This is a genomic window from Parcubacteria group bacterium, assembly GCA_016186325.1.
In the GTDB taxonomy this organism is placed as follows: Bacteria; Patescibacteriota; Minisyncoccia; order UBA10092; family UBA10092; genus JACPHB01.
In genome coordinates, this window is sequence record JACPLW010000005.1 from 1 (window position 1) to 57,671 (window position 57,671).

The window sequence follows — 57,671 nt, forward strand, 5'->3', positions numbered from 1 at the left end:
CCCCGTCTATTCCTTTGAGTTTTAAGCTTGCGCTCGTACTTCCCAGGCGGAGTGCTTAACGCGTTAGCTAAGCCACGTGAAGGGTCGATACTTCACACAGCGAGCACTCATCGTTTAGGGCGTGGACTACTGGGGTATCTAATCCCATTCGCTACCCACGCTTTCGTTCTTTCAGGGTCAGGAAAATCCCAGCAAAATGCCTTCGCCTTTGGTATTCCGGCCGATATCAACGGATTTCACCCCTACACCGGCCGTTCTATTTGCCTCTGATTTCCTCAAGTTATGCCGTTTCTAATGCATTTTTCCCGTTGAGCGGGAAGCTTTAACACCAGACTAACATAACCCCCTTTGAACTCTTTACGCCCAATAAATCCGGATAACGCTTGGCGCCCTCGTATTACCGCTGCTGCTGGCACGAGGTTAGCAGCGCCTTATTCTGCAGGTACCGTCACTCTTGCGAGTTCTTCCCTGCTAAAAGGAGTTTACGATCCGAAGACCTTCTTCCTCCACGCGGCGTCGCTTCGTCAGGGTTTCCCCCATTGCGAAAAATTCTCGACTGCTGCCTCCCGTAGGAGTTAGGGCCGTGTCTCAGTCCCTTACGTTGGGGAACGCGCTCTCACGCCCCCTAGCCGTCATCGCCTTGGTGAGCCATTACCTCACCAACTAGCTGATAGCCCGCAGGCCTCTCCCAAAGCGTCTTGCGACTTTAATGAAGATTTAAACCTCCATGCCATCGGGTATTAGCCCCGCTTTCGCGGGGTTATTCCCGTCTTTAGGGCAAGTTCCTGCGTATTACTAACTCGTTTGCCGCTGTCGCCTTACGGCGACCGCTCGACTTGCATGCCTTATCCACGCCGCCAGCGTTCATCCTGAACCAGGATCAAATTCTCTGATAAATAGTAGATTATAACAACTTTAAAAAATCAACTTTTCCATTAAAATTTTTGGGTAAAATTTTAACGTATTAACTTATATATTTTACGGTGGATTTTAAGTTTTTAAAGACCGCATTGCATTTTATCACAACCATTCAAAAACACAATCCCGACAATTCAAAATATTGAATTCGTCGGGATTGTGCTCTTTATTTTCTCGCTTCGCGAGATCTCGCGTAGCGAGACAATTTTCAAATTTTAGAAATCAAATTCTTTCATACATTTTTATATTTCCATAATACACCCTTAAAAAATTCCCGTCAAGAGGCATTGTGAACAAAAGAAAAACGGGCCACTTTCTTCTGTCAAACCCAAAACTATCGATGTCGGACATCGATAGTTTTGGGGATAAGATGTGGACAATAAATTGTAAACTCTAACTTTAGGTCCTGGCTTTGTAGCCGGTGCCAGCGGGAATCAAGCGACCCAAAATTACGTTTTCTTTAAGGCCGCGAAGCTTATCCGCCTTCCCTTCGGTTGAAGCGTTTATCAAAACTTTGGCTGTTTCCTGGAAAGACGCAGCCGACAGCCAGCTTTCCGTCGTCAAAGCAACCTTGGTAATACCCATTAAAAGCTGAGTTGCCGTTGTTGGTTTGCCTGCAATTTTTCTAAGGCGGCTGTTCTCTTCGGCAAAACTTGCTTTTTCCACGATATCTCCGGGCGTAAAGCCGGAATCGCCGGCATCCTTAATTCGCACCCGGCCAAACATTTGCCTAATAATAACTTCAATATGTTTAGCGTTAATGTCGGCGCCCTGCAAAGTATAGGTTTTTTGAATTTCGTTCAAAATATAATTTGCCGCAACTGTCGTCCCCGAAACTTTAAACAATTCTTTAAGATCTAAATTTCCTTCCGAGAGCTGTTGGCCTTTTACAATAAGATCACTCTTTTCAACCCAAAGAGTGTTGCCGCCGGAAACGCTGTATTCAATGGTTTCTTTACCCTCTGTTAATATCTTTATAACCTTTAGTTTGCCCTTATCAACCACATCAACTACCTTGCCATCCACTTCGGAAATAATGGCTTTGCCTTTTGGAATTCGCGCCTCAAAAATTTCTTGAACTCGAGGCAAGCCGGCGGTAATGTCGGTTGCCGAAGCAACGCCGCCTGTATGAAAAGTTCTCATTGTAAGCTGGGTGCCGGGCTCGCCAATAGCTTGAGCCGCGATGATACCGACGGCCATTCCTATTTCAACCAGTTTGTTGTGGCCTAAATCATAACCGTAGCATTTTTGGCAAATCCCAAATTTTGATTTGCAGGTAATCGGAGACCGTACAACAACCTCTTCTGCCTCGCTTTTATCAATAGCTTCCGCCATTTTACGATCAACGATTTCGCCGGCTTTAATAATTACGGTCCCATCAGGATTCTTAATGTTGTTTAAAACGGTACGGCTAAAAATTCTTGAACCCAAAAAAAGACCAAATTCATCGCTGTCTTTCTTTTTTAATACAAAACCATTGTCATCGCCGCAATCATGTTCGGTGACAACGACGTCTTGGCTAACATCAACCAAACGTCGCGTCAAGTAGCCGGCCGAAGCGGTTCTTAAGGCCGTATCAGCCGAACCCTTCCTCGCGCCGTGAGTAGAAATGAAATATTCCAAAACATTAAAACCTTCTTTGAACGAGGAAATAATCGGCAAGTCAATAACGTCGCCGGCCGGATTTTGAACCAACCCTTTAAGGCCCACCATCTGACTTATCTGATTCCAAGAACCGCGCGCTCTTGAATCAACCATGGAAAAGACCGGACCATTGGGATCGAGCGTTTCCGGCACCAGTTTACTGACCTTATCAATAGCAAATTTCCAAATTTCAATTATCCGGTCTCTTTTTTCTTCGGACGTGAGAAGCCCTCTTTGATAATGACTCTCAACTTCTTCAACTTTTTTTCTGGCTTCCGCGATAATGTTTTTCTTGTTTAGCGGAATGCTTAAATCATCCATTCCCCAAGATATTCCGGAAACAGTCGCGTATTCAAAACCGAGATTTTTTATTTTATCCAAAATTTCCGCCGTTTTATCAATACCGTAAGTTATGAAAATCCTGTCAACGATAGCCTTAATGTCCTTTGACTTAAGTTCTTTATTGATAAATTCAAACTTTTCGGGAAGCACCTGGTTCATAAGAACGCGGCCGACAGAGGTCTCCACAATTTTTCCGTCAATCCTTCGACCCTGCTCAGGATTGACACTGAGCTTTGTCGAAGTGTCAATCCGGACTTTTATTTTTGCCTGTAAATCAACCTCGCCGAACCGATACGCTAAAATTGCGTCTTGTCCGTCAGAAAAAAATTTACCCTCTCCCTTAAGACCCGGTTTCATTTTGGCAAGATAATAAACGCCTAAAACGCTGTCTTGGCTGGGCACGGCAACTGATTCGCCGGTGGCTGGTTTAAGAATGTTCTTTGCCGAAAGCATTATCTCCCGCGCTTCTCTTTGCGCCTCTTCACTAAGAGGCAAGTGCACGGCCATCTGGTCGCCGTCAAAATCGGCGTTAAAAGCGGAACAAACTAAAGGATGAATTCTGATGGCCGAACCTTCAACTAAAATCGGTTTGAAAGCTTGAATACCCAAACGATGAAGCGTCGGCGCCCTGTTTAAAAGAACGTGCCTGTTTTTGATAACCTCTTCCAAAATTGCCCAAACCTCCTCAGCGCCTTCTTCAATTAAACGGTTGGCGCCTTTAATGTTATAAGCAAAAGCACGTTCAATAATTTTATTAATCACAAACGGCTTGAAAAGCTCTAAAGCCATCTGTTTGGGAAGACCGCATTCGCCAAGGCTGAGTTCCGGTCCGACAACAATAACCGAGCGACCGGAGTAATCAACGCGCTTGCCGAGCAAGTTCTGCCTGAACCGGCCTTGTTTTCCTTTAAGCATGTCGGCAAGAGAACGAAGCGGCCTCTTTTGAGAAACCAACGCTGCCGCTTGGCTTTGCGTATGGCGAGCCGAATTATCAATCAAAGCATCAACCGCTTCCTGAAGCATTCTTTTTTCGTTTCTGACAATTACCTCCGGCGCGTTAAATTCCATAAGTTTTTTCAAACGGTTATTGCGGTTAATTACCCGGCGGTATAAGTCGTTAAGGTCGCTAGTGGCAAAGCGGCCGCCATCAAGAGGCACCATTGGCCGCAAGTCTGGCGGCAGAACCGGCAGGACGGTAAGAAACATCCACTCCGGCCTCGTTCCGGATTTAAGAAAATTTCTCGCGAGCTTTAGGCGTTTTAAAAATTTCTTTCGAGTCGAAATCGGAGCGGTTTTTTCTTCTTCCGTAAGATTTTTAACCAACTCTTCAAGATTGATTTCTTCAAGCAATTTTTTAACCGCTTCACTGCCGATGCCCGCTTCAAAAACATGGCCGTATTTCAAAGATAAATCATGAAATTCGCCTTCCGAAATTATCTGGTATCGGCGCAAGCCCTTCAACTCTTCTTTTACTTTGTCTCGGGCCTTAGCTAAAGCTTCGACATCGGATTTATTTTCCTTTTGGGTTCTGGCTTTTTGCTTGTATTCCCTATCCAACTCCTCAAGCGCTTCCGTTTTCGCCTTTTCATCAACCGATATTACAATGTAGGCAGCATAATAAATCACCCTCTCAAGCGCGTTAGCGGGCACGTCAAGCATCAAACCGATTTTTGAAGGAATGCTCCTTATGTACCAAATGTGTGTGACGGGAACCGCCAGCTTAATATGGCCCATCCTTTCACGCCTTACAACTGCCCTGGTTACTTCAACGCCGCATTTATCGCAAATAACACCCTTGTATCTGATCCGACGATATTTTCCACAGTAGCATTCCCAATCTTTGACCGGACCGAAAATTCGCTCATCAAAAAGGCCGTCTTTTTCCGGTTTTTGCGTCCTATAATTAATAGTTTCCGGTTTGGTTATTTCGCCGTGGGAATTTTTTAAAATATCCTCTGGCGAAGCGATTTTTAATTTTATTGAGTCAAATGTGTTCATTGGATTAAATAATTTTCAATTTCTAATTTTCAATTTTCATTGAACTTACAATTTATTAATTTTCAAACGTTTGAAAATTGGATCATTAAAAATTTATTGAAAATTGTAAATTGTAAATTGTAAATTTAAGTCCTGATTCTCACCTTTTTAACTTCCTTGCCCGCCGTAGCTTTAGCGAAGGCGGGTTTTGTATCGCTTACCATTTGCGAGACAGGTTCCACCAATTCAACACCAAGCCCCAGCGATTTTAATTCGCTCACTAAAACGTTAAAAGATGCCGGCAAACTTGGTTTTTTGATTTCTTCACCGCGTATAATAGCGTCAAACGCCGAAGCGCGGCCGACAACATCGTCGGATTTAATGGTAATCATTTCCTGAAGCGTATGAGCGGCGCCATAACCTTCAAGGGCCCAAACTTCCATTTCTCCAAATCTCTGGCCGCCAAATTGCGCTTTGCCCCCCAGCGGCTGCTGGGTTATGAGCGAATAAGGGCCAACCGAACGCATATGAATTTTGTCTTCTACAAGATGATTAAGTTTCATTACATAAATAATGCCGACGGTAACTTTGTCTTTAAACGTATCGCCTGTGCGGCCGTCATAAAGCTGAATTTTGCCGCTTTCCGGCAAACCGGCTTTTTGCAGTTCTATTTTTATATCTTCCTCGGTAGCCCCATCAAGTGCCGGAGTTACCGCGCGATAACCAAGTTTGTCAGCAGCCCATCCCAAATGAGTTTCAAGAATCTGGCCGAGATTCATTCTGGAAGCGACACCGAGCGGATTTAAAATAATATCAACTGGCGTGCCGTCGGCCAGGTACGGCATATCTTCTGCCGGTAAAATTTTGGAAATGACACCCTTATTTCCGTGACGGCCCGCTAATTTGTCGCCGGCCTGAATTTTCCGCAATTGAGCCACTTCAACTTGAACCCGCTTTAAAACTCCGGGTTCAAGTTTGTCGCCTGCATCCCGGGAAAAAATCTTTATTCCGACAACGCGGCCTCTTTTACCGTGAGGTAAAAGCAAGGAAGTATCTTTAACGTCGCGCGCTTTTTCGCCAAAAATAGCCTGAAGCAATCTTTCTTCCGAAGTTAAATCTGCTTCCCCTTTCGGAGAAATTTTTCCTACCAGAATGTCGCCGGATGACAGCTCGGCGCCAATTCTCACAATGCCTTCTTCATCAAGATCTTTTAGTTTTTCTTCAGAAACGTTGGGAATATCCGGAGTGGTAATTTCCGGTCCTAACTTGGTATCGCGGATATCTATGGAATAATCTTCAATATGAATAGAGGTGAAGCGATCGTCTTTAACAAGTTGTTCGGAAAGAATAATAGCGTCTTCAAAATTGGCGCCGCCCCAAGAGATAAAAGCAACTAGCAAGTTCTGGCCGAGAGCCAGGTTGCCGTTTTGCGTGGCCGCTCCATCGGCAATCGCCTGTCCTTTTTTTACTTTATCGCCTTTTTTGACAAGCGGCTGCTGGCTCATTGAGGTAAACTGGTTAGATCGCAAAAAATTATTCAATTTATAAACTCTAACATTAGATTTGAGATTTGAGATTTGAGATTTGAGATTTCGCGAAGCAATCGCGATGTGTTCCGCATCCACCGCCGTTACCATACCATCTTCAGCCGCCACTACCACCTGTCCGGAATCTCTGGCGGCCCGTTCTTCTATTCCGGTTCCAACCATCGGCGCTTGCGGTTTGACGCAGGCAACGGCCTGCCTCTGCATGTTAGAACCCATCAAAGCACGGGTCGCGTCATCATGTTCTACGAAAGGTATCAAGCTTGTTGCCACTGAAAAAATTTGCTGAGGCGCTACATCAACATATTGGACATCCTCTTTTTTTACCATTTGAGGGCTTCCTAAAACCCTCGCTTCAGTAGCAGATTCTATGATTTTTCCGTCTTTATCATACTTAGTGCCGCCGTGAGCAATAACATATTTTTCTTCTTCAAAAGCATTTAGCCAATGAATCTCGTTCGCAATTTTAGAATTTTTAACTTTAACGTAAGGCGCCTCAATAAACCCCAGTTCGTTGATGCGGGCATAGGAAGCCAGATGCATTACCAAACCGATATTCGGTCCCTCCGGCGTTTCAATCGGGCAAATTCTTCCATAGTGAGAAGTATGAACATCGCGAACTTCAAAACCAGCTCTTTCTCTGGTAAGACCCCCGGGTCCCATTGCCGAAATGCGGCGCTTATGTTCAAGTTCCGCTAAAGGGTTAACTTGGTCCATAAACTGCGCCAACTGGGAAGAAGTAAAAAATTCCTTAACCGCCGCCATAAGCGGCCGAGCGTTAATAAGCTGGGCCGGCGTTAAAGTGTTAACGTCATAAGTACTCATCCGATCGCGAATGATGCGCTCCATTCGCGCCATTCCAACTCTTAAATGTGACTGAAGAAGTTCGCCGAGCGATCTTACGCGCCGATTGCCCAAATGATCAATATCGTCCGGCAAGGCGCCTTCATTATTGTTCAAACGAATAATTTCTCGCGTAATGTCAACCAAATCCTCAAAACTTAAAAGTCTATCTTCCTTAGTATATTCAAAATTTGTTGTTTGTTGTTTGTTGTTTGTTGTTTGTCGGCCCAGGCGTTGATTCATTTTGAACCGGCCAACTTTAGCTAAATCATAGCGGTCAAATCTGAAAAACATGCCCTCTATTAATTGCCTGGCATTTTCCGGCGTTGCCGGATCTCCCGGCCTTAGCCGTTTGTAAATCTCAATAAAGCCGTCGCCGGCATTTTTTGAGAGGTCTTTTTTTAAAGTCGTTTCTATATATTTAATAGAACCCGTGTCAATATCCTTAAATAATTTAAGTAATTCTTCGTTTGTATCTTGTATCTTGTATTTGGTATTTGGTATTTGGGTATTTTTTTGAGATTTGAGATTTGAGATTTGAGATTTCTGAGAGCCAAAGGCTCTCAGAAGCGCCGTTACCGGTGTTTTTCGTTTTCTGTCTATTTTGACGCTGATAATGCCGTCGGGATCAGTTTCAAATTCAAGCCAGGCGCCGCGATTGGGTATGATTTTGGCGCCAAAAAGTTTTCGTCCCCTCCAAACGGCGGCAGTAAAAAAAACGCCGGGCGAGCGTATTAGCTGACTAACAACCACTCGTTCGACGCCGTTAACAATAAAAGTGCCGCGCTCCGTCATAATCGGAAAATCGCCTAAATAAATTTCCTGTTCCTTCGCTTTTTTTGTCCGCCGATTAACCAGTTCCAATTTTACCCGCAGCGGCGCTTCGTATGAAAGCCCGTTTTCTTTTGCCTTAAGTTCGTCGAATTTCGGTTCGTCAAAATAATATTCCTTAAAATATAAATCCAATTCTTTAGAAGTGTAATCGGAGACAGGCGACATTTCGTCAAATAATTCCTTCAAGCCGATCTTAAGAAACCATTGATAAGAATCAAGCTGTGTCGCCACCAGATTTGGCAAGTCAATCCATTTTATTTTTTGTTTGGCGAAAGATTTAGTTTGAAGAAACATAATTTTACTAAATACGAATTATTAACGACAAAAAAACGCCCTCGCCTTCTCGGGTTTCACGATTTGCTATAAGGTTTTAGTGGCTTTTGCTATTCAATTTTTTTATTATAGAAAATGGGTTGACATTTGCCGAATATTCAGATATCAACCGCGAGCCCGCCAATAATAGCTCTAATTACTCTCTCTGTCAACCCCGACGTACAAGTCGGGGCTCCGACTTCGCTAAGGGCGAACGTCGGAGTATGCCTAAAATTCCAGTCCTTTCACAATCGCTCTAATAATTCTTTCTGTCAGAATCCCAGTGTCCTTGAATTCTAATTTGACATTTTTCAAATCACCAATACTGCCAGTATAGTACCTCGTTAAAAACTTGTCAACACATATCAAAAAATCGTCTGCCTTGTCAATAACATATCTATCAACAGCATTGTTATGCTTAAAACTTACAAGAAGTTTTTTACCATGCTGGGAAATAATTATTTTCATTTTTTAAGTTTTTGCAACGGCGCTTTTTCCGACACCGGCGCTTCGGTTCTCTGTTGCGGCGGAGGAGGCGCTATGCCAAAAAGAGCCGCTTTCTTAGCCGTAAGATTGGCAATTATTTGTTTAACTTCCGTATTATCGGGATTTAGTTCGGCAATTTTCCGGAACTCTTCAATTGCCTTATTCCGGCTCTCCGTAGCTTCAGCGGAGGAGGGTTTGTACATTTGGCTCTCTCTGTCATAAATTAAGCCGAGAAAATACCGCGCGTTTGAATAATTCGGGCTAAGTTGAACGGTTCTTTCAAACACTTGTTGCGATTCGTTAAATTGACTGTTTTTGTAATACAGAAAACCCAGTTGAAACAGGGCGCCCACATCGGTATTATTTAATATTACCAATTCTTCGGCGCGCTTTATGGCTTCGGGAAGCTTGCCCTGCCTATCAAAGATCTGAACGAGCAGGAATCTGGCCGGCGCGTAATCATTTTTTAAACTAATCGATTTTTCCAAATTAAAAACAGCTTTAGGTAAATCATCTTGGGCGATTTCAACCCGCGCCAACGCCAGATAATTTGAAGGGTTTTTAGGATCCAAAGCGACTGCCGTACCGTATGATGAAAGGGCAAAACCGGAAGCATCGGAAACATAAGGAATTAGATTTTCATAAATACTGCCGAGAAGCATCGGGTTAAACGGATTTTGAGAATTTAATTCGCCGGCTTTTTTAGCCGCGTTAATGGCGCCGGAGGTAATGTTCTGAAACCGGCCGCGCAATTCGTCTTGGCTGATATCTTTTCTTGGAAGCAGACTGTTCAACTCAAAAAATGTCGCTTGTGCCAAACTTTGAAATAATTTTTCGTCATAGGGCCAAAATTCTATCGCCCGAGAAATATCGCTTATGGTTTTGGCGTTATTTCCGGCGGAAGACGCTGCAACGGCTTTTGAAAAGTAAATTTCGGCGACATAACGATTAACCTCAAAATAAATTCCGGCGACTGTTCCGACCATCAAACCGACAATAAGAAGTGAGAATAAAAATATTTTCGGAGGCGAGGTGAAAATACGGATTTCTCTGAAAATGTTGGAAACCGAGTTTCCAACATTTTCTTTTTCCTCTTTTATGAAGAACAAAGAAGCGGCTAAGAATAATCCTATGCCCCAAAAAGCAAACGCTAAATTAGTGAAGTTACCTACATAAAGAAACCACATTATAAACAGAAATATAACAGCGGCAAAAATCGATTGAGAAGCAACATTCATAATGCCTTTAGACGCGTTGCGCACTAATGTTCCGGTAATTCCCGTATAAATAAAGGCGGCTATAAGAAACAACAGCGCCAGAACACCTAAAATGCCAACTGTACCGGCCCAGGTGGCCATAGCCGAAGCGCCGGCGTTAAAAGTCGTTGCCCAAAAAACCGTTTGGTTTATTGAAACCGGCTTGTAGAGATTATAAATGGAACCGAAAGTGTTGGGGCCAGAGCCCAAAAGATAACGGCCGGCTTTCAAATTCTCCTGTGCGATATCAAGCGTAGACTTAAAATTGGGAGAAACCTCAACGGGTGTCTGAATGAATTTTGACAGAGGCGATGGCATAATCAGGAAAAGCAATGAAACTAAAAGAATAAGTGAGGGCAGCCAGGCCTTTTGGAAATATACAAGTTGTAACCCTTGATACTCTGTATGCTCAAAATCCGATGTTTCCTGAAGTCCGCCCCGCAGCTGCGGGGCTGGACTTCGATCGGATTTTGAAAGGCCGACAGAAAGAAAGCTGATCAAAAATATCATTGCCAAGGCTAGCCCTACCCAAATCGCCCAAAAATCTACGACGAGAAGATTTAAAAGCAAAACTAAAATCAAGACTCCCAATAAACGCTTGAGAAGCTTCGGAATGTCTAAGCTTGACATGAGCCCAGAAGCGATAACCAAACCAAAGGCAAGCGTTATGCTCAAATCATTAACCGAACCAATCGGATTGAATACCGCGTTTTTGGAAAAACCGAAAGGAAGAATAAAAACCTTGGCCAGTTGAAGCAATTCAAAAATTCCTAAAATAGTAAGCGAGGCAAGAAACACTAAAAGAGAAATAATTATATCGCGCCGGCTAAAAGTCATTACGACTCCGATCATTAAAAGTGAAAATAAAAGAATGGCAGCAAAACTGTCCGGTGTTGACCAATTGCCGATTAAACTCGTTAGAGGATTAATGGAAAATAAGGCTGAAGCGCCCCATACCAAAACTAAAATGACGAGCGATGCCATAAGCCAATGGCCCGGATAGCGGATTTTTCCTTCAACCAAAGTTTTTCCGAGAAACGCGAAGCATGCGACTAAAACAAGGATAAAAACGAGTATTTCTTTATGCGCCGCGACCGGCAGTTGGGTAAACGGCAAAAAGAATATCGGCATTAGTCCGGCAAAAGCGATTAGCGCCCACCGGCTTATCGCTTGCCAATATTCAAGCATTTTCGGCGGCTCAAAACGAGAAAGCCCGACTTCGGCGGGTTCGGAAGTCGGACTTCTGTAACCGAAATTGGGTTTATGATTCTCAATTCCCAATTCCCTGTCTGTCAGCTGATGTTTTATATTTATGTCCATATTCCTTTAAAATTAACATTAATTTTAATAAATTTTCAAGCACCAATTTTCAATTTACAATGAATTTTCAATAATTAATTTTCAATTTCTGCTCGATGTCAGTATTTTGGAGAATATCAGCAATAATTCTTGGGCCTCCGACCATAATTTTCTAAATTCATCGTTAAATTGAGGATTTGCTCTGGCTAATAGTCGTAGCCAATGCTTCGTTTCCTTAGTTTCTTTTTTACAAATTCCGATTTTGTGCTGGAAATCTTTCTTGCTTTCAGCTTCATTGGCCTCGCAATAATTGGCACCCAAAGAACCTCCAGAAGCCACCAATTGAGGAACTAATCTTTGATTGATCAAATCATTCGGCATTTTTCTCATTAAATCAATCACATTCTCCGCAAACTTAGCCGTTCTTTCCTCTAAGTCATATTTCTTCTTCCCGTTGTTTGAAAATTGTTTTTGTTCCATTGGAATTTGAATTATTAATTGAAAATTGAGATTTGATTGAAAATTGAAAATTGAGATTTGAAAATTAAGTTACGGCGTTGTTGTCGCCATTTCCATAGTAGTCGTAGACACTATAACAGGTTCAGTGCTTGTAGCAACAATCGCCTCACTTACCGGCGCAATTTCAGGAGTGGATGTCGCGCTTAAAATCGAAGTGGTTGTAGTTGCCGTTTGGTCATTGGTCATTGGAGCTTCATTGAAAATTGGAGCTTGAGAATTGGAAATTAACGCTTGGGTTCCCGCGTTTGTCGTCGTTCCACACGCCCCATCGCTTGTTTTAATAACCCCTCCTTCTATATATATACACTTTGGCGCAGAAGTGCTTCTATCATATATAGTAACACCGCTCGCGGCGCCGCCGCCTATGGTAAGCGACTGGGTTTGAACGCTTTGTGCGGTGATATTGCCATTTTCATCAATACTCCAAAGGTTATTCAAACCGGAAATTGACTTTACATTCAACAGCGAGTGGCCGTCTAAATTTAGGTCACCGCTTGCAGTAGTCATAAAAGCCAAGTCGCCGGTTCCTCCGCTTGCGGCAAGGGTCGGCTGACCAAGATTTACAAAAACCAAAACTTTTCCAATCTGAGAGTACTCAGATTGTCCTGAGCCTGTCGAAGGACTCCAACCGTCAAATGGCTCTAACGCTATTCCCACCGTCGCTTCAGTAGAAGAAGCTTTTTTGCCAATGCCGGCTACGGAAGAAACTGAAATTCTGTCTCCAATCGCAACCGGCCCATTTTCCAAAGAAACTTTTGTAGGAACACGTCCAACCAAAGCAACCGGATAAGTTGAGCTGGCATTAGCATTTTCATCATAACCCAAAGTCATACCAGGAGCGGTGGAAACAATGCCAATAACAGTTTTAGAAATGGTAGTAGCCTTATCAATATTTATACCACTCACTGAAGCAACAATATCGCCTGCCTCCAAATTACTTGATGACAAATAATTTTCCGCCACGTCGGAACCGCCGGTAGTTGAACTTCGGAATGTTATATTCCCAGCCGCGCCCGGAACACAGCCGCCGTCATTATCAATACAAAGCGCGCCATTGGGAATATTGGCATTAGCCGTAGTTCCGGCTTTGGAAATTGTTAAGAACTGTGTGGGCGTCGTCGTCCCGATGCCGACGAGTCCGGAGTTTGTGATTCTCATCCGCTCCGAAACGCTCGTGCCCGCATCAGGCTTAGTATATAAAACGATAGCACCGCCGCGTTGATTAGCAGTGCTTCCATCCGACAAGATGGAGATAAGACCGACTTGCCTATGACCAGTGCTTTTGGTTGTCCATACCCCACTGACAGAACCGATCGCAACATCATTGGCATCGGCTCTGGAAGTTCCAATTTCGATCCGACCGCCAGCCGTGCCAGACGCAATGATCGTGATGAGCGGATACGCAGAGGACGCTACCTCCGAGAAACCAGGACTCTCCGTCCCAATCCCCACATTCCCATTTCCATCAATCGTTAATCTCGTATTGGTTCCCACTGCTGTTGAACTGGCGATTTTGAATTTGTTTTGGTCGGCGGTGTCTATGCCCATGGTCCAAGCGCTCTCGCCGCTTCCGGTGGTAAAGCCGAGAGCGGGGGTGGTTGATTTGAAAAGCGTTAAAAGATTATTCGGACTCGTCGTCCCGATGCCGACGTTGCCGTCGTTTCTTACAAACAGAAGAGACGTTGAAGCGGAATTGATAACGCTCAAAGCAGCGGTAGCAGAAGTTGAACCGCCTCCGGCAATCGTTGTTCTGGCCCATAATCCCGTACTCGTCCCGATACCGACGTTGCCAGATGAGTCGATTCTCATCCTTTCATTGGATGCCGCACTTCCATCTGTGAAGAATCTGATGTCCTGCCCGGAACTCGTGCCACCAAGCACGAGTCCTGATGCGTCAGAGTTTGCGATGACCGCAAAGCGGTCTTGAAAAGCAGCAGTCGTGTAATCCGCCGGGAAGGCACCTATTTGGCCCGAAGACGAACTACTCTCTACAAGCACATTTGCTGCTGCCGCTGTATTCCCAGAAGTAATGAGATTCTGTACACGAATTTGAGTGACTGCGTTCTGGTTCTGTACAACTTGAAGATTACGAGTCGGATTGTCTGTTCCAATTCCTACAAATCCGCTATTCAAAATGGTAAATAGTGTTGTAGTGGCGGAAATGGTGGAGGAAGCGACAGTGAAAAGAGAGTTGTAATTCCCGGCGGAGTTGTTTAGAGACAGTAAGCTCCCCGGACTCGTCGTCCCGATGCCGACGTTGCCGGCGCTATTGATTGTCATTCGTTCCGTCCTCACAGTCGGGCTTGCATCCGTCCCGGTAAAGAAACGGAGAACTCCAGGAACACGGGTAGATGCAATAGTTCCCTCGGTATCGAATTGGATCTCTGTCGACTGAACAAAAGTACTTCCATCAAAACCGAAGCCCTGGATCGATAGTGCGGCATCGCCCGATGAGATCGCAAGAGGAGAAGCGATTGTACCCCGCGACCTTTCGGCAACTAACACATTTCCGCCGGTAGCCCCGGTAGAAGCGCGAGTCAGCTTTATGCCTACAGGATCCGATGAATCACGTGATATGTGCAATTCTTGACTTGGACTCGCCGTCCCAATCCCCACATTCCCATTTCCATCAATCGTTAATCTCGTATTCGTCCCAACTGCCGTGGAAGAAGCGATTTTGAATTTATTGGCGTCGGCGGTGTCTATGCCCATTGTCCAGCCGGACAAACCAGCGTTAGTTGTAAAGCCAAGCGCGGGAGTAGTTGCCGCGGCGATAGTTAAAAGATTATTCGGACTTGTTGTTCCGATGCCGACGTTGCCGGAGTCGGTCAGACGCATTTTTTCTGTAGTGCTCGTTCCTGCTGTTGCAGTTGTACGCCATTCTATGTATGCGCCCTGTTCAGTATCAGTCCAGTTTTCCGCCGCGTGCATGGCAACGAAAGCTCGCACTGAATTCGTAAAGTCTGTAGTCCCGTATCCTCGTACCCCGAATACTCCCAGCGTTTGGTTTGCAAGAACAGCGCTTGGACTTGCCACTGTGCCTTCTGCTCTTCTTAGTATGATGGAAGGACTTGCTCCATACCTGTCTCCCATTAACTGTATATTGCCAACGACGTGTAAGAGCGCCGCCGGACTCGTCGTCCCGATGCCGACATTCCCATTTCCATCAATCGTCAATCTGGTGTTCGTTCCCACCGCCGTGGAAGAAGCGATTTTGAATTTATTGGCGTCGGCGGTGTCAATTCCCATTGTCCAGGCGCTGTCGCCGCTTCCCGTTGTAAATCCGAGCGCCGGAGTGGTTGATTTAAATAAAGACAGAAGATTATTCGGACTTGTTGTTCCGATGCCCACATTACCTTCTCCCGTAATCCTCATTTTTTCTAAGAGGCCTCCGGAACCGACAGTGTGAAAAGAAAGGTTTGCTAAAAATCCTTCTGAAGAAGTGGCGTGTTCAACTTGGGATGCTACTCTCGCCAGATTTTGTCCGGCGCCGGTTGAATCCTGGCCATAGAAGAGAAGGCCGGTACCGAGGCCTTTATCAGCCGTTCCGGTGGTAAAGTGGCTTAATCGCAATTCGTCAACAATAGTATTATTAAAAGCGTCGCGGTCGGCTACTTCCAGCTGGTAAGAAGCGGTTAATATATCGTTTCCGACAATAACCTTGCCATTGTCCAAGGTTAAACTGGTGGTGGCGCCAGTGGCTAGACCAAATTTGTTATCAGCGATTCTGAAAATTCCCGTATCGGTATCGTTTGTGAAAGAGAGTGATGGACTGGAAACGGATCCGTCGGGAAGAAGTAATGTGCCGCCAACGGTGAAATTGCCGCCGCTTCCCGTCCATAGATTGCCGGAAACCGTGAGGTTGGTGGTGGAAGCGTTTACCATGGTGGTTTTTTGGGAAACCGGGTTTACGGAAAACAGAGTTGTTGATGTTGAAACGTCTAAAACTTGGAAAGCGTTGGCAGTAAGCCCGGTGTTGCCTTGAACGGTTAAAACCGAATTGGTAGTGGAGGCCGATTCATTAAAAAATCGCGCCGCTTGGTTGAATTCAAATCTTTTGGAAGAAGTGGCGGCATTCCAGGAAATGACGGCGTTGGGGGGCACAGTGCCTCGGTAGAAAATCAAGTTCGAATTTTCCTGGTCTACTGAAGTGTTGTCGGTATTGATGGTGAAGTCGGCTGACTTGGTGCCGGAAATGGAGGTGGAGGCGCCGCTGATGTTATTGGCGTTAATGGTGTCAATATACAGATTAGACCAATAGAAAGATGGAGAACCGAGATCGTAGACATTGTTTTCATTTGGGACTAAATCGGAATTGATTGAAGAGTTGACCGTCAGGGTATCGGTTAAAGAGCCGCCCAAAACGGTGGAGTTGCCGGAGACGTAAAGATTGCGACCCACAAAAACATCGCCGCTGGTTTGAATCGCGCCGCTCGTGGTGGTGGCAGCTCCCACACCAAGACCGCCGGAAATAAACTGGTTGCCGTAAACGAAAGTGGAAGTGGCGATGTTCGCGCCAAAACCGCTTGGCATCGTGGTAGTGGCAATAAACACTTTTCCGCTTTCGTCAATCCTCATCCTCTCGCTTGAATCGGTGGCAAAGATTAAAGGATAAGCACCGGTGGTAGAAGCGGTTAAAGTTCCGTTGTTCCAAATTAACGGCGTCTGGACCGAGGTTGAAAAAGCGGATTGATCGCCCCAGAGATTGTTTGAGATTGTCAGATAGGTGGTTGAGGCGTTGGTGATAGTTCCGTTGGTAATCCAAGCAGTGTTTGAAACCGTAAAGTAGGTGGTTGAAGCGTTGCCGAAAGTGGCATTGCCGGGAATAGTTAAAATTCCGTTAACGGTTAAATCGCCGAGTGTGGAGAGGCCGGAGACGGTTAAAGTGTTTAAAGAAGAATCCCCGGAAACCGAAAGCGAACCGAAAGAACCGGCGCCTGAAACCGAGAGAGTGTTAAAAGTGCCGCCGGAGTTAACCGTAAGGCGGCCGTTGATGGTGGCGTCGTTTGAGAGATTAAAATAATTAGCGGATAATCTGTCAAAACTCGTATTGACTTGAGGTTGAATTGAGTAGGTAGTTAAAGTAGCCGGACTTCCCTGGACTACAACGGTGGAAATGGGGTGAGTGGGAAGAAGTTTTGAAATTCCAATCAGGGTTCCCAGGGTACCTAAGATGGTTTTTTTCTGTAAAGAGAGATCGGCGTTGACCAAGGCAATCTGATCAATCAATGTGTTTTCCAAAGCTGAAAGGCGATCTTCAAAAACCAAAAATCCGGCGGTGGTAGTAGCATAAAATGGGAATGCTTCCGCCTTCGCTAAAGCTTCGGCGGACAAGTCGGGGAGCACGTCAAGCGCTAGAGCATCTTCAAAAGTAGTAATTTTTGGAAATCCTTCTTTTGGCTGAATCAGTTTTGACTTACCGGATTCTAAAGTACCGACGGCCAGTTCTTGAATCGGTTTGGTTTTAAAAAGCGAAAGCATCCAATTGGAAAATTCCGGAATATCTTTAGGAAATCCTTGCAGCATTTCGGTAACTAAAGCCGCTTGCCCTGAGTTTTGTCGAAGGGCCTGATACTTAGAAGTACTTAAACCGTTAAGTAAACTTAAACTCTTAAACGGCGAAATAATGCCGAAGACGGATGTGAGCGAGAAAATTAAAAAAACCGCAGTAAAAGCCGAAGCCAAAAATAGTTTAAGACTAGACCATGATTTTAAAGATGCGAGAACGCCAAAATATCTGCTGGCTTTCTGAAATTCATAGACATCGTTAGATTTTATATTCTCTTTTACAGTTTCAAGAATTGCCAATTTTTCATCGGGTTTAAGTTCTCTTGAAGAAATTATGATTTCACGGCCTAGCGCAAAGTCTCTAAATTTCGAAATCTCTAAATCTCCAAATTTTGCTTGCCCTTCGTAGCCCCGCAAAGCGGGACGAAGGAGGGAAATGTCTTCAACGCTCGCTTCAACTTTCTTTAATCTTTCAATGACTTCTTGCTTGTCCGCCGCAACTTTAGCAAAAGTGGATTCAAGAACCAATCTGGTTTTAAGATTTTCAAACTCTGATTTTTCTTCTTCTTTAAGAGTTGCACTATCTGTTGCCTGCGTGAAACGCCCAACCGATCGTTGGTACTCTAGAAGCCACTCATTAGTTGTTACCCAATTCCGCCCAAGCTTAACTGCCCGAAGTTTCCCTCGGCGAATCAAAACGTTCACATAATCCCGTGAAGTACTTAAAATCTTTCCGGCTTCGGAAAGCGGAATATAGTTTAAATTTTTATAATCTGAATTTTTTATTTCATTCTGCATTTTTCAAGTTTATATCGTATTTCAGATCATTTGATCTGATATCCTATCATGTTTAAATTATATCAAATTTACTTGCATATTTTGCTTATAAATAAACAAAAATCCCGCTATTCAGTGAATAGCGGACTATTCTCCAATTATTGATATCCGACATCAATAATTGGATTGCCCTTATTAAGGCAAAAAACTTGCGATATTACTCAACTGTTACACTTTTTGCCAAATTACGCGGCTTATCCACGTCTATTCTTCTTAAGGTCCCCATATAATACGCGAATAACTGCAATGGAATAACCGCCAGAATCGGCGTCAGCATTTCTAAAGTTTTTGGTATATAGAGCCAATCATCCGCGATATGTTTAATATTTTTATTTCCTTCGGTTGTAATGGCGATGATTTTCCCACGCCTTGCTTTTATTTCTTCCATGTTAGAAGCCATCTTATCATATACGCTATCAACCCCGCCCCGCAGCTGCGGGGCGGGGTCAACGGGCGCGATAGCCACAACCGGGAAGTTTTCATCAATCATGGCAATCGGCCCGTGTTTCATTTCGCCGGCTCCGCATCCTTCGGCGTGAATATATGAAATCTCTTTAAGCTTTAGCGCGCCTTCTAATGCCGTGGGAAAATTATACTTTCTTCCGATATATAAAAAGTTTTTTGCACTGGAGTATTTTTCAGCAATCAATTTTATCTTATTTTTTTGTTTGAATATTTCCTTAATCAGCATCGGAAGTTTTTCAATTTCCAGAGTGATCTTTTTACCATCTTCAATCGATAAATTATTCCTTTGTCGGCCTAAGAATACCGCCAAAAGCGCTAAAATAATTAATTGGGAAGTGAATGCTTTTGTCGAAGCCACTCCTATTTCCGGCCCGGCATGATTATATATGCCCGCATCAGTTTCCCGCGCTATCGTTGAGCCGATAACGTTGACGATTCCGAGAGCAATTTGGTTATTTTTTAATTTTTTATCATTGATTTTGTTTCGATTTAGATTTTTTGATTCCGGCGCGGTTTTATCTTGAAAATTTTTCAAAACCGACAAAGTATCGGCTGTTTCCCCCGACTGGGAGATGGCTACCATGGCTAAATTTTGTCCGTCGGCTGGAGGATTCCTATAACGCAATTCAGAAGCCAGTTCCACTTCGCAAGGAATGCCACTCGCCTCTTCAATCATCAATTTTCCGATAATTCCGGCTAAATAAGCGGTTCCGCATCCGGTGACTATAATCCTGTTGATTTCTTTTAATTTATTTTTCACGCTTTCTAAACCTCCGAGTTTAACATTCCCATCTTCTTTGACCAATCGGCCTCGAAAACTGTTTGAAATTGATTCCGGCTGCTCAAAAATTTCCTTCAACATAAAATGTTCGTAACCGCCTTTTTGTGCATCACTTAATTTCCATTTAAGTTGCTCCTTTCTTTTTGAAATATCTAAATATTTAAATCTTGAAACTTTCACCTTAGCGTTTTTTTCATCTTGACGATATATCTTATTGTGAGAGGTAGATAAAAAAGATATCGGATTTACATATGCTGAAATATCTACGATTTTTACGTTATACTTTGTTAAAACCGCAATCTCGCCGTCGTTCATATAAATAACGTCCTTAGTTCGACCGATAATTGCCGAAGCATCCGATGCTATCAAGTTTTCATCACTCCCAATTCCTATTATAAGAGGACTGGAATTGCGCGCGGTGATTATTCTATCGGGCCAATCAGCCGCCATAACCGCCAAGCCATAAGTTCCATGAACCTGTTTGAGCGCCATTGCCACGGCTTGTTTAAAATCAACATATCGTAGATTTTCTTCTATAATATGGGCTAAAACTTCAGTGTCGGTTTCAGATTTAAATATATGACCATGCCTAATTAAAACTCCTTTCAGTGATTTATAATTCTCAATTATTCCATTGTGACAGACAAATATACGATTGGCGCAATCGGTATGGGGGTGAGCATTTTTCTCACTCGGCTCGCCGTGAGTTGCCCAGCGCGTATGCCCAATGCCAATATTTCCATTCCAACCTGATGAAATCTTTCTTTCTAATTCTATAATTCTGCCTTTGGCTTTTGCCAAATGAATTTTATCATCGTTAAAAACGACAATGCCGGCTGAATCATAACCGCGATATTCAAGACGCTTTAAACCATCAATTAAAATAGGGACGGCTTTTTTATTACCTACATAACCGATAATGCCGCACATGTTATTACATACAACACAAAATTCAGCTCCGCGGTTGCGGAGCTGAATTTTAAATAAAAGTTTATTCCCCTATATTACAACATTTATCAATCGTCCCGGCACAAATATGGTTTTTTTAATTTTAGCGCCACTAATGTATTTTTTAATAATTTCTCGCGATAAAACTATTTCTTCAACTTCAGGGCGTTTCAATTTTTTTGAAACGCGAACTTTATCGCGCATTTTGCCATTTACTTGAATTACTAGATCGTATTCCTCTACTTCAATAAATTTCGGGTCATATTTTGGCCATACTTCAAGATGAATCGATTTTCCCCGACGCTTTCGGTCGGAGCTCCGATCCCGAAGGGCGTCGGAGTTATTTCCTATTTTTTGCCAGAGTTCTTCCGTAAAGTGCGGCGCAAAAGGAGATAGAAGTTTCAAAAAAATTTCGGCCGTATTTTTTGTTATATCGGTTTTTTCAATCTCATTAAAAAGAATCATTAAAGCGCTGATTGCCGTATTGAATCTGAAATGCTCTATATCATCCCCTACTTTCTTAATCGTCTGATGTAATAATTGCTGGTATTTGGTATTTGGTATTTGGTATTTGGTATTTTGAGATTTAAAATTTAAAAATTTATTCCACACTCGATCTAAAAATCTCTTTATTCCTAAAATCCCGTTAGGATTCCACGGTCCGCCGTTGCTGTACTCGCCCATAAAACACAAATACATTCTAACCGTATCGGCGCCGTATTTTTTAACCAATTCGTCCGGGTCAACAACATTGCCGCGAGATTTAGACATCCTCTGTCCATCGCTCCCCAAAATATCGCCCTGATGACGCAAAGATACAAAGGGTTCGTCAAATTCAAGATAACCGGAATCCCGAAGAGCTTTAACAAAAAATCTTGAATAAAGGAGATGTAAAACCGCATGCTCAGCGCCTCCGACGTACATATCAACCGGCAGCCAGGCTTTTAATTTGTCTTTTGAAGCAAATTGTTTTTTGTTTTTCGGATCGGTGTAGCGCAGAAAGTACCACGAAGAATCCACAAACGTGTCCATTGTATCCGTCTCTCTGGTTGCCTTGCCCTTGCAATTCGGACACTTTACATTAACAAAACTTTTTACGCGCGCTAATGGCGACTTGCCTCCGGCGACCGGTTTAAAGTTTTTAAGCGGCGGTAGTTTTACCGGTAATTTATTTTCCTGAACCGGTACTATCCCGCATTTCTCGCAATAGATAATTGGAATAGGGGCGCCCCAATACCGCTGGCGGGAAATGACCCAGTCGCGCATTTTATATTGAATTGAAAAACTACCAAGCCCCTTTTCCTTAAGTTCTTCGGTGATTTTTTTCCCTCCTTCGACAGACTCTAAACCTGTAAACTCGCCGGAATTTACCAATAACCCGTCTTCTATTACATTTATAGTTGGCAAATTAAATTTTTTGGCAAATTCAAAGTCCCGCTCATCATGGGCAGGCACCGCCATAATGGCGCCCGTGCCATAGTTCATTAAAACATAGTCCGATACCCAAATTGGAATTTCCTCCTGATTTGCCGGGTTAAAAGCAAAAGAGCCGGTAAAAACGCCTGTTTTTTCTTTCTCTAAGCTCGTTCTTTCGAGCTCTGTTTTAAGATGAGCATTCGCAATATAATGGCGGACATCTTCTTTTTGTTCCTTGGTTGTAACTTTTTCCACCAATGGATGTTCCGGCGAAAGTACCATATAAGTAGCGCCAAAAAGCGTATCAGCCCGTGTTGTAAACACTGGAATTTCTAATTTCAAATTTCTAATTTCGAATTTAATCAAAGTTCCTTCCGATTTCCCTATCCAGTTTTTCTGCATCAGTTTGGTGCGCTCCGGCCAATCCAACTTATCCAAATCTTTCAGTAATTCTTCCGCGTAATCCGTAATCTTTAACATCCATTGGTTAACTTCTTTTTGGATAACCAAAGTATCGGGGTGGCGCCAGCATCGGCCGTCAATAACCTGCTCGTTTGCTAAAATTACCTGATCTTTAGGACACCAGTTAGCTAATGCCTTTTTCTTGTAAGCAAGCCCCGCTTTATGCATTTGAAGAAACATCCACTGGGTCCATTTGTAGTATTTGGAATCAGCTGTAATCACCTCGCGCGAAAAGTCATAGATATTGCCCATTGACTTAAGCTGTTCTCTCATTGTTTTGATATTTTTATAAGTCCAAGTTTTTGGGTGAATTTTGCGCGCAATCGCCGCATTTTCGGCCGGAAGACCGAAAGCGTCAAAACCGATGGGGCTCAAAACATTGTAACCCTGCATTCTTTTAAGACGCGCGAAAACATTGGCCGGCGCATAATTATACCAATGCCCCATATGAAGATTGCCCGACGGATACGGAAACATCGTAAGATGGTAAAAATTTCTTCGCCCTCCGAAGCCTTTGGCGAAGGATGGGTTTTTGTCCTTAACTTTATAAATACCGGATTTTACCCAGTATTCTCTCCACTTTTTTTCTACTTTTATAGCGTTATACTTTTCAATCATATTTTAAATAAAGCTTTAGCATTATTATGAGTTTGGGTCGCGACTTTGTCAAAACTTAAGCCCTTCCATTCGGCAATTTTTCGCGCCACAAATTCAACGTAAGCCGGTTCGTTGCGTTTTCCTCGATGCGGCGCCGGCGCCGCAAATGGCGAATCGGTTTCAATAAGAATTTTATCAAGTGGGACATACTCCACCGCCTCTTTATATTCGTCGGCAAACGTTATTGGTCCGGCAAAAGAAATATAAAATCCTAAATCTATAAATTTTTCAGCGGTTTCTTTGGAACCGACAAAAAAATGGGCAACGCCGTTACCGCTTGAATCAGGAATTGTGAAGTATGAATTAAGAATATCAATCGCGTCTTCGTAAGCATCTTGACTTCCAGCCGATGGACGGCAATGTAAAATAATCGGCTTGTTTAATTCTTTCGCCAGTTCAATTTGTTTAATAAAAATATCTTTCTGTTGACTTTTAGTTCTTGTTTGCGACAATCCGCCTTTGCCAAAGGCTTCGGCGGATGCTCTTTTTTGAAACCGCTCGTTTCGCTCGCGGGCAAAAAAGGCATAATCCAGTCCGCACTCGCCTATAGCGACGACACTTTGATCTTTTGCCAATTCTCTATATTTACCAATATCAAAATTTTCTTCTAAATTATCATTCGGGTGTAAACCAATAGAAGCCCATAACAAATCCGGGTATTTTTTAGTTAGTTCAATGGCTTTCTTAGATTCCTCTAAATCAGTTCCAACGCTTATAGCTTTAATACCCGCTTCTTTTAGCCGGCCAATCATTTCCTCACGATCATCATCGTATTGAGGAAGATGAAGGTGACAATGAGAGTCAAATAATGTCATTTTAATCTCGGAAAAATGTTGTTTCCTTTTTTGACTTCTATTTTGTTTCCGACAAACTTTATCTGTGCCTTAATTTTTTCTGCTGTCTCTGGCAAAAACGGCTCAATTAAATCGGAAAACGCTCGGATTAAGAAAGAGGCATTGATAACAACTTTTTTCAAATCGTCGCCTTTTAGATTCCAAGGTTTGGTTTCATTAATATAGTTGTCTACGGAATAAACAAGAGCGAAAGCTGCGCCCAGTGCTTCGTTAAGTTTGATATCACCAATTAATTCACCATACCGCTCACAAATATCATTTTTAGTATTCTTATTCCGTTCTATTACTTCATCTTCCGAATAGATAATAGGAGAAATCGTTTCACCCAATTTCGCAACACGCGCCACCATATTGCCAATGCCGTTAGCAAGGCCGCTATTATACCTTTCTTTAAGTTTTTCGTAAGTAAAATCGCCATCGCCGGTTGGCTGAATATCCCACAAAAGATAATAACGCAAAGCATCGGTGCCGTATTTTTTAACTACCTCGACTGGGTCAACTATATTTCCGACTGTTTTTGACATTTTTTCTCCGTCTACGGTTATGAACCCGTGAACAAAAATTGTTTTAGGAAGCGGCAAACCAGCTGAAAGAAGCATCCCAGGCCAAATAGCCGCATGGAATCTTAAAATATCTTTGCCGATAACATGCAAATCGGCTGGCCACATTTTTTTAAACTCCGAATTTTCTTCATTATATCCAATTGCGGTAATATAATTTGAGAGCGCATCACACCAAACGTACATTGTATGTTCCGGGTCGTCCGGTACTGGGATACCCCACTCCAAGTCTTTACGAAGACGGGAAAAACTTACATCTTCCAACCCCTGATCAATTAAAGACAAAATTTCGTTTTTGCGGGTCTCGGGAATTATTTTTAATTCATCATTCTTAATCAATGACTCTATATCCTTTGAATATTTTGAAAGACGAAAAAAATAATTTTCTTCCTCTATTACTTCCGGTTCTTTTTTATGATCGCTGCATTTGCCGTCAACCAAATCTTTTTCGGTGACAAAAGCTTCGTGTCCCACGCAGTAAAGCCCGCGATATTTCTTTTTATATAAATCGCCGGATTCCGCCAGCTTAAGCCATAACTTTTGCGCGCCTGGCCAATGACGTTTCTGGTCGCTTGTTCTGATAAAATCATCAAACGATAAATTAAGAACTTTTTTAAGTTCCTTAAATTTCTCCGCGTTTTCATCCACAAAATCTTTTGGATTTTTCCCGGCCGCTTCCGCTGCCCGCACGATTTTTGCGCCATGCTCATCAGTACCGGTCAGAAACAAAACTTCATCGCCTTTTATCCGGCGGTACCTTGCCAGAACATCTGCCTGAATTTTTTCCAAAGCATGGCCAATATGCGGCTTCGCATTCACATAATCGATTGCAGTCGTAATATAGAATTTTATTTTGATTTTATTCATATAACAATGGTAATATATTAGTTAAAATATAGGAAACGTAAGAATTTTACAAATGACCCTAGCTTCACATATAATAATCTCCGGCCTTTTAGGGGCAACCACTAATAATTACTTCTTAGCAGCTACTCTTGGCTTTCTCAGCCATTTTATCGTTGACGCCATACCGCATTGGGACAATTACCTTTCGCCCGATTTCGAGTCAAGAGCCAAATCAAAAAAGATTCTATTTTTAAAAGATAGATTTTTATACAAAGAACTGGGCAAGATAGCGATTGACATTTTGATTGGCCTAAGCGTTTTGTCCTTGATGTTTTTCAAAAATTATGAGATTGGCGATCTTTCCTACGCGGCTATTGCGGTTTTTTTCGGAGTTCTCCCCGATCCCTTGCAACTTTTATACCTTATGACAAATTGGCGCCCCCTGAAACCAAACCACAAGATACAACTTTATCTACATACTTTAATATATAAAGAAAAACCGAGTTTTTGGCTCGGTATTACAACTCAAGTAACAACAATAATATTAGTCTTTATATTCACAATATAAACTAAGATAATTCCGGATGGGAAATGTTTTTTCTTTTTGCCAGACCCTCAAAAAACTCATCAACCACCGCCGCGAGCGGCACGGCCAGAATAATTCCTAAAATTCCGCCGAGTTTGGCGCCGATTAAAATCGCTAAAATAACGGTGACCGGATTTAATCCGACCAGTTTTTTTATTAAAAGCGGAACAAGCACGTGATTTTCCAATTGCTGAGCGGCAATAAAAAATACGAGCGTCCAAATCCCTAAAATCGGCGATTGTGACAAAGCCAAGAGTGTCGCAACCGCGCCGCCAACAATCGGACCGACAAACGGCACTATTTCAAAAATACCAACAATTACAGCCGCCAGAAACGCGTACTTTACTCCGAGAATCCAAAGGCCGATACCCACCACAAGAGCCATAATAAAACTCAAAAGTATCTGTGCCTGCAACCAGCGCCCCATTTTCTTCTGGGCGCGAATCCAAAGGCCATGTATAGAGGCCTCAAACTGCGGCGGCATCATTGACCGCAAAAAGTCATCAAGAGCGCCTTTTGAAAGCGCAAGATAAAAAGAGATAACAAGAATCACGACAAAGGAAACAATGCCGCCGAAAATCTCCGAAACATAAGAAAGCAGAGAAGTAAAACTGGGAATTTGTTCCGTTAACTGATCGAGCAGGTCGTGAATGTTAGCCGAAAGACCGGGTAAAAATGTAATGGTCCCGGCCGCTTCTTCAAGCTTTCCAAAATAAGTCGGGTAATTCTCTGTGAAATCTTGAAACTGATCAAGTAAAAGCGGGAAAATAATGTAAATAACTGCCGCAAAAAATACAAAAAACAAGATGTAAAGAAAAATCAAAGATAAAAGCCGGGGCACCTTTTTGCTTTCGCCGTAAACAAGAAGCGGCTCCAGAGCCGAGGCGATTATAATTGCAAAAATCAAAATACCAATGATGTCGCGAACCATATAAACCAAAACCGCCAAAACGCCTATGCCGAGAACTAAGAATATAGTTTTGGGTGAAATTTCTATAATTGTTTTTGATTCGCTTGCCATTTTATAGCTTTAAAAGACTCTGTAAATTTTTTCCATCTTTAACCGGCCCAATCATTGCCAGATTAAGTTTTTCCGGCCGGAAGATGTCGTTAGCCGCGTCATAAACGTCGGTAGCGGTAACTTGCTGCACTTTCTTGATTATATCATATGGCCCTAAAATTTCATTCTTTAAGATTTCCTGAAAGCCGTAAAAACTTGCCAATTCGTCCGACGTTTCAATACTTAAAATCAAACTTCCTTCTATTCTTTCTTTGGCTTTATCAAGTTCATTTTTACTAACCTTATTTTGTTTTATCTTTTTGTATTCGCCTAAAATAGCCGTTAGTATCGCCTCAATTCGTTGGTTATCAATACCGGCCCAGGTGGTTAAATTGCCGGTATCAGTAGCTCCATCATGCGAAGTCCTTACATAATAGGCGGCGCCCATTTTATCGCGCAAAAGATCAAATAATCTTGACGACATCCCTCCGCCTAAAATTGTAGCCAGTACTTCCAGAGCAAACCTTCTTTCATCAAAAATACTATAAGCACGAACGCCGACAGCAATATGCGTTTGGTCTGTTTTCTTATAAAATGTTTTGACTTGTGGTTTATTTTGGTATTCTTTTGTCGGAAGTTTTTCCTTTCCGGAACGGCTACTAATCGTTTTAAAAAGATTTTTTGCTTTTTTTAAAATGTAATCTGGATTAATTTTTCCAGCGACGACAAGGATAGTTCTCGGAGCAACATAATGATCGCTATGATATTTAACGAAATTATTTCTTTGCAGTTTCGCGATTATTTCTTTTTTTCCCGCCGTATCCCAACCGGCCGGCTGGTCACCATATAATAACTCTGTCCAAATATCGTCAATCTTTCTAATGGGGCTGTCTTCATACATGTTTATTTCTTCAATAATCACCCCCCTTTCTTTGTCTATTTCTTTCTGATTAAAAACCGGATTTAAAGTGATATCGGAAATAATATCTAAAATCATGTCCGAATGTTTAGCATCGGCCTTGGCATAGTAACCGGTGTATTCTTGGCTGGTAAAAGCATTGAATTGGGCGCCGATTCTATCAAGAGGTTCAACAATGGATAGTGATGTCGGATGTTTTTTCGTTCCTTTAAAAGTCATGTGTTCCAAGAAATGGGATATCCCGTTGATTTCCTTGGTTTCGTATTTTGAGCCGGTGGCAACTAAAACTAAAACCGTTACCGTTTCGGTTTTTAGCATTGGCACGGTGATTATTCTTAAGCCATTTGGTAATGTGGTTTTTTTATACATAGTTTAAAAAATTAACCTAATTATTCTAATTAACCTAATTGACCTAAAATTTAGAAACTGGGATTTGGGATTTGACTAGAAATTAGAATAATTAGAAATTAGAATAATTTAATCTTCAAGTTGTTTTTTAAAATAATCCACTAAATCTTTAACTGCTACCCTTTCCTGCTTCATCATGTCCCTATTGCGAACTGTGACTTTTTTGTCTTCAAGCGAGTCAAAATCTACGGTTATGCAAAATGGCGTCCCAATTTCATCTTGCGCATAATAACGTTTCCCGATATTGCCGCGGTCATCCCAAGCGACCATAAAATTTTGTTTTAATTCGTCGTAAATCTCTTTCGCTTTATTCACCAATTCGGGCTTATTTGCCAAAAGCGGAAAAACAGCAACCTTATAGGGTGCTAATTTTGACGGTAACTTTAGTAAAACTCTGTCATTATCTTCTGCGTAATGTTCTATTAAAACCGCTAAAATGGATCGATCGACCCCCCAAGTCGGTTCAATCACATGCGGCCAAAATTCTTCACCGGTTTGAGAATCCCTGTAAGGCGCTGTTTCTTTATAATGATTTCTCAAATCAAAATCGGTTCGATAAGCCAAACCGTAAAGTTCGTTCTTACCGAAGGGAAAATCATATTCAAAATCTATTGTCCGCTTTGAGTAATGGGCGCGTTTATCTTCGGGTACTTCAAGTTCATAAATATGTTTTTTATCCAAGCCTAAATCTTTTTCCATCCAATCATGCATTTCTTTCCTCCAATATTCAAAATGTTCCTGCCAATCTTTGTCCTTTTTCGGCACCGGAATAAAATATTCAATTTCCATCTGTTCAAATTCACGAGTTCTGAAAATAAAATTCCCCGGCGTAATTTCATTCCTGAATGCTTTGCCGATTTGGGCAATGCCAAACGGCACGGTTTTTCTGCTTGTATCCAAAACATTTTTAAAATCGACAAACATTCCTTGGGCCGTTTCTGGACGCAAATAAACAACATTCTCTCTACTTTCTACAGGCCCGAGATTAGTTTTAAACATTAAGTTAAACTGCCTTGGGATAGTCCAGTCATGAACTCCGCCATTCGGACATTTAATATTTAATTTAATAAGATTCTTTAGTTGCTTAATAGGATCAATATCGTGAACAATAGGTTCAGGATATTCCAGAGCAATTAAAATATCGCTCCGCTCACGATAATTACATTTTTTACACTCAACCAATGGATCGTTAAAAGTCGCAACATGCCCGCTCGCTTCCCAAACTTTTGGATTCATTATTAAAGCCGAATCAATACCAATGATATCGTCGCGATTTTGAACAAACTTTTTCCACCACAGTTGCTTAATATTGTTTTTAAGTTCAACGCCTAATGGACCATAATCCCAGGAATTAGCCAATCCGCCATAAATTTCACTGCCGGGAAAAATAAATCCCCGCCTTTTGGCAAGCGATACAATTTTTTCCATTAAATTTTCTTGGTTATCTTTTGTTTGCGCCATTTATATAAACTGATTAAACTCAAAAATAATTTCAGAAACTATAAGCCATAATAACATAATTTCTAACTAATTTACAATATTAAACAAATATTTGTTTACGATTAAAAATCGATTCCCCTCAATTTATTGCTATAGCAAGAAATTGAGGGGACAAAATTTTATTAACTAATTTCTTTATTAAACAATTTTAAAAAATTGCCGCAAGTCACCCTCCCGCTTATCTATAGACTCTACAGTACAATAATTCACATAACGACTAATTGACAGAAACTCGCAAATAAAATCTATCTCGTTTTGACAATCATAAGGATAAACAAAAACGCTCTCTTGTAAATGATACAGCCCCAAATCTCTTAATTTATTGGATAGAGCGTTTCTTTCTTTTTTCTTTTTTTCCGGAATATCAAAAATTACCAATCGCCATTTTTTATCCCACTCTTTAGTATTTAATAACTCTATGTCATCATAATCAAATCGTTTTAATAAATTTCTGCCATTAGCGGTAATTTTTACATAAATATTATCGCCCTTTTCTACCAATTCTACCAATCTTTTATTGTTCAACCGTTTTACGGCATCATGAATACGTCGTTTATCAATTTTATCCCAATTTCTGCGCCAGCGCATTAATGGTTTTAAAAGTTGGGCAACATTGGGCGCGAATAGCGACGATAAAATTAATGTGCCGGAAGCGGCTATAAATAAAACGTCTCTGGTTAACGATTTTTTGTGCAGCATGTAGTTTTTTTAATTTTGTATACTAAGTTATATTTTTCATTAACTATTTAGTAATCACTTGTTTATATTACCAACATAATATCCTCAATTCCTGACTATAGCAGGGAATTGAGGATATTATAAGAGATATCAATGTTCATAAATATTGTAATACTGTTCACATATAAGTCGAGTTAAAACTTTTTCAGAGTGTTAACTAAAAAAGCTGGGATTTCCAGCTTCGTAAGGGTTATTTATCAAATAATGTCCATTTACTGAACCACGTTTCAATCCCGTCGAGTGTAATTGCAGCGCCTATGGGTTTCCCGTCAGCACCGAAAGTCACCTCTACTTTATCAGGACTTTGGGCATGATGGATTAGCCAACTGCCATCTGGCTGCGGTACGGCAATCATGTGATCTGGGGTATCGCCCGAAACTGGATCACGATCTTTGTCGCACGACCAAGCTTTAAATCCTACTTTTCCAAAATATGAATATACCCCGAGCTTCATTCCATTGTAATGGATATAATATTTCCGCGTACCGATTGTTACGTTCTCTCCGTTCTTCGTTTGCACTTCAATCAAGTAATCTGAGGGAATATCTGCGCGCTTTGCCCAACCAGAACTTTTTTCATCTGGCACTGCACCATCGGGCAAAGGAATACATTTATTTGCTGAATTTACCGGTAACTGAACACAAGCTGCAAACAGTAAAACAACGGGAATCAAAAAAACCGACTTTAACATTATAAACCTCCTTGGGTAATATTATAAAAGTACGATAATATCTTCTCTATATTAAATTGATAAGTATATTTTGTCAACGACAAATTTACGGCTGAACGCGGCTTTTGAGAATTCCGACGCCGGGATCATCGGGCATGTCGGTCTTTACCGCCGGCGCTATTGCCGAAATAGGATTTCCGGTAAACAAATCATTGCCGCTTAAGATAGCGTCATTTATAACCGGCACAACACTTCCAATCTTTGTAACCGAAGGAGTTAAGGAAAGCTGAAAAATCGCTTCATAAGGATCAAGAAGAACGCCTGTTGCCGCCTGAATTTTTCCGATATTCCAGGATAGTTCACTGGTTCTTTCGTTAAATTCCAGTAGAGCGCTTCCAGCTCCCGCTTTTTTATCAAGCCACTTTACGCCTTCTGGAAGTGTCGCCTTAACAACAACATTGTTGAGATCGTTAGAATAATTTGTAACCAGCCAATGGATGGTAAAAGTCGTGGTTTGATTTACGCGCGGCGGGATTGGCCCGGAGTTCTTTAAAACCGAATCATAGTAATACCCTCTCGCCTTCAAATCAGCCGCGGTATTAACCTTGATGGCGATATCACTAGTTGCCGAAAGAGATTTAACAGCAAGCGAAGGCGGAATAGTAAGCGTTTCCATGGTCGCCGAGACCTGAAGCAAGAAATTTTTATCGCGGAAAGTTCTGATAATGTAACGAGGCCTGACATTGACGTAAAAACTGACTTCGCCAGATTCATTAGGAGACAAATTCTTAAACTGCGGTTGATTGGCGGCGTTCCAGACAATCACATTGGTTACACTGTTATAAAAGCCGTCGGTTTTTAAAGTCGGCAAATCATACATTAAACCGTCAAGATTGGCTTTCAAAACTATGTCGGACAAAGCAACGCCGGTATTATTTTCGTAACTTATTTTAAACTGCAAGGAATCTCCGAGATTAGCCGTGATTGACGTCCCGTTATTAACGAATATATCAAGCCTAAGCGGAGAAGAGGCCAGATTGATTTGCGGCAAGGTTTCCAAAAATTTAAAGAATTTACCGTCTTGGGAGACTCCAATCGCCAAACTAAACTGAACATTCGTAACATTTTTTAAAATACCCGAAACAACGATATCTCCTTCTTCGTTCGGGTTCAAGTCGCCTAAATTCCAACTATTATTGTTTTTGGACGGCAACTTGTCGGAAGAAATAAAATTAAATTCGGAAGGATAAACAATTTCAATTACCGCGTTTTTAAAAACATGTTCGGTATTGTTCTTATAATGAACGATGAAGTTATTCTTTATATTTGGCAATACCGATTCGGGTGTTTTAAAGTCAATAAATAGAGCGGAGCCATAAATAGCTACTTCTTTTGTTGACTCGTTTTCAAAAGTTGAGCTGGTGTTTTGCGGTTTGTAACTTAGGCTAACTTCAAGTTTTTGAATGCTTTTATCGGTCCCGATAAAAGCTAGATTTATTTCTTGTTTGCCGCCGCCGCCGATGCCGATATTCCCCAGATCAATACTCTGGATAACTTTGCCGCCGGGAACCATTGCATTCTGCGGATAGCGAACGGTCAAAACTGCGTTTTGAAGAATTTGTTTGGTATTGTTCCAGTAAGACACGGAATAAGAAGCGGGCTCGCCGCTAGCAACCTGTGCCGGCCCAGAAACTCCAAAGTCAACCTGGGATTTTTTAAAAGATGTCAGCCAAAAATAAAAACCGACACCGCTAAAAACGACGATTGTTAAGAATACAATGCTTGAAATAAACAAACTCTTTTTTTGCCTTGGGGAAAAAAAACGGATTGCTTGAGACAGCGAAGGGCCGGAAAGCTCCGGTGAAGTTTGCGAAGAAGAAGGAATTTCTACCATAAATTTATTTAGATTTATTATAGCACATTGAAATCCCCCAGATAATACCTGGCTTCTTCAAAATTATCCCCAAACCCCATTATTTTAGTAAAGCCGGATTTAAAATCGCTTAAAAATTTGTCAGCACTGCCATTTTCAACATCTCTTGCTTTTAAAAAACCTTCAAGAATAAAATTCCACAACACTTCGTCTTTTTGCGGCTCTTTTAACATTGTCAAAGCAAAATTAGCCATTTTTGTAAAAAGCGTAATTTTATCGGGAGCAGTATTGTTAAGCAGCGGCCCATGCGAAAGAGCGGTAGTAATAATAAGTTCGCCGCCTTTTTTTGAAATCAGTTCAACCCAAACAAAATTAAACGGTTCAAGATGGCCCGTAAGTTTGGCATTGATTTTTCGAACACTTCCCGCCGTAGCCCTCACCTTGCCGAAATCTTGCGTATATAAATGATAAAGGCGATCAGCTTCAAAAATATCCTCCCGTTTTAAAACAAGCGCGTTAGTTTGATAAGAATTCATTTTTAAAAATAAAAAATCCTATTAGGATTATCTAATAGGACTTACAAAAGAGCAAACTCACTAAAAGAGTTGAGGACATGATCGACCAATCCGTAAGCAACACTCTCTTTGGCGTCCATCCAAAAATCAAGACGGTTGATGTCGCTCTCAATCAGGTCTGGCGCCTTATTCGTATGCCGGGATAAAATGCCGATGTAAAGAGTTTTGACTTTGTTGAACTCTCTGACTTGATTTTCAACCTCTTTCGGATCACCGCCGAAATGACTTCTGGGCATATGAATCATCGTCCGAGAATTCGGAAGTATATATCTGTGGCCCGGCTCGCCGCCTACTAGAATTGGAACCGCTGCCGAAGCCACTACTCCCGTGGCAACTGTGTAAATAGGCGAGCGCGACGCCTTCATAATGTCATAAAGATTAAGGTAGGCCGACGCCAAACCGCCGGGCGAATCAATCATCAGCTTAATAGGTTCGCGATTGAGCGAATCAAGATAAATAATTTGGTCTATAACACTGCGTGGAGAAGACGCCCAGTCAAAGGGTATTGAACCGTCGTTGTAATAAGCAAGGCCGCCCGTTCCATCAAGCTGGCAATCAAGAAAAAGCAGGCGTTCTTCAAAAAACAACTGACGAAGGAATCTTGCGTTACTGCGTTTGAAATTATTGTTGCTCACCAGCATGACGGAGCCTCTTTCTATTTTTATTTAAAAGATCAAATTGACAGTACTCTTAAGTTACAAGTTAATTTACATTTTGGCAATACCTATCCAGATATCCTTGCTTTCCAACTTAAAATGACGGTCAATAAGCAAACCGTCTTTAATTACGCCGACAAATTCAATTTTTCTCGCGCCGACTTCGGAAGTTAAAGTTTTTTCCCATTTCGAAATAATTTTTTGGATATTTTCTTCTCCTTTCATATAAACCACTATCGTTTCTTTAGGCGTTAAACCTCCGTCTTTTCTCATACCTTGAATCTGGCGGGCTATTTCTCTGGTCAAGCCCTCTTCTTTCAGTTCGGTGGTAATTTTTGTGTCTAATTCTATTTTATCGCCAAAAACAATTTCTTTGACATTTACCTCATCTTTAATAAGATCTAAAAGTTCTGGGTATTTTTTCAACCCGGTTTCGGCAATGGTAAGCGCTTGAAGCGGCTGGCGCACTTTGATGCCCGCTTCCGCCCGAAGAGCCAGTGCTTCGGCAGAAATTTCTCTAACTAGGCCCATTTGTTTTTCTAATTTTAAATCAATAAGTTTTTTATCGGCTTTTGGCCAGTCGCATAGATGAACCGATTCCGGCATTTTATCTCTTTTCAAAAACAAATAAATTTCTTCCGATAAAAACGGCAGAAACGGAGAAATAACTTTTACTAAATTCAAAAGCACGAAATAAAGCGTTTCGGCAGCCTCCTCTTTTTCTTTTTTAGATTTTGGCCTCTGAAATCTCTCCCGAGAACGCCGTATATGCCAAAGGGAAAGATCGTCAATAAAGAATTCTTCGATAGCCCTGCTGGCGTAAGCCGGATTATACTTATCCAGATTTTGGGTAACCTTTTCTATCAGATTATTCAGACGCGACAAAATCCAAAAGTCTAACAAATTTTGAGGATTGGTGCCGCGCCCGCCTAAATTTCCGGTGGAAATTTTGGCGGGTAAATAAGTTTTAAAAAAAATAAAACTATTCCAAAAATTAATAAGTTTCCTTTCGGATTCTTTAGCGGCGCCGTACCCAAATTTTAAGTTATCCGCCGGATTCTGTTTAACATACATCCAGCGCATAACGTCAACGCCGATTTTTTCCGCCGCCTCGTCAAACCAGATGGCATTTCCTTTTGATTTATGCATCTCCTCTCCTTTTTCATCCCGAACCGAAGCATAACCGAAAACTGTTTTCATTGGCGGTAATTTTTCTAAAACAGTACTCATTACGATAAGAGAATAAAACCAATTTTTAAATTGTCCGGGAAAAGACTCGCAAACCAATTCTGCGGGAAACCATTTGCGCCAAAATTTTTTGCCCGGCACGTTACTGCCATCGGGCAGTTTTACGTGCTCATTAAAATATCTCATCGTTGAGTAGGGAACGATTCCGGCATCCAGCCAGGGATTGCCGACATCGAGAATACGCGAAGTTTTTTCATCGCACTTGGGACACTTAATCTTAATTTCGTCAACGTAGGGCCGATGCAAATCTAAATCGCCTTCATTATTATAGGGCCAATTATGGCCCGCCATTTCAACAACGGAACCAGTTACTCCGTCAATGCTAAACTTTTCAAATGCTTCTTCATTTTTATAACCCTGGTAGGAACTGGCGGCCGCAATTATCGGATTAGCATGGCTTACTATCAAAATCGTTTTGCCTTCATATTTCCTGTCCGTTTCTTTCAAAAAATCCATCATCCTTTTTTTGACATCTTTTAAGTTTTCACCGCCGCTTGGTCTGACGACATATTGATCCACCTTGCCACCAAAAAGCGAATGCCAATCCCCATGAGTGCGCCCGTTATAAGCCCCGGAGTCGTGTTCACGGAGCCGCTTGTCATAAATTATTTTTTGGCCCAAAGCGCCGGAAATAATTTGGGCGGTTTCTTTCGTCCGCAATAAGTCGGAAGAAAACACCAAATCCACGCTTTTTTTCTTAAACCACGGAACAAGTTTTTCAATTTCTTTAGCACCCCTTATGGTTAATAAGTACTTCTTTTTTTCCGGATAAGAAGAAATGATTTTTAGCCGATTGTTTTCCGCCTCGCCGTGACGCAGAAAAATATAATGATTAAGTTTTTTTGGCGAGAACTTGTCAAAATCAGCGAGCGAACCGATAACCTCAAAATTGCCGCACCGGCACTCAAAAATGGGCAGCGCCAATCCCCAATATCTTTTCTTGCTAATCAACCAGTCGGACATATTTTTCAGCCAGTCGATTTCCCTCTCCAGACCAAAAGAGGGAATCCATTTTATTTTTTTAGCTATTTTTATAAGCGGATTCCTTAACTTGTCCATTGATATGTACCACTCATCGGCAATTTTCCATACCAATTCGGTTTTGCACCTCCAGCAGATAGGATAACGATGGGTATATTTGGGGGCGCTAAAAAGAAATCCGGCGGTTTTTATGTAATCAATTATTATTTCGGGGCGTTCTTTCGCGTTTTGGCCGCTAAATTCTCCAAGCCCTTTCACATAAAAAGCTGCGTCATTAATCAAATCAATTGCCGGAATTTTTATTTTTTTCCCCAATCTGTAATCTTCGGTGCCTTGACCGGGTGCGATATGAATCAACCCCGTTCCTTCGGTTTCACTAACCGGCAAAATTCGTGAGTCGGTGGCAACAACCTTGTGAATAAAGCCGGATAAAGCTTTTTTAACAGCTGGCAAGTTATCAAAAGGTGATTTGTAAGTTAAATCGACTAACTCTTTTCCTTTAAAAGTCCTGATAATTTTAAGGTTTAATCTTTCAGCTGCTTCTTTTATAAGATAATAGGAAGCTCCGCTTCCAAGTTCACTTGGAAGCGGAGCTTCCAAGTCAGTTGCTTCCACGTAAATTTTGTCGGGATCTACGGCTACCGCCGCGTTTCCGGGAAGAGTCCAGGGAGTTGTCGTCCAAACCAAAAGATAGGTATTTTTTTTGAAAATGTTGGAAGCTCGGTTTCCAACAATAGGATATTCTATGTAAACGGAATCATGGGTAACTTCTTTATAATCCTCGGTAAGTATCTCATGCTGGGAAATGGCCGTACCGCAACGCCAGCACCAGGGAACAACATCGTGCCCTTTGTAAAGCAGTCCTTTTTCTTTACATTTTTTCAAAAAGTGCCAGATGGCAACATTGTTTTCATTAGACATTGTGTAGTAACTGTTCTTCCAATCCATCCATTGGCCCAACCTGATTGATTGATTTGTTTGAATCGCGGAATACTTTCTCACGCGCTCTTTACACTTTTCAACGAATTTGGCAATGCCATATTTTTCAATGTCTTTTTTTGACTTAAAACCCAATTCTTTTTCCACCTCAACTTCAACCCAAAGCCCTTGGGCGTCAAATCCGTTTTGAAACCTCTGGTCAAATCCTCGCGCCGCTTTATATCTTTGGAACAGATCTTTGTAGGTTCTCCCCCACGCGTGATGAACTCCCATTGGATTATTGGCGGTAATCGGCCCGTCTAAAAACGACCAACTTTTTTGGCCTTTAATTTTTTTCCGCAGCTTCTCAAAAATTTGATTATTTTGCCAAAAATCAAGGATTCTTTCTTCAGTTTTGGGACCAAAAGATTCTATCATAATTTTACATCTTATCAGGAGCTTTTATCCCCATCAAGTTCAAAGCGTTTCCTAAAACGATTTTAGTTGCCGTAACCAAAGCCAATCGCGCGGAGGTTAACTTTTTGTCTTCTGTAATCACTCTTTCTTTTTCATAGAAATTGTGGAACTCCCGCGCCAGTTCCAGAGCATAGCGCGGCAAGCGATGGACTTCGTAATTTATCGCGATATCACTTAAAACCTCGGGAAACTCGGTGAGTTTCCTAATTAAATCAAATTCGGCATTTGTTTTTAATGCACTAAATTCAGAGCTTAAGACCTCGGCTTTAGAGACCTTTGCTTTGCGCAAATTAGAGACCTTTGCTTTGCGCAAAATTGAGGAAAGCCGCGCGTACGCGTACTGCACATAATAAATCGGATTTTTTTGCGAACGTTCTTTGGCTAGCGATAAATCAAAATCCATGTGAGTATCGGATGAATACATCAAAAAGAAAAATCTCACGGCATCAAGCCCAATCTCACCAACCAGCTCGTCTAAAGTAACAAAAATTCCGGCTCGCTTTGAAACCTTTGCTTTTTTACCGCCGGAAACGAGGCGGACAAACTGAATCAGCACTATTTTTAAGCGCTCCGAATTAATCCCCAATGCTTTTAAAGCCCCCATCAAGCGCGGAATGTCTCCATGATGGTCGGCTCCCCAGATATTTATCGCTTTATTAAATTTTCTTACTTCAAATTTATTTAAATGATAAAGAATGTCAGACATAAAGTATGTTTCGTCGCCATTACTTTTTATCAAAACCCGGTCTTCGGTATCGCCTAATTCCGACGTTTTCATCCAAGTGGCGCCATCTTTTTCATAAATTAAATCTTTGCGCATTAAATCTTCCATTACTTTTTCATACTGTCCCCCCTTATAAAGGGACTTTTCAGAAAACCAAACATCAAAATTTATTCCGAGCTTTTTTATAACCGGCTTTATATGCGTATTTAAAATTAAATCAACCGATGCCTGCCCGGCTTCTTCAATGCTAAAATTTTTGTCTATCTGTTTTGCCAAGTCGTTAATATAATCTCCTTTATATAAATTTTCTAATTCGGTTTTTTCTAAACTCAAATTCTCGCCCTGCGCTAGCTTGATTGATCTTCCAAGAGCAAGAATTTGGCCACCCCTATCATTTATATAAAACTCGCGAGTAATGTTATACCCTTGTGTTTCCAAAATATTAGCCAGCACATCACCATAAAACCCTCCTCGGCCATTAGCCATTGTTAAGGGCCCGGTGGGATTGGCAGAAATAAATTCAACTTGAACTTTGTAATTTTTACCGACATCAGAATTTCCGTATTTATTTTTTTCTTTCAGAACTTCCTTAAGTTGATGACGGAGACATTCGGGCGACAGAAAAAAATTAATAAAACCGTTCACGGCATCAATTTTTGAAAATTCTTTCTTGTCCGCCGAAACTTTCTTGCCCGCCACAGCTTTAGCGTAGGAGGGAGTGAAGGCGGATATTTTTTGGCTATTTAACTTTTTAACTAATTCTTCGGCAATTATTTGCGGTGATTTTTTTCCGCCTGAGGCGAGATCTCGCCCCTTTTGGGCGGATAAAATTTTGGCAAGCAAAAAAGCGACGTTTGACGAATAGTCGCCATGTTCTCTATTCTCGGTAACTTTAACTAAAACCTCTCCCCTAAACTCCGGAGCGATTTTTCGAATAATGTCGTTTAGATAGGTTTTTATAAGCTCTTTCATTCCATACATATTTTAACCCGATTTTGATAAAAATAAAACTACTGATAGAATTCGGGTATGGCAATATTCTCCGAAAACCGAAAGGCTCACTTTGATTACGAAATCCTAGAAATTTTTGAGGCAGGCTTAGTGTTGTCTGGCGCCGAGGTTAAGTCAATAAAAGGAGGGCGCATGAACTTAGCCGGCTCTTACGTTAACTTCCATAATGGCGAACCCTATCTAATCGGCGCTTCAATCGCTCCTTATCAGCCAAAGAACCAGCCATCCGACTACGACCCGTCTCGCTCAAGAAAATTGCTTTTGAATAAAAAAGAAGTTGACTATATTTCCGGTAAAACAAAACAAAAAAGCTTGACTTTAGTGCCTTTAAAGGTATATAATAAAGGCCGCCGAATTAAACTGGAATTTGGTTTGGTCAGGGGTAAAAAGCAGTATGACAAACGCGATGCTATAAGCCGACGAGAAATAGAGAGAGAAATCGACAGAAAAATTAAACAAGAGCATGGGAGTGACGGGCTTCGATAGAACTTGAAAATTAAATATGCAGGACGAGGATATCTCGTAACCTTGAAAATCCGTCCCGCAGTTGCGGGATGCGACAATCCCCGAGATCCAGCAAATAACTGGCAAAACAAATTTAACTCCTGCTTTAGCTTTTGCTTAAGTAGGTTTTACCCCGCGAAGCTTTAGCGTAGTGGGGCATCGGTCGCCTGACGCCCAGTAGGACGATACCGGTGTCAACAATTGGGCTCTAACCTGAAAATTCTTCGGTTCGGGTTGAACTAAAGAAGAAATTGGGAACCTTCCATTTTGACTGTTTCAAGGAGGATTTTCAAAAAATTCAAACAGCCTACGCCTGTAGAAATATTTAATTAAAAATTCTAGATGCGAGTTCAACTCTCGCCACTTCCATTCGACTCGTCTCTCGCTAACGCTCGAGACTCGCTCATGGCAAGCCACTCGTTGTAATTAACTTGAGTCGCTCACTATTGAACAAGTCGAATGTCCCGAGCGTAGTCGAGGGACACAATAAAATATCAGATAATTATCTGGTATTTTATTTTTATAGATGCTATATAATTTTTATGCATTACGTTTATATGATAAAAAATTCTTCTGGCAAATTGTATGTTGGTGTAACAGAAGATTTAAATAAAAGACTTTACTACCACAACACTAAACAAGGTGCTAATTTTACTAAATATAAATCTAAATTTGAAATAGTTTTTGAAGAAAAATATCCCACTCTTGCAGAAGCACGAAAACGTGAGGCTCAAATTAAGAAATGGCGCAGAGAAAAGAAAAAAATACTAATAAAAAGATTCATTGCCGGATTGTCTACTAAATTATAAAAAACGGAAAACCCGCCGTTCACTTTTGTTACTAGATGGGGTTGACTTATGCATAAAACCCGTGTATATTGGATTTTATCAGAAACTTAAATATAAATTTCTAACGGGACTTGTTAAAAAAACTTAAAATCAACAATCAAATAACCGCCGTAGAGTTGAGAGTAACAGATGAAGACGGGGAGCAAATCGGCATTATGAGCCGTGAAGAGGCGTTAAAGTTAGCCCAAGAAAGGGGCCTTGACTTGATTGAAGTGGCGCCAATGGCCAAGCCGCCGGTAGCCCGGATCTTCGACTACGGCAAATATCTTTACCGTGAGCAAAAGGAAGAAAGAAAACAAAGGGCTAAACAGAAAAAAGACTCTTCAAAAATCATCCGGCTCAATTTGAACACCGGTTTGAATGACTTAAAAATCAAGGCGGAAAAAGCAAGCGAGTTTCTAAAAGAAGGCACCCACGTTCAAATAGAACTTGTTTTAAAGGGCCGCGCCAAATACCATAAGACTTTTTCCGATTTAGGCAAGAAAAAAATTGAGGATTTTCTAAAATTAATCAGCACGCCAAATAAAGTTATTTCGGAACTAAAAAAACAGCCTCGAGGATTTAACATCACAATTATCAAACAGTAAAGACATTTTTTTATAAAGCGTTGCGGGCAGGCAGAATAAAATTAATATGCCTAAAATAAAAACCAACAAATCAATACAAAGCCGCATTAAAATAACCGGAGGGGGTAAATTATTAAGGCGCCCAACACATCAGTCGCACTTCAATGCCAAAGAATCTTCTAGACAAACACGAATAAAACATGGGGTTAAGCAGGTAAAAAAAAGTGATTATAAATCGTTTATAAAATATCTTCCGTATGCCAAGAGTTAAACGAGGGAAAATAGCGTTAAAAAGACGCGAAAAAATATTAAAATATACCAAGGGTTTCAAGTGGGGCCGTAAATCAAAAGAAAGAGCCGCTAAAGAAGCTCTGCTTCACGCGTGGGTTCACGCTTACCGCGACCGGAAAGTCAAAAAAAGAACTAACCGCGCTCTTTGGCAAATTCAGATTAATGCCGCGGTAAGACCGGAAGGATTAAATTATAGCCGATTTATGCACGGCCTCAAAAAAGCCAAAATTGAAATTGACAGGAAGATTTTATCGGAACTGGCGCGCAGCCATCCCGAAATTTTTAAGGAAATAATAGAAAAAGCTAAAATAAGTTAAAAAAGAAAAAAGCCGCTTTTAGCGGATTTTTTCTTTTTTAAGTAATAGTGTTTTTTTATCCGCACCGCGATTGTAGCCGCCAATTTTCCCGTCCGAACGAATCACTCTATGACAAGGAATTTTTGGATCAAAATTTTTATTTAAAATATTGCCGATCGCGCGCCACGCCTTCGGTTTCCCCGCCTCCTGGGCAATTTCTTTATAGGTCGCCGTTCTCCCTTTGGATACTCTCCTAACTGCCCTAAAAACTTTTTCTTTAAAACTATATTTCATAATAAAAAATAAAAAAATAACAAATGAGTAAATGTAGCCGGTCATGCGATAGTTGGACAAACTGCAATTTAATACTAACTCTCTAGATAAATCGGTTGCCCGCTTTCTAATGATTCCAGGCACTTTACAACCCTTACCATGGCTTTCGGATTTAATAATTTTATAGCTTCCTGCGGCTTAGAAAATTTATATTCGCTAATCTCCTTTTGGTCTATATTTATGCATTTAATCTTTTCTATTCCCAAAATTCCACCGAAAAATATAAATTTTAATGCATCGCCTTTTTCACGATTATGGGTGTAATCAACCAATAAGAGATCTTTAATTTTAACGTACAATCCTATTTCTTCTTTCACTTCGCGTCTACAACCCGCTAGTGGCGACTCGTCTTTATCAACTATTCCTCCTGGTAAAGTCCAATTTGGTTTATAAGATGGTTTAACAATTAAAATTTCTTTTTTCTTGTTAAGAAACAGAGCCGCTGACGCAACTCTTTTCCTTGGTAAATTTTTATAAAATTTTTTATCTATCATTATATTTTCTTTAATTTAAATTTTTTAATCCAGTCCTAATCTTCTAACTTAATTTCAGTTATTCGTGCGATCGTTGGACAAACTGCATTTTAAACTCTTGCTAAATCAAACATTAAAGTAAGCCGAACCTATTCCTTAAGTCGAACTCAATATCGACATCTCTCACTCTTAAGTATCTTATATAAGGTACTAATTCAAAAATCTCAGCTATAAAATCAATTTCATTTTTACATTCATGGGGATGGATAAAAACACTTTTTTGCATTGGATAAAAACCAATTTCCTTAAGTTTTACAGCCAGCGCCGTTCTTCCTTTTTTCTTATCTTCGGGAATATCAAAAGTTACTACGCGCCATAATCTATCCCATTTTAGAGGTTTTTTGATTTCAATTTTATCTAAATTGTAAACTAAAACCTTTTTTTGACCCACTTCAGTTAAGACAAGGCGAACAGTGCCATCTTTATTTTCTTTATAATCTATAATTTTTGCCTTGTATAATTTCTTTATTGATTCTCTTAAACTGCGCTCATTTACCTTTCTCCACTCTTTGGCAACGTCTTTCAAAATCTTAAAGTAGGCATCGGGACGGCCCGTCAAAGATAAAACGAGTCCCGCTTGCAAAAGCAATAAAACTTTTTTTCCCACGTGTCCTAAATGTCGCATTATCCAAGATAGTATCAAAAAATTTTGCGGTCGGTCAAGCGATCGCAGGACGAGCTACAAATCAACTGAAACAAAAAAATATTGAAACCAAAACCTTTAAACAAATACCACGCGCGGTAAAATCGAAGGGGAAATGTCGCTATTTTACTTTAATAATTTTAACATTTCTTTCCACGGCCTCGTGTTAACAATATCCGATGACTTGGCCCAGCCGCGGCGCGCTTGAGCGATGCCAAATTCCAAGTAATGGAAACTGTTTTTTGAGTGAGCATCGGTATCAATGGATAGTTTTACTCCGGCCCCAACCGCTTTGCGAATATATTCGTCTTTCAAATCAAGACGGTGGGGATCAGCGTCAATCTCAAGAACGGTGCCGGTTTCTTTAGCTATTTTAATGATTTCATCTATATCAACATCGTAGGGTTCGCGCTTTTGAATTAATCGGCCGGTGGGATGAAATAATATATCGGCATTTTTATTTATCATCGCCTTTATAATTCGTTTTGTTTGTTCTGCACGGGAAAGATTGAAATGCGAATGAACTGCGATCCCGACGACATCAAGCTTGGCTAAAACCGCATCTTCTATATCAAGCGAGCCATCTTTTAATATATTGACTTCAGCACCTTTTAAGATCCTGAATTTTGTCCCGCCGATGCGGGATTGAATTTTATCTATTGCAGCCATTTGTTTTAGTAATTTTTTTTCGTCGGAGCCGCCGGTCATCGCCAAACTTTTTGTGTGATCGGTAATGGCAATATATTCTAACCCCGCATCAAACGCGGCTTTTGCCATTTCTTCTATCGAGTTTTCACCATCAGTCCAATTAGTTTGGACTTGAAGATCCCCTTTTATTTCGTTGTATCCTATAAGTTTCGGAAGTTTATTTTTTAGAGCGACCTGAATTTCACCGCTATCAGTCCTTATTTCCGGAGGCGGTGTTTGCATTTTCAATGTTTTATAAATTTCTTCTTCGGTTCTTCCGACAATTAACTTTTTTCCTTTAAAAAGTCCGTACTCATTCAATTTATAACCCATTTTCTCGGCTAAGGCTCTCAAAGTTATATTATGCCGCTTGTCACCGGTAAAATACTGTAAAGTAGCTCCGAAACTTTTATCGGCCACAACACGAATATCGGCATCCATACCATTTTTTAGCCGCACCATTGTTTTCGTAGACCCAGAAGAATAAACATGGGCGATTTCCGGAATTTTCAAGAAAAAATCTGTCACTTCTTGTGGTTTGCTCGAAGTTACTAAAATATCCAAATCACCGACTGTTTCCTGCATTCTTCTGATAGAGCCGGCGATCGCTACGCGATCTACCGATTTTATTTTTTTCAACCGGTCTTCTATTGTTCTTGCAAGCGGTAAAACATCTCCCAAAAGAAACCGCCCGCTGGATTTTTTTAAAAACTCAATGCCTTTTAAAATTTTTTGTTCCGTTTTGCCGCCGAAACCCGCCATTTTGGCGATTTTTCCGGCTTTGGCCGCTTTTTCCAAATCACCGATATTTCTAACTTTAAGTTTCTTATAAAGCCTGAAAATCGCTTTTGGCCCAACGCCTTCAACTCTCGACAATTCGCTTATGTTGACCGGCAATGATTTTTTTAACATTTGATAATATTTTAAATGACCGGTTTTAATAAGTTCTTCAATCTTTTCCGCGATAGAAATGCCAACGCCGGGGATATCTTCAACGGCTTTTAATCCGCCTTTTTTATATATTTCCGCTACTTCCTCTTCAAGATTTTCAATGGAATAACCGGCTTTTTCGTACGCGCGAGGTTTGAAAGGTATCCTTTTTATTTCTAAATATTCGCCTATTTCATAAATAATTTTCGCTATTTCTTTGTTGCTTAGTTTCATAATTTATCATTTTCGTGTTGATGATCCATTTCAACTACCGTACTGTAAAGTGAAATCATAATTACCACGCCGACTAAAGATAAAACACCAACAATAATAAAAAGATTTTGAAAACCCAGGCGTTCCGCTAAAATACCTCCTATGGCAGCCGCGCCTGCTGCCGCAAGACCGACACCGATATTTTCTAAAGTCCATTCAGTACCTTCTTTTTCTTTATCGATATGACGCGTAAAAATCGCATACCAACCCGGATTGGCTAAGGCACCGCCAATACCCAAAATAACCTGGGCTAAATATAAATGAGCGGGTGTTTCTACAAACAAATAAATAAAAGGTACGATACTTACCAGTGTTGAGCCGGCAACCATAAAAAGAAAATCGTCTCTTTCGCCCTTGTGGCGATCTATATAGCGAGCCACAGGCATCTGCGCTAAAGCTCTCGTCAATAAGTTGATTGTGGCGGCAAATCCTACGGTAGTAATAGTGGCGCCGATAATTTGATTCGTAACGAAAATAGCAAAAATAGGGCCGATTAACCCGAAGGCGGAAAAAAACATTATATCACCCAGCACTAAAGTTCTTATTACTTTATTAACTAATGATGTAAACATGTATTTTATTCTAACACATTAGCGTCCCTGCGAGGAATTGAACCTCGATCTCAGCCTTCGGAGGGCTGCGCTCTATCCGTTGAGCTATAGGGACTTATAAAGAACGGATTCAAAAAACGTTATACCAGATTTCAAGCGCTGCTCCCAAAACCGCAAACAATCCGATGGCATAATAAGTAAAATTTGGTAAGTTAATTTCGTAAGCCGGTTTTATTTCCGACGTTTTTGATTTTTTATGAATCAATAAAACCGTAACTGCTTGAAAACCAAAAAACACCGCCCCAATAAGACCGATTATAGTTATAAAATTTCTAGCGCCCAATAAAAATAAAGATATCGGGATCAAGCCGGTCAGAAGCCAGGCGAGCCATTTATTTAGTTTAAAGTCATACCATAAAGTTTCCTTAAAATATACGCCATGGCTTAGCGAGGCGCCGGCAATAGCGAGAAGGCCCAAGAGCGATCCAAGAAATAAAATGCTTCCGGAGTTTAGAGCGCGCGCCAAACCAGATATGGCATCAGCGGAGGTAAGAGAACCGGAAACGCCGACAACGATAAAAATAAAAGCCAAATAAATAATTGGCGGAATCAGCGTTCCATAAAGTATTGCTCGTTTTAATTTATTTTTCGTAGTTCCTAAAATGTCTTCCATCTCCGGTATCACGGCGTAGCCCGTAATGGCGAATAATATGATGCCGTAAGGCAATAATAAATTTTTTATATTTATCTCTTTAAAATTTTCTGGATTTACGTAACCGGCGCCCAGTAATGAAATTATAACGATTATAAAAATTATAATGGAACTTACGAAAAATTCGGCCCGACCAAAGATTTTCGGTCTGGCTAAAACCGCGAAAAACCAAAAAAAGAAAAAGGTTAATGAACCCCAGAAAGCGCTTTTGTTAAAAATCAAAGCAAGAAATTCGCCGCCCAATATTATATAAACAAGCAACACGCCGGCGCTCCCCAATAAAACGGAAATTTTAACAGCCCACTCCCATCTCGTTCCTAAATACTCTTTAGCAAATCCAACCAATCTTTTTCTTCCTTTAGTCCTTAATGCAATTTCTCCCAGAATCTCTTGAATTATCAATACCATTAAAACTAGTAAAATTAATTCAAAAAATCCAATTAAAAATCCTGAATGAAAAAAGGCAAATGGCAAACTAAAAATGCCGGCGCCAATAGTAGTGCCGACAAGAGCAAAAACCGCTAACCAAAAATTTTTATCAAGTTTATTAATCATCACAATGTTCACCAAAAAAGATGCACCCATCATAACTTAAAAAAACAACGAAAATCAATTTGGCCGCGACTCTCACTGACAATCGGACTGTGAATAAGAAGAATCATAAGCATTAATCACCAAGGTCGTTGTGACCATAAGAAACAACTAAATCATTAAGTCACATCGCGCTACATTTGCCTTAATGAGGCAAAATCCTGCGTTATGTGTAAATAAAATAAAAATCTAACCAGGCCTTTATTTTATAAGTTAGAATATTCCACCGGCGAGGCCTTGACACGATTTTTTGATTTTAAAGTAAATCCACCACTTGTGGATAACTCCAACATGTCGCTTACCGGGAAGGGGCCCCGCTTTGCGGGGCAAAGCAAGAATCGAAGTCCGACCTTGCATCAGACTTAATAACATCTTCTTAACAATCTTTAAACATTCTGTTAACAGCATATAAACATGGAAATAAATAATAAATAATTCATTTTCCTCGCCCCGTATACAACTTGTTGTTGTACGGGGCTCGCGCGCTCGCTCCGCCAGCTCTTCGCTCGCTGTCCGATGAAAGCGTTTTACCCCGCCATGGCGGGGACCATGCTAAAACGCTTTCATAAGTTTCGGAAAATAATTTATTTATCATTTCTCCACTCAAAAACAAGTGAATTCGGGCTCAGTTATTTTTTGAGGCAGGATATATTTGTTCTCGAGCGGGGTTATGAGCGCGAAGCGGGCATGGTGTCCCGCGAAGCGGGACGAGCGAGCGCGAATCCCTGAGCGAGCATCCCGCAACTGCGGGGAGCGAGGAAAGCGAGAGAATAAATATATTCTGACGATAGAAGTACGTGAGGAAAATGATTTATTTGTTATTTCTTTGCTATTTCCAAGAATGATATAGGCGGGCGAAAAAATATTAAATTCGGCTATAATAAACGTCGCGACATGATAACTTCTATCCGCCCGGCTGGCAGATAAAATTTAGCCATGGTAGCCGCTTAGATGGCAACACATGGCCTAATGACGGAGTAGAAATGTGGAAAGCAGTCACTTAAATTTAAGCAGCTTCTTTTTCGTTACTATCCAGCAGATTAAGAATTTGCTCTCTTTCAGCATTTTCCATTTTTCGTATCGGTAAAATTAAATATGGCGGTTCAAAAGGCAGAAAAAACGTTTTCTCTTGGCGGGTATCGGGTTGGAATTTTTCTTTCATTTTAAGAGTCTCATCTTCTTGCAAGCTTGACAGTTCTTTTAAAATCTCTTTCTGTAGCCAGTTTTTCGGCGCCTCTATAAAAGAGGCGCTCGATTTTTCTTTGTTAGATAGGCCGGGACTTTTTATTATTTTTGAGGAATCATTGTATTTTTGTAAAAGATTTTCGCTTTTTTGAAAAGCATTTTCGTGTTTTTGGACATATTTTATTTCTTTTTTCGAAGATAGCGCATCTGATATAAACTGGTTTGAAAGTTTATTTTTAGCCGTAGAATGATTGGGGTCAGAATATTTTTTAATATATTCAAGAACCCATTCACTGGTTGTAATATAATAACTACCCAATTTCTTACCCTTGAGCTTGTTTTGCCGAATCATTAAGCCCAAATGGTCGCGAGTATAGCCGTAAAGCTGGGCCGCTGTTTTAAGCGATAAATATTTCACAGAATCATTGGTTTCCATAAGATCCTAAATTAATATAGTTATTTTAAGCAGTTTATACAATTTAGGCAGTTGTGATATCTTAATAAAATGGCTGAAATATCTGAAAAATCTTATCGTAAGAGCGATATGAAATAAGTCCTTTTTTTATTATACCAAAAAATGAAAGCTCCGTATCGCCGGATCTGTGGACAACTCCAACATTCGATTTGCGAAGTCGGAGCTATTATATTTAGAAACTAACTTCAAATTGTCGTTTTACCAGGCCGTATGATCCCAGCGACTTGATAGTAAAGTTTGGATAACTACCGGTCACAGTTGTCGAAATTGAAGCACCATTAGACATTGTTGGCGACGGAACTGGTGCGCCCTTTCTGATTTGGTATAATTGCCATTCAATCCCGGAATCGGCCGCATAGATGGCAATGGTTGAGTCTCCTGTATCGCTGGCTAGTTTTACCTGAGTAGCAACTATATTGGCAATTAAACCCGCGACCAATAAAACAATGGAGGAAATGACAACCGTCAAAATAAGAGCGATGCCTGATTGATTTTTATTTATTTCTTTCATGATTGTATAAATCTTTCACTGATTGTAGTTTGAATCTTGGAGTTAACAGATTGATTGCCGACCTTACTTGTAACACCGGTTGTTATTGTCACTCGAGGTTGCAAGCCGTCTCCTGCCGTCTGTCCTATTAAATAAAAATTTAAATAATCAACCGTTACTTCCGACCCAACCACTGAAAAGTAACTAGACCCCCCATTGGAGGATTTTTCAATGATTCGATTGTTTAGCCGATAGATAACCGATTCACCCCTGGCGTTTGTAAATGAAAGAGAATTAACGCTCCCGCCAAAATTTTTGCCGGTTCTGATTTCCCGTGCCATTGATTCAATGGTAAAACGAACATTATCGCCAACGTTGCGCAAAGCAATAATGCGCCGCTGGTTAATTGTCGCTAAAATAAAAATCCCCAAAACAACGGTTACAATCAAACCGAATATGCCGGTAGCAACCATTAACTCTATTAAAGTTAAGCCTTTTTCTGCCGTATTTTTTTTAAATTTTTTACTTAAAAACTTCATAACGTTAGACAAATCATTATTTCCAATTAAATAAATGTTCCTCAATGACAACGGAATACGACTGATTTCTTCTTTGCCAGCTTAGAGTAGAAATAACTCTTATTTCATAGCTTGAAAGGTTTAGGACTGAAATTTTTCGTTTAAAAATCGTTTGACTGCTTCCGGCCGAATAATCATAAACGCCATTTGAACTATTAAGCCTAAGGAATACGTCATTATAGGGACTTAACGAAAGCGAATTATAGGCAACATTATAATCTCCGTTCAATAAACCGTTATTCCATGATAAGTTTTGAAGCCAATTATTATCTCTTACATTTCTTACGACTTCTATGCCTTCTGCGGCTAAATTAGAGGCTACCAGCCGATCACCAAAATTTGACGCCGAAACTAACGAGCTGTTTATAAGTGTTAACGATGAAACAAGCGCTGTTACAATAACGCCCGTAGCCACAATTGTTTCAAGCAGAGTAAAGCCTGATTCTTTTTTGTTACTTATAAAATAATCTTGACTTATTTTTTTCATAAATTTAGCCGATACATCTAAAAAATCATTGAAAAGAAACTAAACCGGCTTTATTAACATTTACTTTCCGTGTTGCGGAGTTTTTATTCATTAAAACTATAGTTACTAAAGCTTGATCTGGGGTAAATCTTACGATTGGATCGGGTGGCGTAAAAACCGCATCCGACAAATTACCGCTTAAACTGCTTATTTTAATCCCTGATTCCAAATTTATCGTCTCAAAATCTTCGGTGCCATTGGCGGCTCTTATGAAATCTCTATCCGAACAATCAGGCAAGACCGCCGAATCGGCAAAAATGATGTAACTTGTTGAATTAGCGCCCGTAAAGTGAACGCCCCAGCCGCAGGGAATGCCGCTAGTTTTATAATTTTTAGATGAAAGCGCAAAAGATTGGGTGCGACGTAAATCCAAAGATAGTTTTTGAGCCGAACGAAAAAGCGCCGAATTTTGCTTTTCGAGTCCAATATTAAAAATAACGATGGCAGAAATTACAACAATGACGGAAACAACAACCATAATTTCAATAAGAGTGAATCCTTTACTCATCCCGTTAGAAATTTTATATTGATTAATCAATTCGTTATTAAGTTCAGTAATTATTTTTACTCTTAAAACTGAGAAAAATGGAAATAGATTTCTAACGGGACTCATATATTATTGAGATTTTATCGCCGTCTTGCAGGAAGATTTCATACGGCTTTAACATTTTTTTGCCGTTTAAATACCAATACCATGATTTTTCACTGTTTTTAACAAAGCTTTCAATGGCCGAAAGATTGCTTTTCTCATCAAGCCTGTAAGAAAAATCTCCGGCCTTTGATGCTTGAATTAGCGTGTCAATCGGCGTTTCGTTTTTGACTATGTCGCCCTCAAAACTTCTTATTTTACCGTTCCCAAAATCAATCGTTAAAACTACACTGCCAATAATTTCCATTTTTAGCTGATCGGCCACCGGGACAATTAACTCTTTTTTAAGAGAAAAGCCGACAACAAAACCAACGACAGTTAAAAGCAAGACGGCGCTTAGCATTAAAAAATAATCGTTATTTTTTTGTTTTTTTATGTTAGTCATCTAAAAAATGATAAAGCTTAATATTAAATCCGACAGAAAAAAAGCGATAATAGCGCCTGTAACCAAAAACGGTCCGAAAGCAACTTGGCTTTTTAGGGTCTTCTTGCCAAGCCCTACTAAGATTATACCAAATGTGGCGCCAAAAATAAAAGCCAGCGTTAAAGCAACGGCAGTTGATAAGGGATTTAAAAATAAAGCGATTAAAACAGCCAGCTTGGCATCGCCAAGGCCCATAGCCTTGCCATGAGAAAAATAAAAAAGCAAAAAGAAAAATAAAAACGCGATTACGGCAACTGAAAGCGGCCAAACAAGTATTTCAATATTTTGAAATTTGAAAGAGTTAAAAACGTTATATAAAAAAACAACGATAGTAACCGGATAGACGATTTTATCGGGAATAATTTTCCATTTAAAATCACAAACTGCGATAACTAAAAGCGCTGAAAAAATTAAAATTTCATAAAATGTATTCAGCAATTGGAAATTAGAAATTGGAAATTGGAAATTGTCGAGATTCTTGCTGAACACTAAAATCCATATCAGACCGGAAAGAATCTCGACTGTGGGATATTGCCAAGAAATCTTTTTACGGCAATACCGGCAACGACCGCGAAGGTACAAAAAACTTAATAAAGGCATTAAATCATACCACTTTAAGCTGGTTCTACATTCAAGGCACATTGAACGGCCAAAAAACCCACTCTTCAGTTGAAGGGTGGGTTTTTTCAAGCGGTAAATAACAACGTTTAGAAAACTGCCAAAAACTAAGCCCAAGATAAAAACTAGATAAGACATGGATCAAGTTTAGGCTTCGCGCTTTAGGATTTATTGAGCAATATCGTAACAGGCCTTGCCGGCAACGCCGCCACAACTTGCCGTATCGGCACCGGCAAATCCGGAGGTGTAGGCACTTGTATAAGGGCAGGCGCTACCGGTTGTGGAAGTACAATCTCTATCCTGGTTTAAAAGTAAACTTGTAGTGTCTTCTAAACTGGTGCCAATATGATATGACTGCGGGCCAATAGTGCCAGCGGGCGTATAATACGCATACCAATAACAGTTATCGGAATTGGCAGTGCAAACCGTGCCTGTAGGAGACAAAGGATCTTGCGGCCATGTTGCTATTTCGCCATTTGTAACTAAGTTACCCAATACAGTCGGATATTTGCCGTTTTTGCCATAATAATCCTCTACAGCGGTTTGCAATGTTCTGACATCGGCAATTCTTTTGGTGTCTCGCGCCCTCTTTCTGGCGCCGGTGAGATTAACAACAATAATAGACGCCAAAAGGCCTATAATACCGATAACTACCAAAAGTTCCAGCAAAGTAAATCCTGCTTGCTTTTCCGGAGAGATAGATGTTGGGTATTTTTTATTTGATTTTTTAAATATAAACATAAATTTATTTAATAATGATTAAATCGACCTTTTTTAGAATGCGTTAACTAAATTATATATCGGCAAAAGAATTGCCGCAACTAAGATACCCACACCCGCCCCCAGAACAACAATTAGAATCGGCTCAATAAGATTAACGATATTGTCAAACGCGCGGTTAACCTCTTCTATAAAAAAAGTTGCAACTTGTTTTAAAATCGTATCTATTTTCCCGGTTTGTTCGCCAATTAAAATCATTTGAGTGACCATCGGCAGAATCTCGGAATGTCGGGCAAAAACAACGCTGATGGTACTACCCTTTCTTACTGCCTCATTCGCTTCAAGGATAATGCGCTTATAAACCGCGTTCCCGACAACATCGGCAGTTATTTCAAGAGATTGGGAAATGGCAATGCCGGCTGACACGAGAGTTGATAATGTTTCCGCGAATCGCGCCAAATAAATTTTTTTAAGAAGCGCTCCAAAAATGGGCAAACGCAACTTAAGACCGTCAAACGTATAATGCCATTCGGGTGATTTTTTTATCGAAATCCAGCCGAAATAACCTAAAATTCCCAAAGCAAGAAAAACAATCCACCCCCATGTTTTAGTAAAATTAGAGGTGCCAATCAAAATTCTGGTAACAAGCGGCAACTGTTGGCCGGATTCCACCAATATGGAAGTTATATTCGGAATAACAAATATTAACATTAACATACCTACTAAAATAAAAGCGGCAAGAATGAAAGCCGGGTAAATCATGGCTCCCCTGGCCTTAGCGTTTAAAAGGTATTGGCGACTGATGTAATCCGCCAAGTAGACAAGCGTCTCTTCAAGACGGCCAGAAATCTCTCCGGATCTTACCATCTGAATATAAAAATTTGAAAATGCTTTTGGATACTTAGCGAGCGCTCGGGAAAAAACCATTCCGGCATCAACATCATTTGCAATACCGTCAACAACTTGAGAAAAATAAGGATTATCTATTTGCCTGGACAAAACTCTCAGTGACTGAACCAAAGGAACCTTAGCGGCAATCAAGACCGCTAACTGTTTTGTAAAAAGAACAATGTCTTCGGTTTTTATCCTACTGAAGAATAGAGATACTATCTGATTTAATCGCGCAAGCGTCAACCGTTCCTCCGCTTCTTCAAACGGTTTAACTTCCGTAATTATTAAGTGTTGATTTTGTAAAACAGAAATCGCCGCCTCAAGTGAGGGCGCTTCGACAAAATCAGATTCAACTTTGCCTTCCGGCGTTCTAGCCGTGTATTGGAATTTAGGCATCCCCCACCCTTTCTAAATAAATTTTAAACGCGACCTTTGTTTGAGGTTTGTAATAATTATCATTAAATTTAATATATTTTTTCTTAGTCATAGTTTCAAATTAAAAAAGCGAAATTTAGAAAGGGTGGGGGATTAATGACTAATCATCGTTTGAAACTCTGCCGGATTTGAGGCGTAGGCCATCGCCGTTTCGGGCGCCACTTCACCGCGACGAACCAACTCCGCCAAGCTGTGATTTAAAGAAATCATACCACTTTCTAGCGAAGTTTCAATTACCAAATCAATTTGATGGGCCTTATCTTCCCGAATTAGGTTAGAAGTGGCGTTATTACTAAACATTACTTCAGTTGCCGGTATCCGACCTCCGGAAATTTTTGGAAGAAGCCGCTGGGAAATTATTCCCGAAAGCGCGTTGGCAAGTTGCGAGCGTATTTGGTTTTGTTGGTCCGCGGGAAAAACATCAACAATTCTGTCAATGGTCTGACTGGCGCTATTGGTATGAAGAGATGAAAACACCAGATGCCCGGTTTCAGCCGCGGTCAGAGCCGACGCAATGGTTTCCGGGTCGCGCATCTCGCCTATCATTATAACATTTGGATCTTCTCTTAGAAGAGAGGCAAGGGCATTATAAAAATTTTTAGTATCAGAGCCTACCTCTCTTTGATTAACTAAAGACTTATTGCCAATAAAAAGATATTCGATCGGATCTTCAATTGTAATAATATGTTCGGCGCGTAAATTATTTATTTCGTCAATGATAGATGCCAAGGTGGTTGACTTACCATGGCCGGATGGACCGGTAACCAAAACAAACCCTTGTTCTAGCTTTGAAATTTTATGGATTACGGCCGGCAAGTTTAGTTCTTCAATAGTTTTGATTTTTGAAGGAATTAATCTTAAAGCCGCGCTGGTAAAGCCCTTTTCAAGAAATACATTTACCCTAAAACGCGCTTTATCCTTAAAATTGTAAGAAAAATCAATCTCTTTTCTTTCGAGAAATGCGTCTTTTTTTTCGCCTAAAAGAAGATAAGCCAAATCGGCAGAATGTTCTTCTGTTAAAATTGAAAATTCTTCAAGCGGCGTAAGAGCGCCGTCAATCCTTAAAATCGGTTTGTATCCTGTATTTAAATGTAAGTCTGAAGCGTTGAATTTTAACGCGCTTAACATTAAATCTTCTAATTCCTGCTGGATGGTTGGCATGTTTTATAATAAATAATTTAGAATTTTAACAAGATTTTATCTTTATGTCTTCTGTTCTTCGGCAGCGCTTACCACCAGAATAAGTTCGTTAAATCCTATCACTCCTTCCAGAACTTTTCTAATGCCGTCTTGAAACATCGTTATCATCCCCTGCCTTTTGGCTTCGGCCGTAATTTTTGATTCGGTAGGTCCCGAAATAATAATCTCTTCAAGGCTTGGCGTCATTTCCAAAAGTTCAAATACGGCAATCCGCCCTCTGGTTCCTTTGTGGCCGCACTTAGAACAGCCCTCCGCTTTATAAATCTTTACTTCTTCCCTTTTTATTTTCAGCCGTGATTCTTCCGGCATAGAATCAATGGCGTTTAAAATCACTTTTTTTATCGGTTCGGGCGCTTCAACTTCTTTTTTACAATCCGGACAAAGCCTTTTCACTAACCTTTGGGCCAAGGCCACATTTAGCGCCGAAGGTATAAGATATGGTTCAACGCTCATATTTATAAGGCGCGGAATGACACCGACGGCGTCATTGGTATGAAGTGTTGATAAAACGAGATGCCCGGTCAAAGCCGCTTGGGTTGCCAAACCGGCGGTTTCGGCGTCACGAATTTCGCCGACCACAATAATATTTGGATCCTGCCGCAAAATCTGCCGAAGGCCATTAGCGAAAGTGTATTCCAGTTCCGGCCTTATTTGCGACTGATTAACACCCTCAATGTAATATTCCACCGGATCTTCCAAGCTTACGATGTTTACCGATTCGGAATTTAAAATCTGCAATATGCCGTAAATAGTAGTAGATTTTCCGGAACCGGTCGGGCCAGTCATTAAAATCATTCCGAATGGTTTCCTAATACCTCTCTCAATAACCTCAAGGTTGCGGCCGACAATGCCGAGTTCCGAAAGGGTCCGGAGTCCGATGGTCGGATCCAAAATCCTCATCGTAACTTTTTCGCCGCGGGCAGTAGGCAATACCGCAACACGAAGATCTACTTCTCTTTCATCGGCCATTGTCGTAAAACGGCCATCCTGCGGCCGCCGCGTTTCGTCAATTTTCAAGTTGGAAAGAATTTTTACGCGGGCAACGATTGCCGGCGCAATTTCAACCGGTAATATCACAACGGTTTGAAGAACGCCATCAAGCCTGAAGCGAACCCGAAGTTTTTTCATCAATGGCTCAATGTGGATATCGGATGCTTTTGATTCAATGCCATGCCTTAAGATTGTCTCCACCATTCGGATTATCGGCGCTTCTTCAACCTTATCGGTTTTCAACACTGTTTCAGGCAGTTTAATTCTTTCTTCGGCCAATTCTTTTCTTAAGCCTTCCAGAGCTTCGCCCACTTCTTCTTTTAAACCGGCGTATTGTTTTATCAACTGAGACCAATCGTCTTCACTAATCTTAAAAACTCTGGCCACCAGGCCATTCCGAGATGCTAAAAAATTAAGCGCCTCTTGCGCTTTGACATCGCCGGTATCAACCAAGCCTACATCCAGCACATTCTCCGAAAGAGCCAGGGGGATCATTTTGTAGTACTGAGCCGCTTCTTCAGGAATTAAAACCAAAACATCCGGCGATATTTTTTGTTCCTTATCGATTTTTATCTTTTCCGCCACGTTTATAATTTTTAATATGGAACAAACGGATTGACTCGTCCAAGCGAGTCGGCAATTATCGGAAGTCCTCCGTAAATTTTCAGCGATTTATAAAAATCGCCGTCAAAAACATCAAAACGAAATCCCGGTAATTCGCCAACTTTTAATTCAAGAGGATTTAAAACCGGCGCCGGCGAAATAATCGGGGTTTTCAAAGACAGGCCGACTCCTTTATAAAAGAAAAAATAAGCGCCGGCTCCTAAAACCAAAATGGCAAATAACCCAATTAAATAAGACAGGTAAGATTTATTGGAAGATGCCGGAGGTTTGAAAGCTCCAAAAGTACCTGATGACATTGTGCTGGGGATATTAACCATAATTATTGATAGTAAGTGCTTATTATTAAATTAAATTCCAAGTTATCGGTCCGGGCACCGATTTGACCCGGTCCCACTCCAACAAAAGAAATGCCGACAACATCAAAAATTCTTAAACTCTTTTCCATAGCCTTGAGATAATTCTGAAAATCAAAATACGATCCTTTAATTTTTACTTCCATCACCAATGTCTTGATAT

45 protein-coding genes, 1 tRNA gene, 1 rRNA gene and 1 other RNA gene (1 of these 48 running past the window's edge) are annotated in these 57,671 nt (G+C 40.8%); 7 read left to right on the forward strand and 41 right to left on the reverse strand.

Annotated elements, in window-relative coordinates; genetic code table 11:
• From HYW79_01755 to HYW79_01805, 11 genes are all read right to left on the reverse strand, one after another.
• Positions 1-890: ribosomal RNA gene (locus HYW79_01755) — 16S ribosomal RNA — on the reverse strand; the annotation flags it as partial.
• 427 nt (positions 891-1,317) lie between these two features.
• Positions 1,318-4,902, reverse strand: coding sequence for a DNA-directed RNA polymerase subunit beta' (gene rpoC / locus HYW79_01760; GenBank protein MBI2635248.1), 3,585 nt, complete (start codon positions 4,900-4,902; stop codon positions 1,318-1,320).
• Positions 4,903-5,027: 125 nt separating this feature from the next.
• A complete protein-coding gene (locus HYW79_01765) occupies positions 5,028-8,396 on the reverse strand; it encodes a DNA-directed RNA polymerase subunit beta (GenBank protein ID MBI2635249.1) in 3,369 nt (1,122 codons plus the stop codon).
• A 246-nt stretch (positions 8,397-8,642) separates the two neighbouring features.
• Positions 8,643-8,882: a hypothetical protein gene (locus HYW79_01770; GenBank protein MBI2635250.1), complete on the reverse strand. Its 240-nt coding sequence runs from the start codon at positions 8,880-8,882 to the stop codon at positions 8,643-8,645.
• A complete protein-coding gene (locus HYW79_01775; protein MBI2635251.1) occupies positions 8,879-11,476 on the reverse strand; it encodes a hypothetical protein in 2,598 nt (865 codons plus the stop codon). Before HYW79_01775 ends, HYW79_01770 begins: the two co-directional genes overlap by 4 nt.
• An 81-nt stretch (positions 11,477-11,557) precedes the next feature.
• Positions 11,558-11,935 carry a four helix bundle protein gene (locus tag HYW79_01780; protein ID MBI2635252.1) on the reverse strand — a complete coding sequence of 126 codons (378 nt, stop codon included), beginning with the start codon at positions 11,933-11,935 and terminating at the stop codon, positions 11,558-11,560.
• 69 nt (positions 11,936-12,004) lie between these two features.
• A complete protein-coding gene (locus tag HYW79_01785; protein MBI2635253.1) occupies positions 12,005-18,280 on the reverse strand; it encodes a hypothetical protein in 6,276 nt (2,091 codons plus the stop codon).
• Positions 18,281-18,476: 196 nt separating this feature from the next.
• A complete protein-coding gene (gene glmS, locus HYW79_01790) occupies positions 18,477-20,495 on the reverse strand; it encodes a glutamine--fructose-6-phosphate transaminase (isomerizing) (GenBank protein ID MBI2635254.1) in 2,019 nt (672 codons plus the stop codon).
• 69 nt (positions 20,496-20,564) lie between these two features.
• Positions 20,565-23,009, reverse strand: a complete 2,445-nt coding sequence (locus HYW79_01795) for a leucine--tRNA ligase (protein MBI2635255.1) — start codon at positions 23,007-23,009, stop codon at positions 20,565-20,567.
• Positions 23,006-23,863 (reverse strand): TatD family hydrolase, encoded by an 858-nt coding sequence (locus HYW79_01800; GenBank protein ID MBI2635256.1) that lies wholly within the window; start codon positions 23,861-23,863, stop codon positions 23,006-23,008. The genes HYW79_01795 and HYW79_01800 overlap by 4 nt, the downstream gene beginning before the upstream one ends.
• Positions 23,860-25,329 carry a methionine--tRNA ligase gene (locus HYW79_01805; GenBank protein ID MBI2635257.1) on the reverse strand — a complete coding sequence of 490 codons (1,470 nt, stop codon included), beginning with the start codon at positions 25,327-25,329 and terminating at the stop codon, positions 23,860-23,862. Before HYW79_01805 ends, HYW79_01800 begins: the two co-directional genes overlap by 4 nt.
• Before the next feature lie 52 nt (positions 25,330-25,381).
• On the opposite strand from HYW79_01805, the gene HYW79_01810 reads away from it, so the two are divergent.
• On the forward strand, positions 25,382-25,876 hold the full coding sequence (locus tag HYW79_01810) for a hypothetical protein (GenBank protein ID MBI2635258.1): 495 nt from the start codon (positions 25,382-25,384) through the stop codon (positions 25,874-25,876).
• A 1-nt stretch (position 25,877) separates the two neighbouring features.
• On the opposite strand, the gene HYW79_01815 is transcribed toward HYW79_01810, so the two are convergent.
• The 10 genes from HYW79_01815 to HYW79_01860 form a co-directional block, all read right to left on the reverse strand.
• The gene (locus HYW79_01815) at positions 25,878-26,915 is read right to left on the reverse strand and encodes an AI-2E family transporter (protein ID MBI2635259.1); all 1,038 of its coding nucleotides are present in this window, start codon (positions 26,913-26,915) and stop codon (positions 25,878-25,880) included.
• 1 nt (position 26,916) lies between these two features.
• A complete protein-coding gene (locus HYW79_01820) occupies positions 26,917-28,182 on the reverse strand; it encodes an insulinase family protein (protein MBI2635260.1) in 1,266 nt (421 codons plus the stop codon).
• Positions 28,183-28,290: 108 nt separating this feature from the next.
• Positions 28,291-29,649 (reverse strand): glycine--tRNA ligase, encoded by a 1,359-nt coding sequence (locus HYW79_01825; GenBank protein MBI2635261.1) that lies wholly within the window; start codon positions 29,647-29,649, stop codon positions 28,291-28,293.
• 210 nt (positions 29,650-29,859) lie between these two features.
• Positions 29,860-30,420 carry a CRISPR-associated endonuclease Cas2 gene (gene cas2 / locus HYW79_01830; GenBank protein MBI2635262.1) on the reverse strand — a complete coding sequence of 187 codons (561 nt, stop codon included), beginning with the start codon at positions 30,418-30,420 and terminating at the stop codon, positions 29,860-29,862.
• A gap of 229 nt (positions 30,421-30,649) precedes the next feature.
• Positions 30,650-31,150 carry a hypothetical protein gene (locus HYW79_01835; protein MBI2635263.1) on the reverse strand — a complete coding sequence of 167 codons (501 nt, stop codon included), beginning with the start codon at positions 31,148-31,150 and terminating at the stop codon, positions 30,650-30,652.
• An 85-nt stretch (positions 31,151-31,235) separates the two neighbouring features.
• On the reverse strand, positions 31,236-33,023 hold the full coding sequence (locus tag HYW79_01840; GenBank protein ID MBI2635264.1) for a DUF11 domain-containing protein: 1,788 nt from the start codon (positions 33,021-33,023) through the stop codon (positions 31,236-31,238).
• Positions 33,024-33,040: 17 nt separating this feature from the next.
• Positions 33,041-33,538: a DNA repair protein RecO gene (locus tag HYW79_01845; GenBank protein MBI2635265.1), complete on the reverse strand. Its 498-nt coding sequence runs from the start codon at positions 33,536-33,538 to the stop codon at positions 33,041-33,043.
• Between the two features lie 41 nt (positions 33,539-33,579).
• Positions 33,580-34,218: an ATP-dependent Clp protease proteolytic subunit gene (locus HYW79_01850; protein ID MBI2635266.1), complete on the reverse strand. Its 639-nt coding sequence runs from the start codon at positions 34,216-34,218 to the stop codon at positions 33,580-33,582.
• Between the two features lie 66 nt (positions 34,219-34,284).
• Positions 34,285-37,818 (reverse strand): class I tRNA ligase family protein, encoded by a 3,534-nt coding sequence (locus HYW79_01855; protein ID MBI2635267.1) that lies wholly within the window; start codon positions 37,816-37,818, stop codon positions 34,285-34,287.
• Positions 37,819-37,822: 4 nt separating this feature from the next.
• Positions 37,823-39,553: an arginine--tRNA ligase gene (locus HYW79_01860; GenBank protein MBI2635268.1), complete on the reverse strand. Its 1,731-nt coding sequence runs from the start codon at positions 39,551-39,553 to the stop codon at positions 37,823-37,825.
• 57 nt (positions 39,554-39,610) lie between these two features.
• Here HYW79_01860 and smpB point away from each other — a divergent pair, with 57 nt between their 5' ends.
• The 6 genes from smpB (at position 39,611) to rplT (ending at position 42,118) form a co-directional block, all read left to right on the forward strand.
• Positions 39,611-40,078 (forward strand): SsrA-binding protein SmpB, encoded by a 468-nt coding sequence (gene smpB, locus HYW79_01865; GenBank protein MBI2635269.1) that lies wholly within the window; start codon positions 39,611-39,613, stop codon positions 40,076-40,078.
• Positions 40,058-40,468, forward strand: a transfer-messenger RNA (tmRNA) gene (gene ssrA, locus HYW79_01870). Before smpB ends, ssrA begins: the two co-directional genes overlap by 21 nt.
• A gap of 170 nt (positions 40,469-40,638) precedes the next feature.
• Positions 40,639-40,905 carry a GIY-YIG nuclease family protein gene (locus tag HYW79_01875; GenBank protein ID MBI2635270.1) on the forward strand — a complete coding sequence of 89 codons (267 nt, stop codon included), beginning with the start codon at positions 40,639-40,641 and terminating at the stop codon, positions 40,903-40,905.
• Positions 40,906-41,015: 110 nt separating this feature from the next.
• Positions 41,016-41,531, forward strand: coding sequence for a translation initiation factor IF-3 (infC, locus tag HYW79_01880; protein ID MBI2635271.1), 516 nt, complete (start codon positions 41,016-41,018; stop codon positions 41,529-41,531).
• Between the two features lie 46 nt (positions 41,532-41,577).
• A complete protein-coding gene (gene rpmI, locus HYW79_01885) occupies positions 41,578-41,781 on the forward strand; it encodes a 50S ribosomal protein L35 (protein ID MBI2635272.1) in 204 nt (67 codons plus the stop codon).
• On the forward strand, positions 41,768-42,118 hold the full coding sequence (gene rplT / locus HYW79_01890; GenBank protein ID MBI2635273.1) for a 50S ribosomal protein L20: 351 nt from the start codon (positions 41,768-41,770) through the stop codon (positions 42,116-42,118). The genes rpmI and rplT overlap by 14 nt, the downstream gene beginning before the upstream one ends.
• Positions 42,119-42,136: 18 nt before the next feature.
• On the opposite strand, the gene HYW79_01895 is transcribed toward rplT, so the two are convergent.
• From HYW79_01895 to pilO, 20 genes are all read right to left on the reverse strand, one after another.
• A complete protein-coding gene (locus HYW79_01895; protein MBI2635274.1) occupies positions 42,137-42,391 on the reverse strand; it encodes an MGMT family protein in 255 nt (84 codons plus the stop codon).
• Positions 42,392-42,465: 74 nt separating this feature from the next.
• Positions 42,466-42,924 (reverse strand): NUDIX hydrolase, encoded by a 459-nt coding sequence (locus HYW79_01900; GenBank protein ID MBI2635275.1) that lies wholly within the window; start codon positions 42,922-42,924, stop codon positions 42,466-42,468.
• 112 nt (positions 42,925-43,036) lie between these two features.
• Positions 43,037-43,570, reverse strand: a complete 534-nt coding sequence (locus HYW79_01905; protein ID MBI2635276.1) for a hypothetical protein — start codon at positions 43,568-43,570, stop codon at positions 43,037-43,039.
• 162 nt (positions 43,571-43,732) lie between these two features.
• Complete coding sequence (polX, locus tag HYW79_01910; GenBank protein ID MBI2635277.1) at positions 43,733-45,457, reverse strand: DNA polymerase/3'-5' exonuclease PolX; 1,725 nt, start codon at positions 45,455-45,457, stop codon at positions 43,733-43,735.
• Complete coding sequence (locus tag HYW79_01915; protein MBI2635278.1) at positions 45,454-46,068, reverse strand: MFS transporter; 615 nt, start codon at positions 46,066-46,068, stop codon at positions 45,454-45,456. Before HYW79_01915 ends, polX begins: the two co-directional genes overlap by 4 nt.
• A gap of 22 nt (positions 46,069-46,090) precedes the next feature.
• Positions 46,091-46,162: transfer RNA gene (locus HYW79_01920), tRNA-Arg, on the reverse strand.
• Positions 46,163-46,177: 15 nt separating this feature from the next.
• Positions 46,178-47,347 (reverse strand): hypothetical protein, encoded by a 1,170-nt coding sequence (locus HYW79_01925; GenBank protein ID MBI2635279.1) that lies wholly within the window; start codon positions 47,345-47,347, stop codon positions 46,178-46,180.
• A gap of 1,009 nt (positions 47,348-48,356) precedes the next feature.
• Complete coding sequence (locus HYW79_01930; protein ID MBI2635280.1) at positions 48,357-48,971, reverse strand: hypothetical protein; 615 nt, start codon at positions 48,969-48,971, stop codon at positions 48,357-48,359.
• 211 nt (positions 48,972-49,182) lie between these two features.
• Positions 49,183-49,521, reverse strand: a complete 339-nt coding sequence (locus HYW79_01935) for a pilus assembly PilX N-terminal domain-containing protein (GenBank protein MBI2635281.1) — start codon at positions 49,519-49,521, stop codon at positions 49,183-49,185.
• Complete coding sequence (locus tag HYW79_01940) at positions 49,518-50,039, reverse strand: type II secretion system protein (GenBank protein ID MBI2635282.1); 522 nt, start codon at positions 50,037-50,039, stop codon at positions 49,518-49,520. Before HYW79_01940 ends, HYW79_01935 begins: the two co-directional genes overlap by 4 nt.
• A gap of 16 nt (positions 50,040-50,055) precedes the next feature.
• Entirely contained in the window at positions 50,056-50,565 is a 510-nt protein-coding gene (locus HYW79_01945) for a type II secretion system protein (GenBank protein MBI2635283.1), read from the reverse strand.
• Between the two features lie 25 nt (positions 50,566-50,590).
• The gene (locus HYW79_01950; GenBank protein ID MBI2635284.1) at positions 50,591-51,217 is read right to left on the reverse strand and encodes a prepilin-type N-terminal cleavage/methylation domain-containing protein; all 627 of its coding nucleotides are present in this window, start codon (positions 51,215-51,217) and stop codon (positions 50,591-50,593) included.
• Complete coding sequence (locus HYW79_01955) at positions 51,204-51,638, reverse strand: hypothetical protein (GenBank protein ID MBI2635285.1); 435 nt, start codon at positions 51,636-51,638, stop codon at positions 51,204-51,206. The genes HYW79_01950 and HYW79_01955 overlap by 14 nt, the downstream gene beginning before the upstream one ends.
• Positions 51,639-52,433 (reverse strand): prepilin peptidase, encoded by a 795-nt coding sequence (locus HYW79_01960; protein ID MBI2635286.1) that lies wholly within the window; start codon positions 52,431-52,433, stop codon positions 51,639-51,641.
• A 30-nt stretch (positions 52,434-52,463) separates the two neighbouring features.
• Positions 52,464-53,036, reverse strand: coding sequence for a prepilin-type N-terminal cleavage/methylation domain-containing protein (locus HYW79_01965; protein MBI2635287.1), 573 nt, complete (start codon positions 53,034-53,036; stop codon positions 52,464-52,466).
• Between the two features lie 33 nt (positions 53,037-53,069).
• Complete coding sequence (locus tag HYW79_01970) at positions 53,070-54,302, reverse strand: type II secretion system F family protein (GenBank protein MBI2635288.1); 1,233 nt, start codon at positions 54,300-54,302, stop codon at positions 53,070-53,072.
• Positions 54,303-54,434: 132 nt separating this feature from the next.
• Complete coding sequence (locus HYW79_01975; GenBank protein MBI2635289.1) at positions 54,435-55,502, reverse strand: type IV pilus twitching motility protein PilT; 1,068 nt, start codon at positions 55,500-55,502, stop codon at positions 54,435-54,437.
• Positions 55,503-55,544: 42 nt separating this feature from the next.
• Positions 55,545-57,116, reverse strand: a complete 1,572-nt coding sequence (locus tag HYW79_01980) for a type II/IV secretion system protein (GenBank protein ID MBI2635290.1) — start codon at positions 57,114-57,116, stop codon at positions 55,545-55,547.
• 11 nt (positions 57,117-57,127) lie between these two features.
• Entirely contained in the window at positions 57,128-57,472 is a 345-nt protein-coding gene (locus tag HYW79_01985) for a hypothetical protein (protein MBI2635291.1), read from the reverse strand.
• 2 nt (positions 57,473-57,474) lie between these two features.
• Positions 57,475-57,671: the 3' end of a type 4a pilus biogenesis protein PilO gene (gene pilO / locus HYW79_01990; protein ID MBI2635292.1), read on the reverse strand. It continues 349 nt past the right edge of the window; the window shows 197 of its 546 coding nt (coding positions 350-546); the start codon falls outside the window, past its right edge; it ends in the stop codon at positions 57,475-57,477.

Excerpts from the sequence above, each read along its gene's own strand:
- HYW79_01835 (MBI2635263.1), bottom strand. The coding sequence starts at position 31,150 with ATGTTAAAGTCGGTTTTTTTGATTCCCGTTGTTTTACTGTTTGCAGCT.
- smpB (MBI2635269.1), top strand. The coding sequence starts at position 39,611 with ATGGCAATATTCTCCGAAAACCGAAAGGCTCACTTTGATTACGAAATC.
- HYW79_01970 (MBI2635288.1), bottom strand. The coding sequence starts at position 54,302 with ATGCCTAAATTCCAATACACGGCTAGAACGCCGGAAGGCAAAGTTGAA.
- HYW79_01985 (MBI2635291.1), bottom strand. The coding sequence starts at position 57,472 with ATGGTTAATATCCCCAGCACAATGTCATCAGGTACTTTTGGAGCTTTC.
- HYW79_01935 (MBI2635281.1), bottom strand. The coding sequence starts at position 49,521 with ATGAAAGAAATAAATAAAAATCAATCAGGCATCGCTCTTATTTTGACG.
- glmS (MBI2635254.1), bottom strand. The coding sequence starts at position 20,495 with ATGTGCGGCATTATCGGTTATGTAGGTAATAAAAAAGCCGTCCCTATT.
- HYW79_01820 (MBI2635260.1), bottom strand. The coding sequence starts at position 28,182 with ATGTATAAAAAAACCACATTACCAAATGGCTTAAGAATAATCACCGTG.
- HYW79_01940 (MBI2635282.1), bottom strand. The coding sequence starts at position 50,039 with ATGAAGTTTTTAAGTAAAAAATTTAAAAAAAATACGGCAGAAAAAGGC.
- rpoC (MBI2635248.1), bottom strand. The coding sequence starts at position 4,902 with ATGAACACATTTGACTCAATAAAATTAAAAATCGCTTCGCCAGAGGAT.
- HYW79_01930 (MBI2635280.1), bottom strand. The coding sequence starts at position 48,971 with ATGGAAACCAATGATTCTGTGAAATATTTATCGCTTAAAACAGCGGCC.
- HYW79_01805 (MBI2635257.1), bottom strand. The coding sequence starts at position 25,329 with ATGAATAAAATCAAAATAAAATTCTATATTACGACTGCAATCGATTAT.
- HYW79_01840 (MBI2635264.1), bottom strand. The coding sequence starts at position 33,023 with ATGGTAGAAATTCCTTCTTCTTCGCAAACTTCACCGGAGCTTTCCGGC.
- HYW79_01825 (MBI2635261.1), bottom strand. The coding sequence starts at position 29,649 with ATGGAAAAAATTGTATCGCTTGCCAAAAGGCGGGGATTTATTTTTCCC.
- HYW79_01955 (MBI2635285.1), bottom strand. The coding sequence starts at position 51,638 with ATGACTAACATAAAAAAACAAAAAAATAACGATTATTTTTTAATGCTA.
- HYW79_01815 (MBI2635259.1), bottom strand. The coding sequence starts at position 26,915 with ATGGCAAGCGAATCAAAAACAATTATAGAAATTTCACCCAAAACTATA.
- cas2 (MBI2635262.1), bottom strand. The coding sequence starts at position 30,420 with ATGCTGCACAAAAAATCGTTAACCAGAGACGTTTTATTTATAGCCGCT.
- rpmI (MBI2635272.1), top strand. The coding sequence starts at position 41,578 with ATGCCTAAAATAAAAACCAACAAATCAATACAAAGCCGCATTAAAATA.
- HYW79_01795 (MBI2635255.1), bottom strand. The coding sequence starts at position 23,009 with ATGATTGAAAAGTATAACGCTATAAAAGTAGAAAAAAAGTGGAGAGAA.
- rplT (MBI2635273.1), top strand. The coding sequence starts at position 41,768 with ATGCCAAGAGTTAAACGAGGGAAAATAGCGTTAAAAAGACGCGAAAAA.
- HYW79_01965 (MBI2635287.1), bottom strand. The coding sequence starts at position 53,036 with ATGTTTATATTTAAAAAATCAAATAAAAAATACCCAACATCTATCTCT.
- HYW79_01800 (MBI2635256.1), bottom strand. The coding sequence starts at position 23,863 with ATGACATTATTTGACTCTCATTGTCACCTTCATCTTCCTCAATACGAT.
- HYW79_01845 (MBI2635265.1), bottom strand. The coding sequence starts at position 33,538 with ATGAATTCTTATCAAACTAACGCGCTTGTTTTAAAACGGGAGGATATT.
- HYW79_01785 (MBI2635253.1), bottom strand. The coding sequence starts at position 18,280 with ATGCAGAATGAAATAAAAAATTCAGATTATAAAAATTTAAACTATATT.
- polX (MBI2635277.1), bottom strand. The coding sequence starts at position 45,457 with ATGAAACTAAGCAACAAAGAAATAGCGAAAATTATTTATGAAATAGGC.
- HYW79_01855 (MBI2635267.1), bottom strand. The coding sequence starts at position 37,818 with ATGATAGAATCTTTTGGTCCCAAAACTGAAGAAAGAATCCTTGATTTT.
- HYW79_01770 (MBI2635250.1), bottom strand. The coding sequence starts at position 8,882 with ATGAAAATAATTATTTCCCAGCATGGTAAAAAACTTCTTGTAAGTTTT.
- HYW79_01945 (MBI2635283.1), bottom strand. The coding sequence starts at position 50,565 with ATGAAAAAAATAAGTCAAGATTATTTTATAAGTAACAAAAAAGAATCA.
- HYW79_01915 (MBI2635278.1), bottom strand. The coding sequence starts at position 46,068 with ATGTTTACATCATTAGTTAATAAAGTAATAAGAACTTTAGTGCTGGGT.
- HYW79_01775 (MBI2635251.1), bottom strand. The coding sequence starts at position 11,476 with ATGGACATAAATATAAAACATCAGCTGACAGACAGGGAATTGGGAATT.
- HYW79_01900 (MBI2635275.1), bottom strand. The coding sequence starts at position 42,924 with ATGATAGATAAAAAATTTTATAAAAATTTACCAAGGAAAAGAGTTGCG.
- HYW79_01950 (MBI2635284.1), bottom strand. The coding sequence starts at position 51,217 with ATGAGTCCCGTTAGAAATCTATTTCCATTTTTCTCAGTTTTAAGAGTA.
- HYW79_01765 (MBI2635249.1), bottom strand. The coding sequence starts at position 8,396 with ATGTTTCTTCAAACTAAATCTTTCGCCAAACAAAAAATAAAATGGATT.
- HYW79_01780 (MBI2635252.1), bottom strand. The coding sequence starts at position 11,935 with ATGGAACAAAAACAATTTTCAAACAACGGGAAGAAGAAATATGACTTA.
- HYW79_01850 (MBI2635266.1), bottom strand. The coding sequence starts at position 34,218 with ATGCTGGTGAGCAACAATAATTTCAAACGCAGTAACGCAAGATTCCTT.
- HYW79_01925 (MBI2635279.1), bottom strand. The coding sequence starts at position 47,347 with ATGATGGGTGCATCTTTTTTGGTGAACATTGTGATGATTAATAAACTT.
- HYW79_01975 (MBI2635289.1), bottom strand. The coding sequence starts at position 55,502 with ATGCCAACCATCCAGCAGGAATTAGAAGATTTAATGTTAAGCGCGTTA.
- HYW79_01895 (MBI2635274.1), bottom strand. The coding sequence starts at position 42,391 with ATGAAATATAGTTTTAAAGAAAAAGTTTTTAGGGCAGTTAGGAGAGTA.
- HYW79_01810 (MBI2635258.1), top strand. The coding sequence starts at position 25,382 with ATGACCCTAGCTTCACATATAATAATCTCCGGCCTTTTAGGGGCAACC.
- HYW79_01860 (MBI2635268.1), bottom strand. The coding sequence starts at position 39,553 with ATGAAAGAGCTTATAAAAACCTATCTAAACGACATTATTCGAAAAATC.
- HYW79_01875 (MBI2635270.1), top strand. The coding sequence starts at position 40,639 with ATGCATTACGTTTATATGATAAAAAATTCTTCTGGCAAATTGTATGTT.
- HYW79_01960 (MBI2635286.1), bottom strand. The coding sequence starts at position 52,433 with ATGTCTTATCTAGTTTTTATCTTGGGCTTAGTTTTTGGCAGTTTTCTA.